General features: G+C 59.8%; 61 protein-coding genes (2 of these 61 cut by a window edge). 32 read left to right on the forward strand and 29 right to left on the reverse strand.

What is annotated here, in order from left to right:
• The 13 genes from nuoI to BOA8489_RS12215 all read left to right on the forward strand — a co-directional run.
• Positions 1-436, forward strand: partial view of an NADH-quinone oxidoreductase subunit NuoI gene (nuoI, locus tag BOA8489_RS12155; protein ID WP_093974303.1) — the 3' portion only. The gene continues 59 nt to the left of window position 1, outside the view; the window shows 436 of its 495 coding nt (coding positions 60-495); its start codon lies off the left edge, out of view; its stop codon occupies positions 434-436.
• Positions 433-837: a carboxymuconolactone decarboxylase family protein gene (locus BOA8489_RS12160; RefSeq protein ID WP_093974304.1), complete on the forward strand. Its 405-nt coding sequence runs from the start codon at positions 433-435 to the stop codon at positions 835-837. The genes nuoI and BOA8489_RS12160 overlap by 4 nt, the downstream gene beginning before the upstream one ends.
• Positions 837-1,451 (forward strand): NADH-quinone oxidoreductase subunit J, encoded by a 615-nt coding sequence (locus tag BOA8489_RS12165; protein WP_093974305.1) that lies wholly within the window; start codon positions 837-839, stop codon positions 1,449-1,451. The genes BOA8489_RS12160 and BOA8489_RS12165 overlap by 1 nt, the downstream gene beginning before the upstream one ends.
• A gap of 3 nt (positions 1,452-1,454) precedes the next feature.
• Positions 1,455-2,186 (forward strand): hypothetical protein, encoded by a 732-nt coding sequence (locus tag BOA8489_RS12170; RefSeq protein WP_093974306.1) that lies wholly within the window; start codon positions 1,455-1,457, stop codon positions 2,184-2,186.
• 17 nt (positions 2,187-2,203) lie between these two features.
• Positions 2,204-2,509 (forward strand): NADH-quinone oxidoreductase subunit NuoK, encoded by a 306-nt coding sequence (gene nuoK, locus BOA8489_RS12175; RefSeq protein ID WP_093974307.1) that lies wholly within the window; start codon positions 2,204-2,206, stop codon positions 2,507-2,509.
• Positions 2,510-2,514: 5 nt separating this feature from the next.
• Positions 2,515-4,632, forward strand: a complete 2,118-nt coding sequence (nuoL, locus tag BOA8489_RS12180; RefSeq protein ID WP_093974308.1) for an NADH-quinone oxidoreductase subunit L — start codon at positions 2,515-2,517, stop codon at positions 4,630-4,632.
• A complete protein-coding gene (locus BOA8489_RS12185; protein WP_093974309.1) occupies positions 4,632-6,191 on the forward strand; it encodes an NADH-quinone oxidoreductase subunit M in 1,560 nt (519 codons plus the stop codon). Before nuoL ends, BOA8489_RS12185 begins: the two co-directional genes overlap by 1 nt.
• Positions 6,191-7,627: an NADH-quinone oxidoreductase subunit NuoN gene (gene nuoN / locus BOA8489_RS12190; protein ID WP_093974310.1), complete on the forward strand. Its 1,437-nt coding sequence runs from the start codon at positions 6,191-6,193 to the stop codon at positions 7,625-7,627. The genes BOA8489_RS12185 and nuoN overlap by 1 nt, the downstream gene beginning before the upstream one ends.
• Positions 7,628-7,714: 87 nt before the next feature.
• Positions 7,715-8,467 carry a biotin--[acetyl-CoA-carboxylase] ligase gene (locus BOA8489_RS12195; RefSeq protein ID WP_093974311.1) on the forward strand — a complete coding sequence of 251 codons (753 nt, stop codon included), beginning with the start codon at positions 7,715-7,717 and terminating at the stop codon, positions 8,465-8,467.
• A 16-nt stretch (positions 8,468-8,483) separates the two neighbouring features.
• Positions 8,484-9,260 carry a type III pantothenate kinase gene (locus BOA8489_RS12200; RefSeq protein ID WP_093974312.1) on the forward strand — a complete coding sequence of 259 codons (777 nt, stop codon included), beginning with the start codon at positions 8,484-8,486 and terminating at the stop codon, positions 9,258-9,260.
• Positions 9,257-10,927, forward strand: coding sequence for a ribonuclease J (locus BOA8489_RS12205; protein ID WP_093974313.1), 1,671 nt, complete (start codon positions 9,257-9,259; stop codon positions 10,925-10,927). The genes BOA8489_RS12200 and BOA8489_RS12205 overlap by 4 nt, the downstream gene beginning before the upstream one ends.
• The gene (gph, locus tag BOA8489_RS12210) at positions 10,924-11,574 is read left to right on the forward strand and encodes a phosphoglycolate phosphatase (RefSeq protein WP_245813815.1); all 651 of its coding nucleotides are present in this window, start codon (positions 10,924-10,926) and stop codon (positions 11,572-11,574) included. Before BOA8489_RS12205 ends, gph begins: the two co-directional genes overlap by 4 nt.
• Positions 11,575-11,733: 159 nt before the next feature.
• Positions 11,734-11,997: a hypothetical protein gene (locus tag BOA8489_RS12215; protein ID WP_093974314.1), complete on the forward strand. Its 264-nt coding sequence runs from the start codon at positions 11,734-11,736 to the stop codon at positions 11,995-11,997.
• Positions 11,998-12,052: 55 nt separating this feature from the next.
• Here BOA8489_RS12215 and BOA8489_RS12220 read toward each other — a convergent pair whose 3' ends face one another.
• A complete protein-coding gene (locus tag BOA8489_RS12220) occupies positions 12,053-13,579 on the reverse strand; it encodes a DEAD/DEAH box helicase (RefSeq protein ID WP_093974315.1) in 1,527 nt (508 codons plus the stop codon).
• Between the two features lie 424 nt (positions 13,580-14,003).
• Entirely contained in the window at positions 14,004-15,611 is a 1,608-nt protein-coding gene (locus BOA8489_RS12225) for a peptide chain release factor 3 (RefSeq protein WP_093974448.1), read from the reverse strand.
• Between the two features lie 141 nt (positions 15,612-15,752).
• Between BOA8489_RS12225 and BOA8489_RS12230 the strand changes: the two genes are divergently transcribed.
• The 5 genes from BOA8489_RS12230 (at position 15,753) to BOA8489_RS12250 (ending at position 20,407) form a co-directional block, all read left to right on the forward strand.
• Positions 15,753-16,124: a nuclear transport factor 2 family protein gene (locus BOA8489_RS12230; RefSeq protein WP_093974316.1), complete on the forward strand. Its 372-nt coding sequence runs from the start codon at positions 15,753-15,755 to the stop codon at positions 16,122-16,124.
• Positions 16,125-16,305: 181 nt separating this feature from the next.
• Positions 16,306-16,896 carry a hypothetical protein gene (locus tag BOA8489_RS12235; RefSeq protein WP_093974317.1) on the forward strand — a complete coding sequence of 197 codons (591 nt, stop codon included), beginning with the start codon at positions 16,306-16,308 and terminating at the stop codon, positions 16,894-16,896.
• A gap of 69 nt (positions 16,897-16,965) precedes the next feature.
• Positions 16,966-17,745, forward strand: a complete 780-nt coding sequence (locus BOA8489_RS12240; RefSeq protein ID WP_093974318.1) for an SDR family oxidoreductase — start codon at positions 16,966-16,968, stop codon at positions 17,743-17,745.
• A 128-nt stretch (positions 17,746-17,873) separates the two neighbouring features.
• Entirely contained in the window at positions 17,874-19,262 is a 1,389-nt protein-coding gene (locus BOA8489_RS12245; protein ID WP_093974319.1) for an SLC5/6 family protein, read from the forward strand.
• A 68-nt stretch (positions 19,263-19,330) separates the two neighbouring features.
• The gene (locus BOA8489_RS12250; protein ID WP_093974320.1) at positions 19,331-20,407 is read left to right on the forward strand and encodes an ABC transporter ATP-binding protein; all 1,077 of its coding nucleotides are present in this window, start codon (positions 19,331-19,333) and stop codon (positions 20,405-20,407) included.
• Between the two features lie 62 nt (positions 20,408-20,469).
• Here BOA8489_RS12250 and BOA8489_RS12255 read toward each other — a convergent pair whose 3' ends face one another.
• Positions 20,470-21,150, reverse strand: coding sequence for a helix-turn-helix transcriptional regulator (locus tag BOA8489_RS12255; protein WP_093974321.1), 681 nt, complete (start codon positions 21,148-21,150; stop codon positions 20,470-20,472).
• Positions 21,151-21,342: 192 nt separating this feature from the next.
• Between BOA8489_RS12255 and BOA8489_RS12260 the strand changes: the two genes are divergently transcribed.
• The 4 genes from BOA8489_RS12260 to BOA8489_RS12275 are packed head-to-tail and all read left to right on the forward strand — an operon-like array spanning position 21,343 to position 23,828.
• The gene (locus BOA8489_RS12260) at positions 21,343-21,567 is read left to right on the forward strand and encodes a twin-arginine translocase TatA/TatE family subunit (RefSeq protein ID WP_093974449.1); all 225 of its coding nucleotides are present in this window, start codon (positions 21,343-21,345) and stop codon (positions 21,565-21,567) included.
• 19 nt (positions 21,568-21,586) lie between these two features.
• Entirely contained in the window at positions 21,587-22,060 is a 474-nt protein-coding gene (tatB, locus tag BOA8489_RS12265; protein WP_093974322.1) for a Sec-independent protein translocase protein TatB, read from the forward strand.
• On the forward strand, positions 22,057-22,995 hold the full coding sequence (tatC, locus tag BOA8489_RS12270) for a twin-arginine translocase subunit TatC (protein WP_093974323.1): 939 nt from the start codon (positions 22,057-22,059) through the stop codon (positions 22,993-22,995). Before tatB ends, tatC begins: the two co-directional genes overlap by 4 nt.
• Positions 22,992-23,828, forward strand: a complete 837-nt coding sequence (locus BOA8489_RS12275) for an ATP-binding protein (protein WP_245813818.1) — start codon at positions 22,992-22,994, stop codon at positions 23,826-23,828. Before tatC ends, BOA8489_RS12275 begins: the two co-directional genes overlap by 4 nt.
• A gap of 150 nt (positions 23,829-23,978) precedes the next feature.
• Here the strand turns inward: BOA8489_RS12275 and BOA8489_RS12280 are convergent, their stop codons facing one another.
• The 19 genes from BOA8489_RS12280 to pyrC all read right to left on the reverse strand — a co-directional run bounded on the left by BOA8489_RS12280 (position 23,979) and on the right by pyrC (position 41,734).
• Positions 23,979-25,118, reverse strand: a complete 1,140-nt coding sequence (locus tag BOA8489_RS12280; protein ID WP_093974325.1) for a peptidoglycan DD-metalloendopeptidase family protein — start codon at positions 25,116-25,118, stop codon at positions 23,979-23,981.
• A gap of 70 nt (positions 25,119-25,188) precedes the next feature.
• On the reverse strand, positions 25,189-25,833 hold the full coding sequence (locus BOA8489_RS12285; RefSeq protein ID WP_093974326.1) for a protein-L-isoaspartate(D-aspartate) O-methyltransferase: 645 nt from the start codon (positions 25,831-25,833) through the stop codon (positions 25,189-25,191).
• Positions 25,830-26,615, reverse strand: coding sequence for a 5'/3'-nucleotidase SurE (gene surE / locus BOA8489_RS12290; RefSeq protein WP_093974327.1), 786 nt, complete (start codon positions 26,613-26,615; stop codon positions 25,830-25,832). Before surE ends, BOA8489_RS12285 begins: the two co-directional genes overlap by 4 nt.
• A gap of 112 nt (positions 26,616-26,727) precedes the next feature.
• On the reverse strand, positions 26,728-27,369 hold the full coding sequence (locus tag BOA8489_RS12295; protein WP_093974450.1) for an SDR family NAD(P)-dependent oxidoreductase: 642 nt from the start codon (positions 27,367-27,369) through the stop codon (positions 26,728-26,730).
• 73 nt (positions 27,370-27,442) lie between these two features.
• Entirely contained in the window at positions 27,443-28,909 is a 1,467-nt protein-coding gene (purF, locus tag BOA8489_RS12300; RefSeq protein ID WP_093974328.1) for an amidophosphoribosyltransferase, read from the reverse strand.
• Positions 28,910-29,613: 704 nt separating this feature from the next.
• Positions 29,614-30,177, reverse strand: coding sequence for a CvpA family protein (locus BOA8489_RS12305; protein WP_093974329.1), 564 nt, complete (start codon positions 30,175-30,177; stop codon positions 29,614-29,616).
• Positions 30,178-30,207: 30 nt separating this feature from the next.
• Positions 30,208-31,572 carry a DNA repair protein RadA gene (gene radA, locus BOA8489_RS12310; protein ID WP_093974330.1) on the reverse strand — a complete coding sequence of 455 codons (1,365 nt, stop codon included), beginning with the start codon at positions 31,570-31,572 and terminating at the stop codon, positions 30,208-30,210.
• 31 nt (positions 31,573-31,603) lie between these two features.
• Positions 31,604-32,050, reverse strand: coding sequence for a paraquat-inducible protein A (locus tag BOA8489_RS12315; RefSeq protein WP_176440299.1), 447 nt, complete (start codon positions 32,048-32,050; stop codon positions 31,604-31,606).
• 48 nt (positions 32,051-32,098) lie between these two features.
• Positions 32,099-32,893, reverse strand: a complete 795-nt coding sequence (locus BOA8489_RS12320; protein WP_141138290.1) for a DNA repair protein — start codon at positions 32,891-32,893, stop codon at positions 32,099-32,101.
• A gap of 125 nt (positions 32,894-33,018) precedes the next feature.
• Positions 33,019-33,639 (reverse strand): hypothetical protein, encoded by a 621-nt coding sequence (locus BOA8489_RS12325; RefSeq protein ID WP_093974333.1) that lies wholly within the window; start codon positions 33,637-33,639, stop codon positions 33,019-33,021.
• Positions 33,640-33,762: 123 nt separating this feature from the next.
• A complete protein-coding gene (locus BOA8489_RS12330; RefSeq protein ID WP_093974334.1) occupies positions 33,763-34,455 on the reverse strand; it encodes an RraA family protein in 693 nt (230 codons plus the stop codon).
• Between the two features lie 10 nt (positions 34,456-34,465).
• The gene (locus tag BOA8489_RS12335; protein WP_093974335.1) at positions 34,466-35,227 is read right to left on the reverse strand and encodes an ABC transporter ATP-binding protein; all 762 of its coding nucleotides are present in this window, start codon (positions 35,225-35,227) and stop codon (positions 34,466-34,468) included.
• Positions 35,224-35,997, reverse strand: coding sequence for an MlaE family ABC transporter permease (locus tag BOA8489_RS12340; RefSeq protein WP_093974336.1), 774 nt, complete (start codon positions 35,995-35,997; stop codon positions 35,224-35,226). Before BOA8489_RS12340 ends, BOA8489_RS12335 begins: the two co-directional genes overlap by 4 nt.
• Positions 35,994-37,037, reverse strand: a complete 1,044-nt coding sequence (gene alr, locus BOA8489_RS12345; RefSeq protein ID WP_093974337.1) for an alanine racemase — start codon at positions 37,035-37,037, stop codon at positions 35,994-35,996. Before alr ends, BOA8489_RS12340 begins: the two co-directional genes overlap by 4 nt.
• A 210-nt stretch (positions 37,038-37,247) precedes the next feature.
• Positions 37,248-37,394 carry a hypothetical protein gene (locus tag BOA8489_RS20455; protein ID WP_176440288.1) on the reverse strand — a complete coding sequence of 49 codons (147 nt, stop codon included), beginning with the start codon at positions 37,392-37,394 and terminating at the stop codon, positions 37,248-37,250.
• A complete protein-coding gene (locus BOA8489_RS12350; protein ID WP_093974451.1) occupies positions 37,391-38,170 on the reverse strand; it encodes a DUF1194 domain-containing protein in 780 nt (259 codons plus the stop codon). The genes BOA8489_RS20455 and BOA8489_RS12350 overlap by 4 nt, the downstream gene beginning before the upstream one ends.
• 159 nt (positions 38,171-38,329) lie before the next feature.
• Positions 38,330-39,835: a replicative DNA helicase gene (locus BOA8489_RS12355; protein WP_093974338.1), complete on the reverse strand. Its 1,506-nt coding sequence runs from the start codon at positions 39,833-39,835 to the stop codon at positions 38,330-38,332.
• 166 nt (positions 39,836-40,001) lie between these two features.
• The gene (locus tag BOA8489_RS12360; RefSeq protein ID WP_093974339.1) at positions 40,002-40,682 is read right to left on the reverse strand and encodes an orotate phosphoribosyltransferase; all 681 of its coding nucleotides are present in this window, start codon (positions 40,680-40,682) and stop codon (positions 40,002-40,004) included.
• Positions 40,679-41,734, reverse strand: a complete 1,056-nt coding sequence (pyrC, locus tag BOA8489_RS12365) for a dihydroorotase (protein ID WP_093974340.1) — start codon at positions 41,732-41,734, stop codon at positions 40,679-40,681. The genes BOA8489_RS12360 and pyrC overlap by 4 nt, the downstream gene beginning before the upstream one ends.
• A 169-nt stretch (positions 41,735-41,903) precedes the next feature.
• Between pyrC and BOA8489_RS12370 the strand changes: the two genes are divergently transcribed.
• The 9 genes from BOA8489_RS12370 to ureG all read left to right on the forward strand — a co-directional run bounded on the left by BOA8489_RS12370 (position 41,904) and on the right by ureG (position 47,661).
• Positions 41,904-42,710 (forward strand): urease accessory protein UreD, encoded by an 807-nt coding sequence (locus tag BOA8489_RS12370; RefSeq protein ID WP_093974341.1) that lies wholly within the window; start codon positions 41,904-41,906, stop codon positions 42,708-42,710.
• Between the two features lie 13 nt (positions 42,711-42,723).
• Positions 42,724-43,026, forward strand: a complete 303-nt coding sequence (locus BOA8489_RS12375) for an urease subunit gamma (RefSeq protein WP_093974342.1) — start codon at positions 42,724-42,726, stop codon at positions 43,024-43,026.
• A 43-nt stretch (positions 43,027-43,069) separates the two neighbouring features.
• Positions 43,070-43,357 carry a hypothetical protein gene (locus BOA8489_RS12380; RefSeq protein ID WP_093974343.1) on the forward strand — a complete coding sequence of 96 codons (288 nt, stop codon included), beginning with the start codon at positions 43,070-43,072 and terminating at the stop codon, positions 43,355-43,357.
• A 9-nt stretch (positions 43,358-43,366) separates the two neighbouring features.
• On the forward strand, positions 43,367-43,672 hold the full coding sequence (locus tag BOA8489_RS12385) for an urease subunit beta (protein ID WP_093974344.1): 306 nt from the start codon (positions 43,367-43,369) through the stop codon (positions 43,670-43,672).
• Positions 43,673-43,757: 85 nt separating this feature from the next.
• Complete coding sequence (gene ureC, locus BOA8489_RS12390) at positions 43,758-45,467, forward strand: urease subunit alpha (protein ID WP_093974345.1); 1,710 nt, start codon at positions 43,758-43,760, stop codon at positions 45,465-45,467.
• 153 nt (positions 45,468-45,620) lie between these two features.
• Positions 45,621-45,779, forward strand: coding sequence for a hypothetical protein (locus BOA8489_RS20460; protein ID WP_176440289.1), 159 nt, complete (start codon positions 45,621-45,623; stop codon positions 45,777-45,779).
• A gap of 94 nt (positions 45,780-45,873) precedes the next feature.
• Positions 45,874-46,392, forward strand: a complete 519-nt coding sequence (locus tag BOA8489_RS12400; protein WP_093974347.1) for an urease accessory protein UreE — start codon at positions 45,874-45,876, stop codon at positions 46,390-46,392.
• Positions 46,349-47,023: an urease accessory protein UreF gene (locus BOA8489_RS12405; protein ID WP_176440290.1), complete on the forward strand. Its 675-nt coding sequence runs from the start codon at positions 46,349-46,351 to the stop codon at positions 47,021-47,023. Before BOA8489_RS12400 ends, BOA8489_RS12405 begins: the two co-directional genes overlap by 44 nt.
• Positions 47,020-47,661 carry an urease accessory protein UreG gene (gene ureG / locus BOA8489_RS12410; protein WP_093974349.1) on the forward strand — a complete coding sequence of 214 codons (642 nt, stop codon included), beginning with the start codon at positions 47,020-47,022 and terminating at the stop codon, positions 47,659-47,661. The genes BOA8489_RS12405 and ureG overlap by 4 nt, the downstream gene beginning before the upstream one ends.
• Here the strand turns inward: ureG and BOA8489_RS12415 are convergent.
• From BOA8489_RS12415 to infC, 3 genes are all read right to left on the reverse strand, one after another.
• The gene (locus BOA8489_RS12415) at positions 47,628-48,602 is read right to left on the reverse strand and encodes a phosphoadenosine phosphosulfate reductase (protein ID WP_176440291.1); all 975 of its coding nucleotides are present in this window, start codon (positions 48,600-48,602) and stop codon (positions 47,628-47,630) included. The two genes, ureG and BOA8489_RS12415, sit on opposite strands and share 34 nt — an antisense overlap.
• Positions 48,603-48,776: 174 nt before the next feature.
• Entirely contained in the window at positions 48,777-49,997 is a 1,221-nt protein-coding gene (locus BOA8489_RS12420; RefSeq protein ID WP_093974452.1) for an acyl-CoA dehydrogenase, read from the reverse strand.
• Positions 49,998-50,162: 165 nt separating this feature from the next.
• Positions 50,163-50,675, reverse strand: coding sequence for a translation initiation factor IF-3 (infC, locus tag BOA8489_RS12425; protein WP_245813819.1), 513 nt, complete (start codon positions 50,673-50,675; stop codon positions 50,163-50,165).
• A gap of 245 nt (positions 50,676-50,920) precedes the next feature.
• Between infC and BOA8489_RS12430 the strand changes: the two genes are divergently transcribed.
• On the forward strand, positions 50,921-51,604 hold the full coding sequence (locus tag BOA8489_RS12430) for a hypothetical protein (protein ID WP_093974351.1): 684 nt from the start codon (positions 50,921-50,923) through the stop codon (positions 51,602-51,604).
• Between the two features lie 59 nt (positions 51,605-51,663).
• Here the strand turns inward: BOA8489_RS12430 and BOA8489_RS12435 are convergent, their stop codons facing one another.
• The 4 genes from BOA8489_RS12435 to BOA8489_RS12450 all read right to left on the reverse strand — a co-directional run.
• Positions 51,664-52,509: a ferredoxin--NADP reductase gene (locus BOA8489_RS12435; RefSeq protein WP_093974352.1), complete on the reverse strand. Its 846-nt coding sequence runs from the start codon at positions 52,507-52,509 to the stop codon at positions 51,664-51,666.
• A 68-nt stretch (positions 52,510-52,577) separates the two neighbouring features.
• Positions 52,578-52,997: a DUF934 domain-containing protein gene (locus tag BOA8489_RS12440; protein WP_093974353.1), complete on the reverse strand. Its 420-nt coding sequence runs from the start codon at positions 52,995-52,997 to the stop codon at positions 52,578-52,580.
• On the reverse strand, positions 52,994-53,743 hold the full coding sequence (locus BOA8489_RS12445; protein ID WP_093974354.1) for a phosphoadenylyl-sulfate reductase: 750 nt from the start codon (positions 53,741-53,743) through the stop codon (positions 52,994-52,996). Before BOA8489_RS12445 ends, BOA8489_RS12440 begins: the two co-directional genes overlap by 4 nt.
• Positions 53,733-55,142 carry the 3' portion of a nitrite/sulfite reductase gene (locus BOA8489_RS12450; protein WP_093974355.1) on the reverse strand. The gene runs 261 nt beyond the window's last position, so 1,410 of the gene's 1,671 nt are visible here — the last part of the coding sequence; the start codon falls outside the window, past its right edge — the gene reads right to left on this strand; it ends in the stop codon at positions 53,733-53,735. The genes BOA8489_RS12445 and BOA8489_RS12450 overlap by 11 nt, the downstream gene beginning before the upstream one ends.

The following is a 55,142-nucleotide window of genomic DNA, read 5'->3' on the forward strand; positions in this document are numbered from 1 at the left end:
TGGCTTCAAATTGGGGTTGAAGTATTTCTTCGCGCCGAAGGCCACGATCAACTACCCGCATGAAAAGGGCTATCTGAGCCCGCGTTTTCGCGGCGAGCATGCGTTGCGTCGTTATCCGAACGGCGAGGAACGCTGCATTGCCTGCAAGCTGTGCGAAGCGGTTTGTCCCGCGCAGGCGATTACGATTGATGCCGAGCCGCGCGATGACGGGTCGCGCCGCACGACGCGCTATGACATCGACATGACCAAGTGCATCTACTGCGGTTTCTGTCAGGAAGCCTGTCCGGTGGATGCGATTGTCGAGGGGCCGAATTTCGAGTTTTCGACCGAAACGCGCGAGGAGCTTTTCTACGACAAGGCCAAGCTTCTGGACAACGGCGAACGCTGGGAAGCCGAGATTGCCCGCAACCTTGAAATAGATGCGCCATACCGATGACAGATCCAAACAACCCTTTCGAGGCCATGATGAAAATGAGCCAGGACTGGGCGAAATCGCTCAACCCGGCATTGGAATCCTTTACGCCGAAAGGTTTCGAGGCCCTCTGGCCGACGATGCCGAAGGATGTAATGGAAGGCATCATGGGTAAGACGTTCAATCCCGAGGGATTGGATTCCAAGACCAAGCTTTTGCTGACGTTGGGGGCACTGACGATTTTGGGTGCGCAGGCCGAAGCTCAGATCAGAATGACAGTGCGCCACGCGATCGAAGCAGGCGCGACCAAGCAGGAGATCGCGGAGACCATCGCATTGGTCGGTGTGTTCGGCGGCGTACCTGCAATGACCAAAGCGATGGAACTTGCCAGTTCGGTGATGGATGCCGAAGGCGGGGAGGACTGATGACCGCGACTGTTTTTGCCTTCTACCTGTTCGCTTTGTCCTGTGTGACGGGCGGGTTTTTCACGGTGATCTCGCGCAACCCGGTGCATTCGGTGTTGTGGCTGATTCTGGCGTTCCTGTCGGCGGCGGGGTTGTTCGTGCTGTTGGGTGCTGAGTTCGTGGCGATGCTGTTGATCATCGTTTACGTCGGCGCGGTGGCGGTGTTGTTCCTGTTCGTGGTGATGATGCTGGATGTCGATTTCGCGGAATTGAAGGCGGAAATGACGAAGTATCTGCCGTTGTCACTGATGATCGGTCTGGTCTTGATGATGCAGTTGGCGATTGCTTTCGGCGTCTGGAAGACGGCTGAGGGAGTCGAGATCGGAACGGTGCCGGACGCGATTGCGGGTGGCGGTGAGCATAACACTCAGGCGCTTGGTCTGGTGCTTTACGATCAGTATTTCCTGTTGTTCCAGTTGTCGGGTCTGATCCTGTTGGTGGCGATGATCGGGGCGATTGTCCTGACGCTGCGGCATCGGGTCGACGTCAAGCGGCAGGATCCGTTGCAGCAAATGTACCGCGATCCCGGAAAGGCGATGGTTATGAAGGACATCAAGCCGGGGCAGGGTCTGTAATTCATGGCGCAACGCGGCGGCATATTCACGGCATTTCGCAACATCTTCCGGTTTGCAATCTGGGCGCTGGCGGGTTTGCTGGTGGCGGCGCTATGGTTCAATTGGCAGGCGGGCGATGACGTCGTGGCGGTTGCGCCGGATGTCGTGCTGCCCGAGATCGGTGCCGATGCCGCGCCGGTGACCGAAGCTGTCGAGGAAACCGCTGAAGAGGCCGTCGAGGAAGCACCCGAGATCAGTGACCCGGTTGCGGACGTGGTGGAAGAGGCCGCTGACGCGGCTGACGCTGCGGCGGATGAGGTCGAAGAGGCTGTCGCGGATGTGGCCGAGGCTGTCGAGGCTGTCGAAGACACCGTGGCCGAGGTCGTCGAGACGGTGGAAGAAGCAACCGACGCCGTGCAAGAGGGTGTTGTGGAAGCGGTAGAAGACGCTTCAACCGACGCGACCCCGACCGACACGACCACCATTTCGATCCCCGGCACCGACACTTCATTCACATTGATAAACGCCTTTCGCCGTGACAACGGCTTGATCGAGGCGACCACCGAGCAACTGACGGGCGGCACCGGCGCAACCTTGTGGCTGATAAGCTGCGCACCCCTGGCGGTGGGCGAGATCGCCACGGGGCCAAGTGCCGGCGAATTGAGCCCGCGCGTCGACGCCCCCGAGATGACGGAAATTACCCTGAGCGATGCGCGCGCGATGATCGCCGCGACCGCCTGTGGTGTGATGAGATGAAAGACGGAAAGTAGCCTATGATCGGACTTGAACATTATCTCACGGTGGCGGCGACGCTGTTCGTCATTGGGATCTTCGGCATCTTTCTGAACAGGAAGAACGTCATCATTCTGTTGATGTCGATCGAGCTGATGCTTTTGGCGGTGAACATCAATCTGGTGGCCTTTTCGGCGTATCTGGCGGACCTCACGGGTCAGGTGTTCACGCTGTTCGTTCTGACGGTTGCTGCGGCTGAGGCCGCGATTGGTCTGGCGATCCTCGTCTGCTTCTTTAGAAACCGCGGCACGATTGACGTTGAAGACGTCAACGTGATGAAGGGGTAAGGGACATGGAAACCATCATCCTTTTCTCTCCGCTTGTCGGTGCTTTGATCTGCGGGTTTGGCTGGAAGCTTATCGGTGAGAAGGCCGCGCAGTATACGGCGACTGGCTTCTTGTTCCTTGCGTGTTTCCTGTCGTGGATCGTGTTCCTGACGTTCAACGGCGAAACGCAGCAAATTCAGATTTTGCGTTGGATCGAGTCAGGGTCTTTGTCGACGGACTGGGCCATTCGGCTGGACCGGCTGACGGCGATCATGTTGATCGTGATTACGTCCGTCTCGGCACTCGTGCACCTTTATTCCTTCGGCTACATGGCGCACGACGAGAATTTCGACGACGCAAAGGAAAGCTATCGCCCGCGCTTCTTTGCCTATCTGTCGTTCTTTACCTTCGCGATGCTGATGCTGGTGACAGCCGACAACCTTGTGCAGATGTTCTTTGGCTGGGAAGGCGTGGGCCTGGCGTCCTATTTGTTGATCGGCTTTTACTTCCGCAAGCCAAGCGCGAATGCCGCGGCGATCAAGGCGTTTGTGGTCAACCGTGTGGGTGACTTTGGCTTTGCTCTGGGCATTTTCGCGATCTTCTTCATGGTCGACTCGATCCGCTTTGACGATATTTTCGCCGCTGCTCCTGAGTTGGCCGAGGCGAAGATCAGCTTTCTTTGGACCGAGTGGAATGCGATTGAGCTGATTTGCGTGCTGCTGTTCATCGGCGCGATGGGCAAGTCTGCGCAGTTCATCCTGCACACATGGCTGCCGGACGCGATGGAAGGCCCGACGCCCGTGTCGGCTCTGATCCACGCCGCGACCATGGTGACGGCGGGTGTGTTCCTTGTCTGCCGGATGTCTCCGCTGATGGAATTCGCGCCAATGGCGACGAACTTCATCATCATCATGGGCGCGGTCACGGCGTTTTTTGCCGCGACCGTGGGTCTGGTTCAGAACGATATCAAACGCGTTATCGCCTATTCGACCTGTTCGCAGCTTGGGTACATGTTCGTGGCCGCTGGCGTCGGAGTTTATTCCGTCGCGATGTTCCACCTTCTGACGCACGCGTTCTTCAAGGCGATGTTGTTCCTTGGGGCCGGATCCGTGATCCACGGGATGCACCACGAGCAGGACATGCGAAACTATGGCGGTCTGCGCCACAAGATGCCTTACACATTCTGGGCGATGATGATCGGCACGCTGGCGATTACGGGCGTGGGTATTCCGTTGCTCTATATCGGGTTCCCGGTCGGTTTTGCCGGGTTCGTGTCCAAGGATGCGATCATCGAGAGCGCCTTTGCGGCGACCGATCCTGCGGCGCGCTTTGCGTTCTGGTCACTGGTCGTGGCGGCGCTGTTCACCAGTTTCTACAGCTGGCGCCTGATGTTCATGACGTTTTACGGCGAGCCGCGCGGCGACAAGCATACCCATGAGCACGCGCATGAAAGCCCGATGACCATGGTGGCACCCTTGGGCGTGCTGGCGATCGGGGCGATTTTTGCGGGCATGGTCTGGTACAAGCCATTCTTTGGCAGCGAGGAAGCGGTCGACAAGTTCTTTGGCGTCACGAAGTCGGAAGAGCACGCGCAGGTTCTGATGATCGGAGCGGCCTACGCTGCGACCGAGACCGCCGATGATACTCATGGCGAAGCCAAGGACGACCACGACGCTGTGGCGGCCGTTCCGGGGCAGGGCGCCTTGTATCGCGCGCCGGACAATCACGTGTTGCACGATGCGCATTACGTACCGGTTTGGGTCAAACTGAGCCCGTTCTTTGCGATGCTGATCGGTTTCCTGACGGCTTATCAATTCTATATCCGCCAGCCCGACTGGCCGGGGAAACTGGCTGAAAACCAGAAGCATCTGTATCAGTTCCTGCTGAACAAATGGTACGTGGACGAGATTTACGACTTCCTGTTCGTGAAGCCTGCGATGTGGCTGGGCCGGTTCCTGTGGAAGAAGGGCGACGGCAATGTCATCGACGGAGGCCTCAATGGGCTGGCGATGGGCGTTGTGCCGTTTTTCACGCGGCTCGCCGGACGGGCGCAGTCGGGATACATCTTCACTTACGCCTTCTGGATGGTGATCGGGATCGCGTTTCTGATCACATGGATGACGCTGTCGGGGGGAGCTGAATAATGCTTTTCGACAACCTCCTTTCGATTGTCACTTTCATTCCGCTGATCGGTGCGGCGATCATGGCGCTGTTCCTGCGTGGTGAAGATGCGGCGGCGCAGGCCAATGCCAAGTGGCTGGCTCTGGCGGCGACCACGGCGTCGTTCCTGGCGTCCTTGTTCCTGCTGACGGGCTTTGATGCGTCGAACCCGGACTTCCAGTTTGTGGAAGAGAGCGAATGGATTCTCGGTCTGACCTACAAGATGGGTGTGGACGGGATTTCGATCCTGTTCGTCATGCTGACCACTTTCCTGATGCCGCTGGTTATTCTGGCGTGCTGGGATGTGACGCACCGGGTGAAGGAATACATGATTGCCTTCCTCGTGCTGGAAACGCTGATGCTTGGCGTATTCTGCGCGCTGGATCTGGTGCTGTTCTATCTGTTCTTCGAAGGCGGTCTGATCCCGATGTTCCTGATCATCGGCATCTGGGGCGGCAAGGAGCGGGTTTACGCATCTTTCAAGTTCTTCCTTTATACCTTCTTCGGCTCGGTCCTGATGCTGGTCGCGATGATCGCGATGTATGTGGACGCGGGCACGACGGATATCGCGGCCCTGTTGCGCCACAACTTCTCGTCCAAGGTGCTGGACGTCTGGGGCTTTACGATCATCGGCGGCTTGCAGACGCTGTTGTGGCTGGCGTTCTTCGCGTCTTTCGCGGTGAAAATGCCGATGTGGCCGGTGCATACGTGGTTGCCGGACGCGCACGTGCAGGCCCCGACGGCGGGCTCGGTCGTGCTGGCTGCGATCCTGTTGAAAATGGGCGGATATGGCTTTTTGCGTTTCAGCCTGCCGATGTTCCCGATTGCGTCTGATTTGCTGGCGGACTTCGTGCTGTGGCTGTCGGCGATTGCGATTGTCTACACCTCGCTGGTGGCTCTGATGCAGGAAGATATGAAGAAGCTGATCGCTTATTCATCCGTGGCACACATGGGGTTCGTGACAGCAGGTATCTTTGCGGCGAACCAGCAGGGGCTGGACGGGGCGATCTTTCAGATGATCAGCCACGGGTTTATCTCGGGCGCGTTGTTCCTGTGTGTTGGCGTGATCTATGACCGGATGCACACGCGCGAGATCGACGCCTATGGCGGTCTGGTGAACCGGATGCCGGCCTATGCGCTGGTCTTCATGCTGTTTACGATGGCAAACGTTGGCCTGCCGGGAACGTCCGGTTTCGTAGGTGAATTCCTGACACTTGTCGGCATGTTCCAGGCGAACACATGGGTGGCCGCGGTCGCGACGACGGGTGTGATCCTGTCGGCAGGCTATGCGCTTTGGCTGTATCGTCGGGTGGTGATGGGGGATCTCATCAAGGAAAGCCTGAAGTCGATCACCGACATGACCTCGCGCGAGCGCTGGATATTCGCGCCGCTGATCGTGATGACGCTGCTTTTGGGGGTCTATCCGGCCCTTGTCATTGATATTATCAGCCCGTCCGTGGCCAACCTCCTGGGTGGCTATGAGACCGCGCTGGCTGATTACGCCGCCGAAAACATGATCGCGGCCAACGGAGGGGGCAACTGATGCAACCCGGTGATCTTTCAGTAATTCTGCCCGAGATTATCCTGTCGCTGTTTGCGATGGCCGGTCTGATGGTCGGAGCCTATGGCGGCAAAGACAAGACCGCGCCGATGCTGGTCTGGACGACAAGTGCGCTGATGGTGGCGCTGGCGGCATGGATCGGCCTGCAGGGGGCGGGTCGCGCGGTGGCATTCGGCGGCATGTTCATCGACGACGGATTTGCGCGTTTTGCCAAGGTGACGGTGCTTTTGTCGGCGGCGGCGATCCTGTTGATGAGCGAAGGCTATATGCAGCGGCGCGGATTGTTGCGGTTCGAGTATCCTTTGCTGATCGCGCTGGCGGCTGTCGGCATGATGATGATGGTCTCGGCGGGTGATCTGATCGCGCTTTACATGGGCTTGGAGCTGCAATCGCTGGCTTTGTATGTTGTCGCGTCCTTGCGTCGTGACAGCGTGAAGTCGACGGAAGCCGGTCTGAAGTATTTCGTGCTGGGCGCCTTGTCGTCGGGTCTGTTGCTTTACGGGGCATCGCTGACCTATGGCTTTGCAGGGACGACGTTGTTCAGCGGGATCATCGAGGCGGCGCAAGGCGAACTGCCTTTGGGGCTGCTGTTTGGATTGGCGTTCATCTCGGCCGGTCTGGCGTTCAAGGTCTCGGCAGCACCGTTCCACATGTGGACGCCGGATGTGTACGAAGGTGCGCCGACGCCGATCACCGCGTTCTTTGCAACCGCGCCGAAGATGGCCGCGATGGGGCTGTTTGCGCGGGTTGTGCATGACGCCTTCGGTGGGATCGTCGGGGACTGGCAGCAGATCCTGGCTTTTCTGTCTGTGGCCTCGATGTATCTGGGCGCTGTGGCGGCGATCGGACAGACCAATATCAAGCGCCTGATGGCCTATTCGTCGATTGCGCATATGGGCTTTGCCCTGATGGGTCTGGCGGCTGGCACGGCTTTTGGCGTGCAGGCGATGCTGGTCTATATGGCGATCTATATCACAATGAATATCGGGACATTCGCCTTTATCATGTCGATGGAAAAGGATGGCGCGCCCGTGGTGACGATTGCGTCCTTGTCCCAATATTCACGGCGTGATCCGTTGAAGGCACTGGCGATGCTTGTTTTGTTGTTCTCGCTGGCGGGTGTGCCGCCTTTGGTCGGGTTCTTCGGCAAGTATTACGTGCTTTTGGCGGCGGTGGACGCAGGCCTTGGCTGGCTGGCAGTGGCCGGTGTGATCGCGTCAGTGATCGGTGCGTTCTATTATCTGCGCATTGTGTATCTAATGTATTTCGGCGCGGAAGACAGCGAGCTGGATGCGGGCGCTTCGCCGATATTGTCGGGCTTTCTTGTGGCATCGGCGGCGATCATGGTTTTGGGGGTTGTGAACCTCTTTGGGGTCGAGGCGGTTGCGGAAGCTGCGGCGGCGACGCTTGTCAACTAGGGGGCGGTTTCGCGCCTTTGGCGCGATCCGCTGGGGGTTTCACCCCCAGACCCCCAGGATATTTTTGCCAAAAAGAAAGCTGTTGTCGTGACGCGGGAGCCGTTGCCCTGGCCCGAGGGGGTTGACCGCATTGTGTTGGATGAGGTCGACAGCACGATGGCCGAGGCGGCGCGGCGGGCGTCTTCCTTGGCGCGACCCACATGGATCATGGCGCGGCATCAGACGGCGGCGCGGGGGCGGCGCGGCAAGGTCTGGTCCAATCCTGCAGGAAATTTCGCCGCGACTTTCGTGATGAAGCCGGGCGGATCGCCGGCGTCCGCGGCTTTGCGGTCGTTTGCAGCCGCCAATGCCTTGTTCGAGGCTCTGGCGATGAAGGTGGACCGGGATGCTTTGTCGTTGAAGTGGCCGAATGATGTGCTTTTGAATGGTGGCAAGGTGGCCGGTATTCTGCTGGAGAGCACCGGGCGGGGCGGAGTCATCGAGTGGTTGTCGGTAGGGATCGGCGTGAACCTGATGACCGTGCCGGGGGATGTGGGGCGCACCGATTTTCCGCCTGTTTCGCTTGTGGGTGAGGGGGGCGAGGCCTGTGACGGGGATGAGTTTCTGTCATTGCTGGCGTCGAATTTCGCCACCGAGGAGCGGCTATTGCAGGAGTTCGGGTTTGCTCACATCCGGGAGAAATGGCTGAAGCATGCGGCGCGTCTTGGTGAGGTAATCACGGCGCGAACCTCGAAAGGCGAGGTGATGGGCACTTTCGAGACGGTGGACGAGGCGGGGCATCTTGTGCTTTTGACGCCCAAAGGACGGGTGACGATCCCGGCGGCAGACGTTTATTTCTAAGGAAAGGAGGGCTGGGATGCTCCTCTGTATCGATACAGGCAACACGAACACGGTGTTCTCGATCTGGGACGGTCAGGCGTTTATCGGCACGTGGCGCGCGTCGACCGAGCATCAGCGTACCGCCGACCAGTATTTCGTCTGGTTGTCGACCTTGATGGCCGCCAAGGGATTGCAGGAAGTGGTGATCGACGAAGTGGTGATTTCATCCACGGTGCCGCGGGTTGTGTTCAATCTGCGCGTGCTGTGCGATCGGTATTTCGGGTGCCGCCCGTTGGTGGTCGGCAAGCCCGAGTGTTTGTTGCCGGTGCCGTCGCGGGTAGATGAGGGCGTGCGCCCTGGACCTGATCGTCTGGCGAATGCCGCGGGTGCGTTTCGTCGCCACGGTGGCAATGCCGTGGTCGTTGATTTCGGCACAGCGACGAATTTCGATGTGGTGGCCGAGGATGGCGCTTATGTGGGGGGCGTGATAGCGCCGGGTGTGAACCTGAGCCTGGAAGCCCTGGCTGCGGGGGCTGCGGCCTTGCCGCATGTGGACATTACGCAACCCGAAAAAGTCATCGGCACCAATACGGTGGAATGCATTCAATCCGGTGTCTTTTGGGGCTATACGGGCCTGATCGAAGGGATCACCGCGCGCATCAAGGCGGAATACGGCGCGCCGATGAAGGTGATCGGCACCGGAGGTCTTGCGCCGCTCTTTGCCAAAGGTGACATGCTTTTCGACACGGTCGAAGACGATTTGACGATGTTTGGCCTGACGGTCATTCATCGCTTTAACAAGGAAAATAAATGAGTAACGAGCGGCTGATATATCTCGCCTTGGGCGGGGCCGGTGAAATTGGAATGAATGCCTATGTCTACGGATGGGGCGCGCCGGACAAGGAACGGCTGATCGTCGTGGATCTTGGGGTAACCTTTCCCGAGATGGAAGGTTCGCCCGGAGTGGACCTGATTTTTGCGGATGTGGAATGGCTGGAAGCACGGCGGGATCGGATCGAAGGCATCTTTATCACTCATGCGCATGAAGACCATGTGGGCGCGGTCGGCCACCTTTGGCATCGCTTGCGTGCGCCGATCTATGCGCGGCGTTTCACGGCGCACCATGCGGCGCGCAAACTGTCCGAGCATGGCGGCGATGAGAAGGCAATCAACGTGGTCGAGCCATGGCCCGATACGCGCAAGTACGGGCCGTTTTCGGTCGGCTTTGCGCCGATCAGCCATTCGATTCCGGAAAGCTCGTCTTTGGTGATCGACACGCCGGCGGGGCGCATCGTGCACACCGGCGACTTCAAGCTGGACAGGACGCCGTTGGTTGGCGAGCCTTGGGACCCTGATCTTTGGGCCGGGATCGCGGCAGGAGGCGTGAAGGCATTGGTTTGCGATTCGACCAATGTGTTTTCGCCTCATGCGGGGCGGTCCGAGGCGACCGTTGGTCCCGAGATCACGGAATTGGTGAGCGATGCCAAGGGGATGGTGATTGCGACGACCTTTGCGTCGAACGTCGCACGGGTGAAAACCCTGGCCGAGGCGGGTGTGGCGGCGGGCCGTTCGGTTTGCCTATTAGGGCGCGCGATGCGGCGCATGGTCGAGGCCAGTGTCGAGACGGGTGTGTTGACGGATTTCCCAACCGTGGTCAGCCCCGAAGAGGCAGGTGATATCCCGCGCGAGAACCTGATGTTGTTGGTCACGGGCTCGCAAGGCGAACGGCGAGCGGCGTCGGCGGGGCTCAGTCGGGGAAAGTATCTGGGACTTGAGGTGAAGGAAGGCGATCTTTTCCTGTTTTCCTCGAAGACCATTCCCGGCAATGAACGTGGTGTCGCGCGGATCATTAACGCGTTTTCCGAAAAGGGCGTTGACGTGGTCGATGAGAATTCCGGCGGGCATTATCACGTATCGGGCCATGCGAACCGGCCTGACCTGGACACGATGCACGCATTGGTCAAACCGCAGATGGTGATCCCGATGCACGGCGAGCACCGGCACCTGCGCGAACACGCGAAACTGGCCGAAAGCAACGGATTGCAGTCGATTGTAGCGCCGAACGGGGCGGTCGTGGATATGACCGGCAACCGTCCGAAGATCGCCGAATACATCGAGGCGGGGCGGACGTATCTGGACGGCGCGGTGCAGATCGGCGCGTTGGACGGCGTGGTGCGCGACCGTATTCGAATGGCGCTTAACGGACATGTGCTGGTGACGCTGATCCTTGAGGACAACGACGCGCTTGGCGACCCTTGGGTCGAGATTTCCGGGTTGCCGGAAACCGGGCGTTCGAAGGCGGCCTTGGTAGATGTGCTGGAAGAAGATCTGGGCCAGTTCGTTGGGCGCGCCAAGCGCAAGACTCTCTCTGATGACGAGGCTTTGGAAAAAGAGTTGCGCCAGATCGTCAGAAAGACCGCGCTTGACGAGATCGGCAAGAGGCCGGAAGTGACGGTTGTGATTTCCCGTTTGAGCGCATGATGTTACCGGTTGTCTTTGATCTTGATGGAACGCTGATTGACAGTCTGCCGGATGTCACAAAGGCGGTGAATTTGCTGTTGGCGGAAGAGGGTCAGCCGCTGTTGCCGCAGTCGGTCGTGAACACCTTTGTCGGCAGTGGCGAGAAGGTCTTGATGCAGCGCCTGATCGCGGCGACAGCGTTTACTGAGGCGGATGCGGAACGGCTGATGCCGCGCTTCATCGCGCATTACAAGACGGCCGCTTTGGACACCCGATTGTTTCCCGGCGCGCGCTCGGCTTTGGACCGTCTGCGCGCGGCGGGAGTTCCCATCGGGCTTTGCACCAACAAGCCGCGTGCGCCCCTGGTGCCGACCCTGGAGGCAGCGGGGTTGGGAGATGTGTTCGGTGTTGTGGTGGCGGGCGACGACCTGCCGCTGCGCAAGCCCGATCCCGCGCCGTTGTTTCATTGCTTTCGCGCCCTCGGAGCGGAAACCGGGATCTACGTTGGTGATAGCGAGGTGGACGCCGAGACTGCAAAACGGGCCGGTGTGCCGTTTGTGATCTATGTCCACGGCATCCGGGTCAGTCCGATTGAAGATATCCCCCACGATGTGAGTTTTGAGGATTTCGCTGCACTCGATGAGATCTTGCGCACGCTTCAGACCTGACGTGACGCGAACTGTGCCTTTCGTGTCAGGCTTGCAAGCACCTCTGGAAGCCTTTCAAACAATTCTGCAACATTCCTGCGCCAGATCCGTGGAACGTGCGCGGCTTCTCTGAGGGGTCGCCGGACATTTCCAGTTCAAAAGGTATGGGGTCAGCGCAGGATGATCGAGCTAACATACATTACCGGAAAAGTTGACTTGATCGGATATATCGCATCGTTGTTGGTTCTGCTGACCTTTACGATGCGGTCGATGATCTGGCTGCGGCTGTTCGGATTGGCAAGCAATATTGCGTTCATCACATACGCCATTCTGGCGGAACTTCCGCCGATTTTCATGCTGCATGTCGTTCTTATCGCGATCAACGCGGTGCGTTTTGCTGAATTGCGGCGGGACGATGCGAGCAGGAGGCTGGCGAAAGACTAAAAAAATGGCGCGCCAAGGCTTTGACGCGCCACGTTTTTTCAGGTCTTGACCAGTTTCAGCCGGTACGGCGTTCGTCAAAACTCATGGCGATGAAGCTGGGCATGTGGTCGCCCATGCCGACGACTTTGTTCTGCTGACCGCCATCATTGCGCCGACCACCGCGGTCGCGGTCGCGGCCGCCACGCTCGCGCTCTTTCGGAGAGTCAGTATTCGCAGGGGCCTGTGGCGAGGGTTGCGCCGGTGCTTGTGGTGGGGCGCTGGCTTCGACGGGGGCTGCGGCCTCGACCGGAGCCTCTTCGGTTTTCTTGCGGCGCGAACGGCGTGGCTTTTCAACCGGTGCTTCAGCGTCTGCTGTGACTTCGGGCGCGTCCGCTTTGCGACGGGTGCGGCGTGGCTTTTCCTGGGGCGCGGCTTCGGCAGTTGCCGCCGGCGTGCTGCCTTCAAGAACCGCACGCGGGATCGCCTTACCGATCAGCTTTTCGATCTGGTCGAGCAGCTTTTCGTCGGGCCCCGAGCAGATCATGATCGCCTTGCCATCTCGGCCCGCGCGACCGGTGCGACCGATGCGGTGCACGTAGTCTTCGGAGTGGCTTGGCACGTCAAAGTTGAAGACATGGCTGACCGCCGGAATGTCGAGGCCGCGGGCGGCCACGTCAGAGGCGACAAGAAAGCGCAAACCGCCATCGCGGAACTGGTCCAGCGTTCTGGTGCGCTGGGATTGTTCAAGGTCGCCGTGGATCGGAGCCGCATCAAACCCATGCTTTTTCAATGACTTGGCAACGATATCCACGTCGGATTTACGGTTGCAGAACACAATAGCGTTAGAGCAGGCAGCCCCTTCGCGTTCAATCAACTGGCGCAATATGTTGCGCTTTTCGGCCGCCGAACGGTCCCGGCGCGAGGCGCGGAACATGACGACTTCCTGCGCGATCGTTTCGGAGGCCGTCGCCTGACGTGCGACCTCGATCCGCACTGGGTTGGACAGGAACGTGTTCGTGATCCGCTCGATCTCGGGCGCCATGGTTGCGGAGAAGAACAGCGTCTGGCGGGTGAACGGCGTCAGCGAGAAAATGCGTTCGATATCCGGAATGAAGCCCATGTCGAGCATCCGGTCGGCTTCGTCGACAACCATGATTTCGATGCCCGTCAGCAACAGCTTGCCGCGCTCGAAATGGTCAAGAAGGCGGCCCGGCGTGGCGATCAGAACATCGACGCCGCGGTCGATAAGCTGGTCTTGTTCCTTGAAGCTTACGCCACCGATGAGCAGCGCCTTGGTCAGCTTCACGTTCTTGGAATAGGTGTCAAAGTTCTCGGCCACCTGCGCGGCCAGTTCGCGGGTCGGGCAAAGCACCAGCGAGCGCGGCATCCGTGCGCGGGCGCGGCCACGTGCCAGCATGTGGATCATTGGCAGAGTGAACCCAGCGGTCTTGCCGGTGCCCGTTTGCGCAATGCCCAACACGTCGCGCCCGTCGAGGGCGGCGGGGATGGCACCTTGTTGAATCGGGGTCGGGGTTTCGTATCCGGCCTCTTCAACGGCCTTGAGAATTTTTGGCGACAGCGCCAGATCGGAGAATTTCGTCATCTCGGTCCATATGTTACGGACCAATTCTCGGCCCGTCGTCGAAGCGGCGGGGGTCCGTATGACCCATAAGCTTATCCACAAGCTGCCGCGATTGCCGGAACACGTAGGTCAAACGCCCTTTGGGGTCAATGTATTAAGGGAAATATGCACAATAAGTTGTTTTTGGGTTAATTGTTTCGGAATCCACCGAGGGCTCTGGAAACGTTCAGTTTTCTTTGCGGAGTCGATTTCGGCCAATGAGGGAGAGTCTATGATGACGCCAGGTCATCTCATTAGTTGGGGATTCGCACGCTCAACAACTCATAAGGGTGTATTGAGGATTTCATGCAATTTAGAGTTGAAATTGATCCGAGCTGACTGAGTTTTCAGGCTGCGCGCCTTTCCGCACACAGAGTTATCCACAGTCTGCTGACCCGATTGATCGTCAGACCATCATCTCTTTCGTCGCCGAGAGCTTCAGGTCCGGGTAATCGCGCTCGATCCGGTCGATGTCCCATTGCAGGCGAGTCAGGTAGACCATGTCGCCGTCGTTGTCGGCTGCCATGTGGCCCTTGTTGGCGTTGACGAAGGCGTCGACCTTGTCTTTTGGCCCCGTTACCCAGCGGGCCGAGGTGAATTGCGAGGGCTCGAAGCGTACGGGCAAGCCGTATTCCAGTTCGATCCGGCTGGCGAGGACTTCGAATTGCAATTGCCCGACTACACCAACGATGAAGCCCGAGGCGAGCATCGGTTTGAAGACCTTGGCAGCACCTTCTTCGGCGAACTGCATTAACGCCTTTTCAAGGTGCTTTGCCTTCATCGGATCGCCCGCGCGGACGTTCTGCAAAAGCTCGGGCGCGAAGGATGGGATGCCCGTGACCTTGATCGCTTCGCCTTCGGTCAGCGTGTCGCCAATGCGCAACTGGCCGTGGTTCGGGATGCCGATGATGTCACCGGCCCAGGCCTCTTCGGCCAGTTCGCGGTCCGAGGCCAGGAACAGCACGGGGTTCGAAATGGCCATAGGTTTTTTCGAGCGCACATGCGTCAGTTTCATGCCGCGTTTAAAGTGCCCGGATGCCAGACGCACAAACGCCACGCGGTCGCGGTGCTTGGGGTCCATGTTCGCCTGCACCTTGAACACGAAGCCCGCGACGGTGGTCTCATCCGGGCTGACGTGGCGGGGCGAGGCGGATTGCGGCTGGGGTTCGGGGCCGAATTTGGCGATGCCGTCCATCAGGTCCTTGACGCCAAACGAGTTGATCGCCGAGCCGAACCAGATCGGGGTCATGGTGCCGTCAAGGAACGCCTGACGGTCGAAAGTGGGCAAAAGTTCGCGGGCCATTTCGACCTCTTCGCGCAGTTGCTCAAGAAGGTGGGCGGGGACGTGCTCGGCCAGTTTCGGATCGTCCAGACCCTTGATCTTGATGGATTCCGCGCGTTTGTTGCGGTCGCCGCGCTCCATTAGTTCAAGGCGGTCGTTCAGAATGTCGTATGAGCCGATGAAATCGCGACCCACCCCGATGGGCCAGCTTGCGGGGGTCACGTCGATCGCCAGGTTTTCCTGAATTTCGTCGATGATCTCGAAGGTTTCGCGGCTTTCACGGTCCATCTTGTTACAAAACGTCAGGATCGGCAGGTCGCGCATCCGGCAGACTTCGAACAGCTTTTGCGTCTGGCTTTCCACGCCTTTTGCGCCGTCGATCACCATGATCGCGGCGTCCACGGCCGTCAGCGTGCGATAGGTGTCTTCCGAAAAATCCGAGTGACCCGGCGTATCGACGAGATTGAATCGGTGGCCGTCGAAATCGAACGACATGGCCGAGGCCGACACCGAAATGCCCCGGTCCTTTTCCATCTGCATGAAGTCCGACCGCGTGCGCCGGGCTTCGCCTTTGGCGCGTACCTGACCGGCCATCTGGATCGCGCCACCGTACAGCAGGAACTTCTCGGTCAGCGTCGTCTTGCCCGCATCGGGATGCGAGATGATGGCGAATGTGCGCCGCCGGGCGATTTCCGGGGGCAGGGGGGATGAATTTGAAGCGCGGTCCAACATCAGCCGCATATAGCCAGCCCGCGTGGCGCGCGCAATGACCGAGAGGCGTGGATTGACGCAAGAGGGTTTGATGGGCATAGTGAGAACATAAGAAGAACAAAATTCGGCGGGTCGAGCGATGCTTTTGAAGGAGAGAAATCGATGACAACCGAAGAGATTGCCAAGAAACTTTGCGAACACTGCCGCAACCACACCGAAGCGCAGGGCCTGGAAGAGCTTTACGCCGAGACCGCCGAGTCCATTGAGGCGATGTCCCCGGAAGGGCAGTCGCCGATCAGCAAGGGGCGCGCCGCGATCCAGGCCAAGCACGACTGGTGGAGCGAAGCGATGGAGGTCCATTCCTTTGACCTTGAGGGGCCTTTCGTGCACGACAATCAGTTTGCTGTGGTTTTCGATATCGACTGCACCGACAAGGCCAGTGGTCAGCGGTGGCACGCGAAAGAAGTGGGGCTTTACGTGGTGTCTGAGGGCAAGATCGTGAAGGAGAGCTTCTTCATGGCTCCGATGGGCTAGGACGTACCTGACGTTGGGACTTGGCGAACAATGCCGCGCTGCGGGCCGGATTGTCTTGGATCGACGGGGGTTTACCGCGCGTTTCTTTGCCGTTTCCGGCGTGACGTCGCTTCCTGCTTGATCCCGGCGCAAAGGTTCTGTCCTATGGGCGCGGGTTTATTTTTTTTGGGGGAGTCAATTGATGACTATTCGTTTTGTTGTGTCCGTGGCCGCGCTTGTGGGTTTGACGGCCTGTGGTGGTGGCGGTGACGGTGGTATTGGAGGCGGTTTTGGCTCGCTCGATCAGAAATACGATACGCTCTTTAACGATTTACCGGCGAACTCTTCCGTTGGCACTAATATCGTTGATTTTTCAGGAGTGATGTTCGTGGCAACAGACCTGGATCCTAGCGGCGGCACTTCGGACAGCGGGTATCTCGGCAGCGCGGATATGTCGATGAACTTCACAAGTGGAATGTTCACGGGGTCTGCAACCGGGTTCTACCTTGTCTCCATTGACACTGTTACCGGCGAACCAAATGGGTTTCTAACCACAGTCAATCCTGATGGATCTGTTTCCTCAATCGACGTTGAATTCAACGATTCCGGGATTGCTGGTGCTGGCTTCACGCCAGCGTTCGGAGGATCAATCAATGGTGACGTTCTCGGGGGCGAAGGTGTCGGAACCTTTCGTGGCACTGCTGGCGAATTCGTATCAATCATTCAAGCGGATGGTGTTGACGGCTTCACTGTGAATGGCAATCCCGCAGACGTCACGATATTTGGTAACTAACCACCTCTTTGAAACCTTGAAGCAAAGTGCTACCTCCATCGAGACATATCTCAGGGGAGACGAATTCACATGGATTTCGGGATTTCAGGTAAAAGAGCGTTGGTCTGCGCATCGTCCAAGGGCTTGGGCCGCGGGTGCGCGGAAGCTTTGGCGGCGAACGGCGTCAATCTGGTCATGAACGCACGCGGGGTCGATGCTTTGGAAGCGACAGCCGCGGAGATCCGGGCCAAGCACGGCGTCGAAGTGACAACGGTGGCTGCAGACGTCACTACGCCCGAAGGGCAGGCGGCGGTTCTTGAGGCCGCAGGTCAGGTCGACATTCTGGTCACCAATGCGGGCGGACCGCCTCCGGGCATGTGGACCGACTGGGACCGCGACGACTTCATCGCAGCACTGGATGCCAACATGCTGACGCCGATCGCGCTGATCAAGGCGCTGGTTCCCGGCATGATGGAGCGCGGCTGGGGCCGTGTGGTCAACATCACGTCGCAATCGGTCAAGGCACCTTTGCCGATCCTTGGGCTGTCCAATTCGGCGCGCGCGGGTCTGACAGGCTATGTTGCGGGCACCTCGCGGCAGGTGGCGGAAAAGGGTGTCACGATCAACAACCTGCTGCCGGGTATCCATGATACTGACCGCGCCAAGTCGCTGGATTCAGGCGTTGTGGCCAAGACCGGCGTCACGATGGAACAGGCGCGTGCGAACCGCGAAGCCACGATCCCCGCGCGGCGCTATGGCACCAGCGAGGAATTCGGCGCGACCTGCGCGTTTCTGTGTTCGGCACACGCGGGTTTTATTGTCGGCCAGAACCTGCTGCATGACGGCGGTGGCACGAACTTCACGATCTAAATCGCGATGGCAGACACGACGCCTCACAAGCCCGTGTAAACCTTGCAGTATTCCGCCCCGGTGATTTCCGGGGCGGCAATGGTCTGTTAGCGAGGCGGGCAGTCGCACCCGCTGAATAAGGCCCTGTCATGATCGCTCTGTGGACCATCCTCGCATTTGTCGCCGTCGTTGTCCTCAGTCTTGTGGCGGCCCCAAGGCGCGCCTCGGTCGAAGGCTTTTTCTCGGGCGCAAGCGTTGAAACCGGGGCGCCGAAACTTTGGACGCTGGTGCTCAGTCAGGTCACCACGTGGATTTTCGCACGGTCCCTGATGAACGCCGCGATCCTTGGCTACTACTATGGCATCGCCGGGACGTTGGCCTATGCGGGCTATTACGCGTCGTTTCTGACCGGCGGGTTCATCGTCGCGCGGATCCGGGCATCCGGCGGGCGCAGTGTGCAGGATCATTTGTCGACTCATTTCGGACGCGCCGGCACGGGCAGCTACAACTCTGTCATCGCGCTGCGGCTTTTGTCCGAGGTGTTTTCGAACCTGCTGGTGGTCGGGTTGATTTTTTCGGCGCTTTTGCCCGAAACCGCCGGGATTGGGACCATCGCGATTCTGGCCGTGGCCGCGTTGGGACTGGCCTATTCGGCATGGGGCGGTTTGTCGGCGGCGTTGCGCACGGATGTGGTGCAGATGCTCTTGTTCCTGGTGGTGTTCGGGATTGCTGTTGTGGCGCTGTTCTTATCGCCGGAGTTTTCGTTGAAAGCTGTCCTGACTGCACCTGGCACTTCGGGGCCGACACATGGGTGGATCCTGCTGGCAGTGGCGGCGTTGCAGGTCTTTAGTTACCCGGCCCATGACCCGGTGATGATGGATCGCGGGTTCTTGGCGGATGAGGCGACGACGCGCAAGAGTTTCCTCCACGCGTTCTGGATTTCCACGTTTTCAATCATTGCGTTCGGGTTTTTCGGCATTCAGGCATCGCTTTTGGGGGCGGCTTATGAGGGCGAACTGATCGGCACATGGGCTGCTATCTTTCCGGGCTGGGTGTGGTCGGCCTTGCTGGTGAGCTTGTTGATTTCGGCGCTTTCGACACTTGATTCCGCGCTGGCTTCGGCAGCGCGACTGACGGTCGAGGAGATGGGCATCGCACCGCGCACGCTTTTGGGCGGACGCCTGACAATGGTCGGTTTCACGGGCATTGGCACGGCGCTGACGCTTTGGGGCAATGCGACGCTGTTTGATGCGGTCGCCGTCAGTGGCACGGCGTCGATGTTCCTGACACCGGTTTTGATGGCGACGCTTGTGCTGGGACGTCGGGTTGCGCTTTGGGCGTATCTTACAAGCTTTGCAGCGGCGATGGTGGGGGCCTTTGCGTATTTTGCGCGCAGCAGCGAATTTTGGGTGATGATCCTGCCGGAAGCCCATAAATACACACAGCTTTTCTGGATTTGCGTCGCGGTTCTGGTGTTGGGTTTTTCTGCGGTGTTTGCTGGTTCGCAGCGATCTGACGGGGTTGCGAGCGGCATCTGAGGTTGCTACGAGGACGTAATCCCGACAGCTTTGATCGGGATTGAGGACGAAGCTCGGGCGGACCTGACATGACTACTGGCTTGAAGGTCGAAAATCTGACCCGCCGTTTTGGCGGGCGTGATGTGGTGTCGGATGTATCGCTTGAGGTGATGCCCGGGCAGGTGATGTGCCTTTTGGGGCCTTCGGGGTGCGGGAAGTCGACGACGCTGCGCATGGTGGCCGGCGTGGACCGGCAGGATTCGGGTCGCATCAGTGTGGGGGGCGAGGTGGTATCGGACGATACCGTGCATTTGCCCGCCGAGGCCCGCCATATCGGTCTGATGTTTCAGGATTTCGCGCTGTTTCCGCATTTGTCGGTGTTCGACAATGTGGCCTTCGGGCTGAAGGGCACCAAGCGCGAGGCCATGCGGCGCGTTGGCGAGTTGCTGGAACGTGTCCATCTGGAAGGCTTTGAGACGGCCTTTCCACATGAATTGTCGGGTGGCGAGCAACAGCGGGTCGCTTTGGCGCGTGCGGTCGCGCCGCGTCCACGCATCATGCTGATGGACGAGCCGTTTTCGGGGCTTGATAACCGGCTGCGCGACGGTATCCGCGACGAGACGCTGGATATTCTGAAGGACGAGGGGACTGCGGTCTTGCTGGTCACCCACGAGCCGGACGAGGCGATGCGGATGGCGGATGAAATTGCACTGATGCGCGAGGGTCGGATTGTGCAGCGCGGTGCCCCGTATAACGTTTACAACGCGCCGGTGGATCGTTCTGCGGCCGCTTTTTTCAGTGATATCAATGTGATCCGTGGCGTTGTTAAGGGCGCTTTGACGGATACGCCTTTTGGCGGGTTTCTGGCGCCGGGCTTTCCCGATGGATCGGCGGTCGAGATTGTGATCCGTCCTCAGCACATCCGGATTGATTTCGACAGGCAGGGGCGCGGCCCGAACCCGACGCCGGAAGATGGCACGCCTGCGCGCGGCACGGTTGTGCGCAGCCGCTTCATGGGCAACGAAAGCCTGGTAGAGTTCCGCATGGATCATGATGGATCGATCCTGAAGGCGACGGTGCCGTCGGTGTTCTTGCCGAAAGAGGGCATGGCCTTGTGGCTGATGATACGGCGCGGGCGGTGCTTTGTGTTTCGCCAGAAGGATTAGGGGCTCTGCCCCGGCCGCCTTGGGGCGGACTCCGCGGGAATTTTCGGACCCAATGACCGGGCTCAGGTATCGTCTTGTCGGTCGAGGTAATCGCCCAGGCTCTTGCCGGGCTCTTCTTCGAAGGTCTCGAAGCTGACGTTGAGCGTCTGGATGCGATCGACACGGAACACACGGAAATCATTGTGTAATTCGTTCCAGGAAGTGAGCGTCCACACGCGGCCCCAGTATTCCAGTTGGAGGGGGCGCAGGGTGTGGGTGGTGTTCGGGCCGTCGGGTGTCTTGTAGGTGATGATGACTTTGCGGCGCGAGCGGATCGCGGCGCGCAAGGGTGCCATATGGACGAAACCTCGGGCGGCTTCGGCGAAAGGGTATGTCGCGACCCCCCATCCGGCGGCGGGGGCGGCGCGGTCTTCGGGCAGCACGGCATCGACTTTGGCCGAGAGACTGGCCGCGGCTTTCTGAAGCTCAGGGTCGGCCGCTTTGGAGACGACCGAAAGGCCGAGGTGGAGCGCTTCGAGTTCGCTCAGCGAGAGGTTGAGCGGTGGCAGGGTGATTGGGGCGGTCATCATGTAGCCCAGTCCGCGTTCGCCTTCGACCGGCACGCCGCTGGCGATCAGCGTATCCATGTCGCGGTAGAGCGTGCGCAGCGAGACGTCGAGGCGTTTTGCCATGTCGGTGCCACGGTGAAGCCGCCCGTCGCGCAGGATCTGGATCAGTTCGAAAAGGCGGTCGGAGCGTCGCACGCGGGGCGTTTCCTTGGGTTGATTCGGGCAGCGACGGAAAGGATGCCAACTGACATAAAACTGTCAGTAGTGCGGATGGAAGTCAATTTTCACCGCGTTTTCCGCTGTAATCGACAGGCGCGTTATTTCATCCCTTTCCACCGGCACGGGCCGCGCCTACATACAGCTTCGGATTTTGATGGAGAGAAACCCATGGGACTTGGAAACATCGGCCTTCCCGGCCTTCTTCTTATCGCGATTGTGGTTTTGGTCCTTTTCGGACGTGGCAAGATCTCGTCCCTGATGGGCGAAGTCGGCAAGGGCATCACAGCTTTCAAAAAGGGCGTGGATGACGGCAAGAAAGAGATCGAAGAAGAAGCGTCGGAAGTTGCCCGGGATGTGACCCCGGAAAAGACCGACACCAAAGACAAGGTCTGATCGCAAGGCGCTTTGAACCATGGACATCGGCTGGAGCGAACTTCTTGTCATCGGCGTCGTCGCATTGATTGTGGTCGGCCCGAAAGACCTGCCGGGCATGTTCCGCACGCTTGGTCAATTCACCGCCAAGATGCGCCGGATGGCGCGCGAGTTCAGCCGTGCCATGGAAGATGCCGCTGACGAGAGCGGGATGAAGAGCACGGCGGCCGATCTGCGCGCCATGGCCAACCCCAAGAAAATGGGGCTGGATTCACTCAAGGACGCGGCCGCCGAGTTTGATCCCACAAAGCCCAGCAAGAAGGCCAAGGATATCGGACCCGAAACGGCCAAACTTGCCGAGGACCGCGCCGAGGCTGCTCGAAAAACCCGCGATACCGCCGAGGTGAAGGCGACCAAAAGCGCAAAGCCGAAAGTCGATGCGGACGCGGGTGAAACCGAGGCGGTCGCCGCGGCGGATGCATCCGGCGAACCGAAGCCAGAGACCAGCGCATGAGCAATACCGAGCCTGATGAAATGGCCGGAAGCTCGGCGCCGCTGATCGAGCATCTGGCGGAATTGCGCACGCGGCTGATCCGCTCGGTTTTTGCGCTTTTGATCGCGATCTGCGTGTTCTTCATCCCGATTAACGGCGATTTCATTGCCGAGCATATTCTCGAGTTCATGTTGCGCCCAATTGAGGAAACCTTGCGGGCGCTTGGTGATCCGTCGCCGACGCTGCAATACACCAGCCCGCAGGAATACCTGTTCACGCTGTTCCGGATTTCGATGGTGTTCGGCTTTGCGCTGGCCTTTCCGGTGATTGGCTATCAACTCTGGCGGTTTGTGGCGCCCGGGCTGTATCGCACGGAACAGGCTGCGTTTTTGCCGTTCCTGATCGCCTCGCCGATGATGTTCCTGCTGGGCGCGTCCTTCGCGCATTTCGTCGTCACGCCCTTGGCCATGTCGTTTTTTCTGGGCTTTGCCGACGTCAGTTCGATCTTTGCCAATCTCTTGTCGGGAGGGGCGCCTGAGTTGCCGGAGGGCGCGGCGGTCGTACCCGAGACGCAGGACGGTTTGCGCATCACGTTCTTTGGCAAGGTGAACGAGTCTCTGGGGATATCGCTGACCTTCATCATGGCGTTCGGGCTGTGCTTTCAGCTTCCGGTTCTGCTGACGCTGATGGGCAAGGCTGGGCTGGTTTCGGCGCGCGGGTTGGCCGATGTGCGCAAATACGCGGTCGTGGCGATCCTTGTGCTGGCCGCGCTTGTAACGCCGCCCGATGTGGTGACCCAGGGTATTTTGTTCATCGTGGTGTACGGTCTGTACGAGGTTTCGATCCAGCTTGTGAAGCGGGTGGAAAAGAAGCGCACCCAGAAGCTGCGCGAGGAAGGCATCCTTGACGAAGACGAGGAGCTTTATGGCGACCTCGACGAGGACGACGCCAAGTGAGCGACCCGATGGAACGCATCGCGGCGGCCCTGGAACGGATGTCGCCTGCGCCGCTGAAGGCACCGGACTTTGATGGTGCGGATGCCTTCGTGTGGCATGTTTCTCCGGATCGGCTGGACCCTGTGGCCAATGTTAACCGTGTCGATCTCGAATTGCTGGTGGGCATTGATCGCTCGCGCAATACGCTTTTGGAGAACACCCGGCAGTTCGCGCGGGGGTTGCCTGCGAACAACGCACTATTGTGGGGTGCGCGGGGGATGGGCAAGTCGAGCCTTGTGAAGGCTGTTCATGCCGCGGTTCTGAGCGAAGGTCTGCCGCTAAAGATCGTCGAAGTGCAGCGCGAGGATTTGCCGTCGGTCGGTCGGTTGCTGAACCTTCTGCGCGCGTCGGATGCCCGGTTCCTGTTGTTCTGCGATGATCTGTCGTTTTCGCATGATGATCAGCACTACAAGTCGTTGAAAGCGGTGCTCGATGGCGGGATCGAAGGGCGCCCTGATAATGTGGTGTTCTATGCGACTTCGAACCGGCGTCATCTGATGCCGCGTGATATGATCGAGAACGAGCGCCAGTCTGCGATCAGCCCATCCGAGGCGGTCGAGGAGAAAGTGTCATTGTCGGATCGCTTCGGGCTGTGGCTTGGGTTTCACCCCTGCACGCAGGACGAGTATCTGGCTATGATCGACGGTTATTGCGCGGCACACGGTCTTGAGGTTGCGGCGGATACGTTGCGCGCCGAAGCGATCGAGTGGCAGGCCACGCGCGGGTCGCGATCCGGGCGTGTGGCGTGGCAGTTTTTTGTCGATCTGGCGGGTCGCAAAGGTATTTCGATCTGACTTGCGCCGTCTTGCGACGTCGCGAAGGGCGGGGGCTTTGCCCCCGCACCCCCAGGATATTTTTGGGCAAATAATGGACTTCTGGTGTTATTATTGGCCCTGAAATAGCCCGGCGCGCGCGCCAGCGCGTGGGGGCGGAGCCCCGTCTTGTCAGTTCAGGTAAGGGATCGGATCGACGCTGTCGAAACCTTCACGGACTTCGAAGTGAAGGAAGCTTGGCGAGGCGTCGCGGACTTCGGCGATCTTCTGGCCGCGCACGACGCGGTCGCCTTTTTCCACCGTGATGTTCTGTACGCCAGCATAGACCGTCAGCAAGCTGCCTTCGTGGCGCAACACGAGGATAGGTACCTGATCGGTGTCGCGTGTGATGGCGGCAACCGTTCCGTCGTCGGCTGCGGCTACGGGCGTGCCGACGGCTGCCGCGATTCCGATGCCTTCACTGACGCCTTTTTCGTAAGCGCGCACGATACGGCCCTGCACGGGCATCCGCAGGCGGGAGGTGTCGGAGGCTGCGGTTTGTTCGGATGAGAGATCCGTCGGCGCCGGTCGCGTCGAGGGCGCGGGCGTTGCGTTTTCAGTTGGAAGTGGGGCCGCTGCCGAAGGGGGTGTCGGCGTGGTTGAGCCGGTGCCGGGTGTTTCGATAGGGGCAATGGTGGCGACTTCGACGTTCGACTGAGGTGCTTTCACCGGGATCAGCAGGTATTGGCCTTCGCGCAGGGCGAGGTCGGTGCCAAGGCCGTTCCATTCGGCCAGCGAGGCAACCGGCACGTCGTAGAGACGCGCGATGGAGAACGCGGTTTCTCCTGGCGCGACCTGGTGGCGTGTGGGCTGTCCGGTTGTATTCGCGGCTGCGGCACCATCGGCGCGGTCGATGGCCGAGCCCGCGATGGTTGCCACATCGAACGTGCCGATGCCGTCCAGCGTGCCAGAGCCAGGAGCTCCAAGAGTGGCAGGCAGGGCGATGATTTCGCCTTCGCGCAGGGCGACGTTTTGAGGGATTGCGTTAAAACTGGCAAGTGCGTCGGCCGAAACACCCAAACGCGCCGCAATGGTGCCGACGGTATCGCCGCGCCGGGCAATCGCGACCTGGTAGTCGGGGTAGGTGACGACGCCGCGCGCGTCCGGTTGCGGCGCCGCGGTGACGGCATTTCGCACGGCATCGGATGTGTCGAATTGTCCCGCGCCGCCGCGGAAATCAGGGTCGAACGATCCGATGGCGTCGCAGGCGGCCAGCGCTAGCGTGGCGGCGCCCAGTCCCAGAAGTCGCGTTGAAAGGCCTGTTCTTGTCATTGCTCAATCCTCATACCTGCGCTGACCCTCTTTTTGTGCCGGGGTTGGGCGCTTTTAACTTATGGTGACGCTAATCGGCGCCCAACCCCTCGACAAGGGGCACAAACCGCACCGGGCGCAATTCGTCGTAGTCATATCCTGTCTCGGTGCGCGTCACCTTAATAAGGTGCTGCACAGCGTCCGACTGCCCGACCGGCACGATCATGATACCGCCTGTTTTCAATTGTGCCAACAACGGTCCGGGCGGGTCTTCGGCGGCGGCGGTCACGAGGATGCGGTCGAAGGGGGCCTGTTCGGGCAGGCCATGGCTGCCGTCGGCGGGAAAGGCGGTGATATTCGTCAGACCAAGCGCGTCGAAAATGACCTGTGCTTCGCGCACGAGGCGCTTGTGGCGGTCCACCGTATAGACGCGTCGCGCAAGGTGGCTGAGCACGGCAGCCTGATAACCCGAGCCCGTGCCAACCTCGAGGACCTTGTCGCGCGGTTGCACCTTGAGGGCCTGCGTCATCAACCCGACGACGGAGGGCTGGCTGATGGTCTGACCGCAAGCGATGGGCAGGGGCATGTCCTCGTAGGCGCGTTCGGCGAAGACGCCTTTCACGAAGGCACCGCGATCGACCTTTTCCATTGCATTCAGCGTTGCCTTGTCCATTACGCCGCGCTGGCGGAGTTGGAACAGGAACTGCATCTGGCGCTCTGCGCGGTCCTCAGTCATTCAAGGCGGTCCCGAAGCGTCTTAAGCGCATCATGTGCGGTAAGATCGGCCTGCAGCGGTGTCACCGAGATATAACCTTCAAGGTTCACGGCCGCGTCGGTGCCAGGCTCGGTCGGGATGTGTTGTGGCCCGCCCTTGACCCATAGAAACATGCGCCCCGAAGGCGACACATGCGGTTCGGTCGAAAACGACGTATCGCGTCGATAGCCCTGTGCGGCGACTTTCAAGCCCTTCACATCAGCCGCCGAAATCGGCGGGAAGTTCACATTATAAAACAGCCGGTAGTCGCGGTCGTCCCAGATACCATGGCGCAAAAGCCGACGTACGGTCTGGACGCCGTGCTGGCTTGCGGCCTCGAAGGGATTGTCGAGCGCGTTGTTTTCCGGGCCATAAAACTGTGAAAGCGCAATGGCGGGCAGGCCTTGCAAGGCGGCCTCCATGGCGGCACCGATGGTGCCGGAATAGAGCACGTTTTCGGCCGAGTTGTTGCCCCGGTTTACGCCGGACAGCACCAGATCGGGGGGATTGTCCTTCATCACCTCGTAGAGACCGGCTAGCACGCAATCGGCCGGAGAGCCCTCGGCGGCGAAACGCCGTTCGGCCATCTGGATCAGCATCGTCGGATGCGTGTAGCTGATGCAATGCCCGACGCCCGATTGCTCAAAGGCAGGGGCCACGGTCCAGACCTCGCCCTCCGGGCCGGCGATTTCGGTGGCAATGCTTTCCAGCACGCGCAAACCGGGTGCGTTGATGCCGTCATCGTTGGTGATCAGAATTCGCATAAGTTGCGCCCCGTTGCGCGTTTTTTAACGGTTTAGGTCACAGAGCCGGGACGGGCAAGGCGGGCCGGACGATTGGAAGGCCCCAAAACCCGATTTCGCAGCCTTGATCGTCCTAAAACTTGCCGAGGATCAACTTGGCCGCCTCATCGGGTGGGGTCAGCGCCGCGCGATCTTCGCCGGGAAAGAAGCGCGCACGCGTCGCGGTCGGCATCGGCAAAGGGGTAACGATGCTGACCTTGGGGCCGGTTTTCACGGTCTCGACCTGCCAGCTTCGCGCCAAAGCGATCTGCGCGGCCTTGCTTGCCCCGTAGGCGGCGAAGAATTTCTCGCCCGCGCGGGGGTCGTCGAAGAACACAGCTTGACCGACCTCGGCTGTGTCCAGAAGCGGCGAGATCATGGTGATCAGGTTCGCGGTGGCCGTCACGTTGACGTCGATGGATTTCTGCATGTCCTTGGCGGCGACGTGGTTGGCCGGTGCCATGGGCGCGGCGTGAATTGCGGTATGCGCCCAGACGTCGACATGCCCCCAGCGATCAAAGATCGACCGGCAAAGCTGCGCCATGGCGTCGGAATTGGTGATATCCATCGGCGCAAGCGTGGCCGAACCGCCAAGCGCCTTGATCCGGTCGTCGAGTTCTTCCAGCGCGCCAACGGTTTTGGCGACCGCGACGATGTGGTGGGTCGGGGCAAGGGCTTCGGCAAGTGCCGCCCCAAGGCCTCGGGAAGCACCGGTGATGAGAGCGAGTTTTGTCATGGAACGCGTCATGGCCTCAGCGGTCTTTGGCGTCAAGAGGACGCGCGGCCGCTCTTGAACGACAATCGCGCGGTCATTCCGCCGCCTTCAGCGCAAAGCCTTTTTCGATCTGATCGCTGGGGGCGACGGGGTATTCGCCCGAGAAACAGGCGTCGCAATAGGCAGGTGACTTGGAATCGCGGCCCTTGGCTTCGCCGACGGCGCGGTAAAGTCCGTCAAGCGAGATGAATTTCAGCGAATCAACGCCCAGATGTTCGCGCATTTCGTCTTCGCTCATCGTCGCGGCGAGGAGTTTTTCGCGCTGCGGCGTGTCGACACCGTAAAAGCAGGGCCAGGCGGTGGGCGGCGAGGCGATGCGGAAATGCACCTCGGCGGCCCCGGCATCGAGGATCATCTCCTTGATCTTCCGGCTGGTCGTGCCGCGCACGACGCTGTCGTCCACCAAAATCACACGCTTGCCGCGAATGAGCGCACGGTTCACGTTCAGCTTGAGGCGTACACCCATGTTCCGGATTTGCTCGGTCGGCTCGATGAAGGTGCGGCCCATATACTGATTGCGGATGATGCCCATCGCATAGGGAATGCCGCTTTCCTGACTATAGCCGATGGCCGCAGGCGTGCCGCTGTCGGGCACGGGACAGACCAGGTCCGCGTCCACGGGGGCTTCGCGGGCCAGCTCGACGCCGATGGCCGAACGGGTCTCATAGACCGAGCGCCCGCCAAGGGACGAATCAGGGCGCGAAAAATAGACGTGTTCGAAGATGCAAAAACGGGATTTCTTGGCCTCGAACGGGCGGTGGCTGACCACCTCGCCGTTGGCGATCACGACCATCTCGCCGGGGTCGATCTCGCGGATGAACTCGGCACCGATGATGTCCAGGGCGCAAGTTTCCGACGCCAAAGCCCAGCCGTCGCCGATTTTGCCCAGCACAAGCGGGCGCACACCGAGGGGATCGCGCACGCCGATCAGCTTGGTGCGTGTCATGGCGACAATCGAGAACGCGCCCTCGACCCGGCGCAGCGCGTCTTTCATCCGCTCGGGGATGTTGCGCTGCAACGACCGCGCCATCAGGTGAATGATGCATTCGCTGTCGGAACTGGACTGGAAGATTGAGCCGCGCTCGATCAGCTCTTTGCGCAGGGCGTCCGCGTTGGTGATATTGCCGTTGTGCGCAATCGCGGCGCCGCCCATCGCGAACTCGCCGAAGAAAGGCTGCACGTCGCGGATTTGCGTGGCCCCTTTGGAACCAGCGGTGGAATAGCGCACATGCCCGATGCCGATCTCGCCGGGCAGGGTGTTCATCACGCTTTCGCTGGTGAAGGCGTCCCGCACCAGACCAAAGCGGCGCGCCGACGCGAAGCCGGTCTCGGGGTCATGGGTGACGATCCCGCCGGCTTCCTGGCCGCGATGTTGAAGGGCATGGAGGCCAAGCGCGATGAAATTCGCAGCTGACGTCATACCGGTGACACCAAACACCCCACATTCTTCGCGGAGCTTGTCGTCATCAAAAGGGTTCGTCGAGATCGGCAGATCGGCCATGAGGGCGTGTGACGTCCGTATAGAGCAGCGTTAGGACGTTACTTAGAGCGTGGGGTCCGACTTGTCACGGCGACAATGGACCGGATGCGACAAAAATGCGAAGACCCGCACTTTTCAGTGCGGGCCTTGCAGCGGGTGGGGCTAAAACCGTGGAACACGGCGAAACTCGTTACGACTGGCGGGTACTTTTTAAGAACTGATACCGTGTACCGCCCGCTTAGGGCGGACGCCGGTCGACGACGTGCCGATCGGCGCCCTCTTACTCAAAACACTCGTTACGCGGGCCGTTGGAACATCCGCTGTCCCGCTTACAAATACAGTTATGCCCTCTGGCGTGGGCATCAGTAGGGCGCAAACCGTGATGATCAGGGCGTCTTTGTGATGAGGGGTGTCCAGACAATTGGGCAAGATTGGACACGCGAAAGACGAAAGGCTGGATTCTTGCCGCGATGTCCGGTCGAGTGTGGTCAATCCCGGTGCGATGCGAAGTACTGTCGTCATTGAGGCGACAAAGCAGGGGGGTGAGGCGCGTTAACGGATCGGGCGTATTTGCCCTATTCCGGGGTGTTTTCCGTAGGAAACAATCTGTTTCCTTTCAAAAAGTTCGAATTTCTTTGATTTGAGCAGGAAAATCAGTATTTGCGCGCGCCTTCAAAGGTGCGATTCGGTACGGATTTCGGGGCGAATTCAGCTTGCGAGGGGAATCACTCGGGCGCGATGGAACTCCGGCTCATCAGATCTTCATAACGTGCTGCGATCCAGGCGGGTGCATCCTCTGGGATTTGCTCGGCCAGAGCGTCGGACACCTGCGCGTAAATCGCGGCCGTGCGGCTTTCGTCGACGAAGGCAAACGGCTCGGATACGATGGCGCGATCATAAAGCACCATGGCGATCGCCACCAGCAAGGCTCCGCGCAGAACGCCGAACATGAAGCCCAGCCCCTGATCAATGCCGCCAATGGCGGACCGCTGCACGATTCCCGCAAAGAGCGGCGTGAAGAACGACACAAGGATCAGCGCCACGGCAAAGACCGCTGCAAAGGCGGCAATCATCGACAATTCACCCGAACTTCCCAGGAAACTGTTCAAAACCGGGACTTCACGCATCAAAGGCTCGGCCAGTGGTGCAAAGTAGTAGGCCACCACGGTCGCAATGACCCAGCCGCCGATGGCCAGAACCTCGCGCACGAAGCCGCGCGAGTACGCCAAGACCGCGGAAAGAAGGATAAGCGCGGCGACGATACCGTCCAGAACTGTGAAGTTATCCATATCTGCCTCTGTACTTTGCCCGTTCGTCTGTCAGCCAGCGCCGAATACGTCGCCGACCAGCGCCGCGAGATCCGGCATCTTTTGAGCCGTAACGCCCGCAATAGCGCCTGTCTTGCTGCGGTCGGGGATCAAAGCGCGGGAAAATCCGAGCTTTTGGGCCTCTTTCAGACGGGTTTCCGTCTGACCGACCGGTCGCAAGCCTCCTGATAGGCTGATTTCGCCGAAAACGACAGTGCCTTCGGGCAAAGCCACGTCTTCGCGCGCCGAAAGTAGCGCCGCAGCCACAGCAAGGTCAGCTGCCGGTTCGCTGATCCGAAGGCCGCCTGCGACGTTCAGATAGACGTCGAGACCCTGAAACGGGATTCCGCATCGTGACTCCAGCACGGCCAAAATCATCGCAAGACGCCCCCCATCCCAACCCACGACCGAACGGCGCGCCTGTCCGGCAGGGGCGGGCGACACCAGCGCCTGAATTTCGCACAAGACAGGTCGCGTGCCTTCAATGCCCGCGAAAACGACCGATCCGGCGGCCGGTTTTTCGCGATCCGACAGGAACAAGGCGGAAGGGTTTGCGACTTCGGCGAGGCCTGCGCCGGTCATCTCGAACACGCCGATTTCGTCGGCAGGACCAAAGCGGTTCTTCACGGCGCGCAGGATGCGGAACTGATGCCCGCGCTCGCCTTCGAAATATAGCACGGTGTCTACCATATGCTCGACAACGCGAGGGCCGGCAATCTGGCCTTCCTTGGTGACGTGTCCGACCAGAACAACGCTGATGCCGTTCCGTTTGGCGAAGGTCGTGAGCTCGTGCGCCGCCGCGCGCACCTGACTGACCGACCCCGGCGCGCTGTCCACGGTGTCCAGCCACATGGTCTGGATCGAGTCGATGATCGCCAGATCTGGCTTTTCGGCCTCCAGCGTCGTGAGAATATCGCGAAGGTTCGTCTCGGCGGCGAGTTTCACGTCCGCGTCGCCGAGGCCAAGGCGTCTGGCCCGCAATCTGACCTGCGCTGCCGCTTCCTCGCCCGAAACATAGACGACCTTCATGCCCTGGTTCGCGAACGCCGCCGCCGCCTGTAGCAGAACCGTAGATTTCCCAATGCCCGGATCACCGCCGACCAGAATGGCCGAGGCCGCGACCAAACCGCCGCCGAGGACGCGGTCCAGTTCGCCCATCTTAGACATGGTGCGAGGCGGCGGGGCCTCGGGCGTGTCCAGCGCCGTCAAGACGACCTTTCGGCCGCGCGCAACGCCAAGGCCTTTGGCCTTGGGGCCGGTGGTCAGAGGCTTGTCCTCGGAAATGGTGTTCCAAGCCCCGCAATCATCGCAGCGCCCGGACCATTTGGAATGGACCGCACCGCAGTTCGAACAGGTAAAGGAAGCTGCTTTTGCCATGTCTCACCCATGCCCGAACGCGCGGGCGGGTTCAACTGGCCTTCGCGGCCTTCCTTTGGCGTTCAAAGAGGAATGTGATGGCGATCTGGCCCAGCACCAGCGCGCTGAACAGATAAAGTCCCCAGCCGGTTTCGACCCGTCCCAGACCGACGCCTTTTACGACGACGATATAGAGCGCGATCAGGAACACGTCTGCCATCGCCAGTTTTCCCATGATGTGCAGCGCTGGCAAAAGGCGCGGGCTGGCAAGCCGGAACTGGATTAGCGCCGTGCCGACGGATTTCATCACTGGCGCGAATATCGCGAAGAAGCTGACAAGCAAGGCCAGAACGACATCGCTTTTCCACAGCGATTGCAGGCCCGAGATGATCGAGATTTCCGAAAGTCCGAACAGCGGCAACAGCCCCGCATATAGAAGCGGCGCGAACCAGGCGACCGGGAACAAGACGAGCAGGGCCAGATTGGCGATCTTCAAAATCATGTCACTTGCTACGCTGGCCGGGAGCGGCTGCCAAGCGCTTCGCGCCTACTTTGCGACGCGTGCAGTTTTGCGGTGACGCCCGGTTGCCGAAGCCAGTCGCACGACGCTGGCTTTCGCTGCGGGCGTGGTGGGGGCCAAATCGAAGTTCGGAAGCAAGGCGTCCAGTTCGGCGCGAAGCTGTTCCAGGCGCGAGGCGGCGACGCTTTCTTCCATTTCGACAACCTCGATCAGGCGGCGCAATTCGCGGGTGACATGCAGCGCGTCCTCGATGCGGGCGTCGGTCATAGCGGCCTCGTCCCGGCGCTGGGCGAGGAAACTTTTCGCCCGCGTGACCTTGGCGTCCGAATAGCGCGCGGCAAGGTCCTCGCTGATCCGGCTCATCTGCGCGGCGACGTCCAGCACATCCGGCTCCAGTTCTCCAAGTTCGGGGTGGTTGCGCAGGTAAACGATCCGCTCGCGCACAGCGTCGAATTCAGACGACATCTGAAAAAGCCCTTCGCGGTCGGCAGCATGGGCGACCATATAGGCCTGTGTCACGTCTTCCATGCGCATCCGGAACGACCGATGCGAATTTTCGAGCGCCAGCACGCGCCAGTTCGCGGGCATGAAGGACAACAGCAGCCCTGACAGCACAAATACCGCGCCAATCAGCGCCGGAGCAATGTTGACCAGACCGCCGGACTGAAGCTGAACCAGCAGGACCGGCCATTCCGCGAACCCCGAAGCAAAGAAGAAAAGCGCAATGGCTGCGACCGCGGCCATCAACGCAAAAAAGCACATTGCTGAAATCTGAAATGCTCTTGAAACGCGCCAGAATAGACGCTGAACCTCGAGGGGCATAGCCGCTCTCCAATACTCATGAACACACACTTAGTGTCATCAAACTACATCAAATTGCGCATTTCACGAAGCGGCTGGAACGAAACAACGCGTTTCGCGAAAGTCACTTTCTGTGGATAACGCGATTATCTCTGCAAGAATGGCAGGTTGGGCAGATCGCTCATGGCGTGGGGCGGTGGCAACAAAGGGCGCATCCGCCGCTTCGAGGTGTTGGGATTGCCGCGCATACTGCGAGCAACCTCAAGAACGCTTCGGTCGTCTGGCTCGGATTTTAGCCGGGCGCTGGCCAGATCGCGGGCGTTGCGCAAGGCCGAGCGGTGCGTCTTGAAGACCGGTTTCACGGCGCTTTGGGTCTGTTGTGGCTTTGGCAGGATCGGTTCTTCCAGCATCAGGGGCGCCAGTTTTTGCTTTGGCGCTTCGCGCTTTATGGCCGCAGGGACCGCGATGGCGTCGGCGTCATATCCCGACACCCGGCCCATGCCGCACAGCACGACCGTCGCCAGCCACAAGGGCGGGCAAAGGAAGGCAAAGATCAGGAAAATCCAGAAAACGGGTTGAAAGCCAAGTGCCCAAGGCACCAGTCCCGCCGCTGTGGCGGCTGCGAAAAGACCAACGCCGGCATAGATCCAAGCGTTCAGCGTCTTGGACAACATAAGCCTGCGCATGGCAAGCCATGCGACGCCTAGAGGCAATCCAAGAAAAAAGGTCTTGGCGACCAGATTGATTATCAACGCAAGAGCGTCCATGGCAGCATCTCCGATACGGCCACCCCAGCCGCACCAAAGGCCATCTTGGTTAAAAAAGCGTTTCTTGTCGCCTATTGTTTCTGAATTGGAACTGAACTGTTGCGAACTTGCAAAACGAGCGGATCAGTCGATCCATTTTACCCGATCGCTGTCGAGCAAATCCTCATAGGACTGTGGCATCACCAATCCGTCCTTCACCGCCCTTTCGCCATCGGCTTCCAGCGTCATGATATGCGCGGCGCGCCGGGCGACTGCGTCGATCTGGTCAAAAGGCACCACGACCACGCCGTCGCGGTCCGCCACGATCATGTCCCCCGTTTCCACGTGCTGCCCGCCGATGTTCACCGGCAAACCTGCCGTTCCAGGACCGTTTTCAAACGGCGTCGAAGAGATCGACCCGGTGCACCAGACCGGCATCTGAAGGGCGATCAGGCCTGTGACATCGCGCACCGGACCATCGGTGATGATCGCAGCCACGCCGGCGTTCTTCATCATCCCGCCGAGGCTGTCACCGAATGCCGCGCAGCCCTGATGCGCGTCAAACCCATGCACCAGCACGTCGCCCGGCGTCGCGATCCGCTTGACCGCATGAAGCGCCAGCAAATCCGCGGCCCCCGTCCACACCGTCAGAGCTGGTCCGCACACACTGGAGGGCAAGGCGGCATCCAGATGGCGGATATGACCCAAGAGGGCTCCGTGCCCGTCCATTGCGTCGGATACGACAGCGGTGGGCACGCCGCTGAAAGCCTTGATCTGAGCATCGCTCGGGCGGCGGTGGGTGCGCTTGATCGTCAAAAGCGGCGGGTCTTCGTACATCGGGCTCTCCTTAGCGCACAGCTTCGATCGGACCTTCCGCGCTTCCCGTGATGAATTGCGTCAGATACGGATCGCCGCTGGTGTCCATTTCCGCGACCGGTCCGGTCCAGCGGATTTTTCCGGCGTGCAGCATCGCCACCTTGTCGGCAATGGCGCGTACCGAGGTCATGTCGTGGGTGATTGTCATGGCCGTTGCCCCCATTTCGACCACGATCTCGCGGATCAGATCGTTGATGACACCGGACATGATCGGATCCAGCCCGGTGGTCGGTTCGTCGAAAAAGATGATCTCGGGTTCGGCGGCAATCGCACGGGCCAGACCGACCCGCTTTTGCATCCCCCCCGACAATTCAGCCGGGAATTGATCGGCCACATCGGGCGTCAGACCGACACGCCGCAGCTTTTCAATCGCAATCTCGCGTGCTTCCTGCTTGGGCCGCTTCAAAGATCCGCGCAACAGACGGAACGCCACGTTCTCCCAGACATGCAGACTGTCGAACAGTGCGCCGCCCTGAAACAGCATTCCGAACCGCGCCAGAAAGGCGTCACGCTCGCGCGAGCCCTGGCGAAGCCGCGTCACATCCTGTCCCTCGACGGTGATCTCGCCCTTGTCGGGTGTGACCAGTCCCAGAACGCTTTTCAGACAGACGGATTTACCCGTGCCCGAGCCGCCGATGATCACCATGCTCTCGCCCTTGGGGATCACCAGATCGACGCCCCGAAGAACCTCTTTCGACCCGAAGGCTTTATGAACACCCTTAAGCTCGATCATCCTGCGAAAAACATCTCTGTCAGTATGAAGTTGGCCGCCAGGATCAGCACGCTGGCCGCAACCACCGCACCCTTGGTCGCCGAGCCGACGCCCGCCGCCCCCCGTTCGGACCGCATCCCGAAATAGCACCCCATCAGCGCCGCGATAAAGCCGAACACCGCGCCCTTGGAAAGGGACGAGACGATGTCGATCCATTCGAGAAAGTCGATGGTGTTGGTCAGATAGGTCGAAGCATTGAAGCCAAGTCGCTGCACTCCGACCACAAAGCCGCCCATGATCCCGATGATGTCACCGACGGCCACCAGAACTGGCATGACGACCGTTGCTGCCAGAACGCGAGGCAGGGTGAGATACTTCATCGGATGGGTCGAAAGCGTCACCAGCGCGTCGATCTGCTCGGTCACTTTCATCGTGGCGATCTCGGCTGCCACCGACGAGGTGACCCGCGCGGCGATCATCAAGCCGACCAGCACTGGCCCCAGTTCGCGCACCATGCCGATGGCGACGATCTGCGGCACCACCGCTTCCGCCGAAAAGCGCGCGCCCCCGGCATAAATCTGCAAGGCCAGCGCGCCGCCGGTGAAAATCGTCGTCAACCCGACCACGGGCAGGGAATTCCAGCCGATCTGCAGGATTTGCACGCCGAATTCGCGCGGATACCATGGCGGGCGCGCCAGGTGGCTGACAGTGTCGAAAGCAAAGATCGACACACGTCCGACCGCCGCCAGAGCGCCCAGAACGAAAGCCCCTATCGCGGCCAGAAACGTCAATGCTCACCTCGGTAATGGCGTCCATAACGATGCCCGAGCGAGGTCAGGATCTCATACCCGATGGTCCCTGCCGCCTCGGCCAGATCATCGACGCCCTGATGCGGCCCCAAGATTTCCACCGCTTCGGGCAACTCGTCCAAGTGTGTCACATCGACTGTGATCAAATCCATCGATACGCGTCCCACGACCGGGCATGGCACATCGCCGGCGAAAACTTTTGCCCCTTTTCCCATCGCGCGGATCAGCCCGTCGGCATATCCGGCCGCGATCGTCGCGATCTGCCGCTCGATATCGGCTTGCCAGGCGTTTCCGTAACCGACCGTTTCGAACGGACGCACGGTGCGCGTCTGCACCACCGGAACCGACAGACGCACGACCGCAGCGGCGTCAGCAAACGGCATCCCGCCGTAAAGCCCGATGCCGGGCCGCACGAGGTCGAAATGATACGCCTCGCCCATTAATATGCCGCCGGTGGCCGCCAGCGAGCGACGCGCAACGCCGTCCGTCATGTCATGGAACGTGCGCAATTGCTGATGGTTCATCGGATGATCAGCCTCATCGGCGCAGGCCAGATGCGAGATCACCAGGCGCGGTCCCGCCGCCATCAGATCGCCGCGCAGCGCGGCCCAGTCATCGGCTTCCAGGCCCAGACGGTTCATGCCTGTGTCCAGTTGCACCCCGAACGACGCGCCGGGCGTGTCGGCAAAATGACGCGCGACCTGCTCGGGACTGCTCAGCATCGGGATCAACCCGGCAGACTGAATAACCGCGCCATCGCCCGACATATGTCCCGAAAAGACGTAGATATCGGCGTCTCCGCCCACGGCCTTGCGCACCGCCAGACCTTCATCGGCTATCGCCACGAAGAAGCTCTGCGCGCCTTCTCGCTGAAGTCGCCGCGCCACGCGCGTGACGTCCAGCCCATAACCGTTGGCCTTCACCACCGCGGCGGTCTCGACATGCCCCGAAGACATGGCGTTCAGCGCCCGCCAATTGGCGGCGACGGCATCCAGATCAATGAAAAGCTCGGCGGCACTCATGGGTAACGGTGTCCGACAAGGCGCGAGGGGCGTCAAGCCAAAAGCCCGCTCAGATCCCGGCCGCAAACTGTTCCATTAACCAGAAATGGCCGAAGGTGAACGCTCTGACGACCGCCACATGAAACGCCAGCCACCGTTTGGGCAATACCCTGAAGCGCCTTGCAAACTGGATCGAAGCAAAACGCCAGACCACCGAAAAAGCAACGAAACTCAGCGCCCAATATCCCGACCGAAACATAGTAAACGGATCATCGAGGCATCCAGAACCGTCAGCACAATGATCGCCACGACGCAATCGGGTAAACAAGCGATGTCATCAGCAAGACCGTCCGCGCCCTTCAACACGACATCCGTCACGGTATTTCCCGCGACCGCCGGATTTTTTCGCCGATCAGACAGTCATAATCCGGGTCCAGATGATATCCCGCCAAAGCGGCCTCCAACGGCCCGGCCAACTCCAACACCAGCTTTCTGCGCACCGCCATCGGAAAGTCCTCCCAGGCCAGCACCGGAATGACAAACGCACCGGGCCCGCCAATGACACAGTTCTGATAGTAGACATCCAGATCCGCGATGCCCCACAGGCTGGTCTCGTCCCAGGTCATCAAAGGCAACCCGTTTATCACCACCCCTGCATCGACGGCGGCATCCCGCGCCCGGCGCACGGGGCGCCCGTCATTGTTTGGCCCGTCGCCCGAGACATCAATGACCTGTCGTAAACCAATGAAATCGTTGGACTCCATATCTGCCGCCGCAAATCGGATCGCTCCCGAAATCGACGTCCTCTGCAAGCCGATCGGATTGCTCCAAAGCAAGGCATCCGCCACTATCTCGGCCTTGTCCAACCCATCAATCACCGTCCAGGGCACGATGACGGCATTGGTGCCATCGCCGGCCCACTCGACATAGGTGATCGCGATCTTGCCGATAAATCCGTTCCGAATTACGCCCAGAACCTCGTCCGAAACCAATGCCTCTGCATAGCCGCGACGCTGAATCTCCAACTCCGACGGCGACATCGAACGTGAGACATCCACCATCAGTGCCAACTCGACATCCACCTCGACCGGCGCGGCCAAAAGCGCAGTCGATCCCAAAACCCCGGATAGCGCGATCGCAAACAAAAATCTCATGACCCAAAGACGCCAAACACCAGGCGCAAAGTCCAATCAATTCTTCACTGACCCGAGTGCTTCACCCTTTCTTAAATACCAGATGCACCACATCGGCGGACAGCACACCTCTCATGCCTTCGCGCTCGCCTCCCCAAGGACACCCACCGAAAAATCGCGTCAGAACCCGACATCGCCCCCACCGCCGCCGCCCTGTTGCCAGGGCTTCACGAGGTTGCCAAAGCGCGTGAAACGGCCCTCGAACGACAATTCGACCGTTCCGATCGGCCCGTGACGCTGCTTGCCGATCACAACCTCGGCGCGTCCGTGCAGGCGCTCCATCTCTTCCTGCCACTTCGCCATGGCTTCAAGTTCATGATCGCCAGGCTTTTCGCGTTCCTTGTAGTATTCCTCGCGGAACACAAACATCACCACGTCCGCGTCCTGCTCGATCGATCCCGATTCGCGCAAATCCGAAAGCTGAGGCCGCTTGTCCTCGCGGTTTTCCACCTGACGCGAAAGCTGTGATAGCGCGATGACCGGAATATCCAGTTCCTTGGCGATCGCCTTCAAACCTTGCGTGATTTCAGAAACTTCGTTCACACGGCTGTCTTTGGCGGTCGCGGGCCGCACCAGTTGCAGATAATCCACGATCAGCACGTCCAGCCCGTGTTCACGCTTCAGGCGGCGCGCGCGCGCCGCCAACTGGCTGATCGGCAAGGCGGGCGTGTCGTCGATATAGAGCGGACAGGCCTCTAGGGCCTTGGCAGCTTCGACAAACCGGCGGAACTCTGCCTCGGTCATGTCGCCGCGCCGGATTTGCTCGGAGGGCACTTCCGAGGCTTCCGACAGGATGCGCGCCGCCAGTTGTTCGGCCGACATCTCAAGGGAATAGAAGCCGACAACACCGCCATCGACCGCGCCTTCGGTGCCGTCAGGCTTCATCCCGCGCTTATAGGCCTTGGCCACGTTGAACGCGATATTGGTCGCCAGCGAGGTTTTTCCCATCGACGGACGACCTGCCAAAATCAACAAGTCCGACTTGTGCAAGCCGCCCAGCTTCTTGTCCATGTCCGTCAGACCGGTCGATACTCCTGACATCCCGCCTTCGCGCTGATAAGCGGCATTCGCCATATTAACAGCGTCGGTTACTGCACTGAGAAAGCTCTGAAACCCTTGATTGACCTGTCCGGCTTCGGCCAGTTTATACAAGGCCTGTTCGGCGTCCACGATCTGCTCGCGCGGTTCAGACTGCACTTCGACGCGCGCGGCCTTCTCGGCGATGTCTCGGCCCAAATCCATCAGTTTGCGACGGATCGCGAGGTCATATATCATTTGCGCGTAGTCACGCGCGGCAAATGATGAAATCGCCGCCCCGGCAAGCCGCACCAGATAGTTCGGCCCGCCCAGTTCCTTCAGACCCGGATCGTCCTCCAGAAAGGCTTTCAGCGTTACTGGCGAGGCAAGCGCATTCTTTGCGATTCGCGCCGAGGCGATCTCATAGATTCGGGCATGAACCGGATCGTAAAAATGGGTTTCATTGATCACGCCGGCGACGCGGTCAAACACGTCGTTGTTGGTCAAGATAGCGCCCAGAAGCTGCTGTTCGGCCTCGATATTATGCGGGACGATTTCGGTCTCGCCTTTGTCCACTTCGCCTGTCCGGATCGTTGAGATCTCGTTCATCCTGCCCTCACACCAAAGGTCCCCACAACGTCCAGATGGCATACGCGCAAACGCAAGCCCGCGTCTATCTGGATATCCTGTGGACAGCCTGTGGACGCTTTCGGGGACGCTTCATATTGCGCCCCGGAAGGGCCTCACGTCAACATCGTGTGGAATTAGCGCGAAATTAATTTCCCGCGCGCGCGTCCTGCCAGCGTCGCGGAGCGCGCAGAAAAGCCTCGACTTCCGAGAGGGTTTCGTCGTCGAAAGCACCACTTTCGCGCGCCTCGGTCAGGACGTCCCACCAGGTGCAAAGGTGGTGCAGGGTAACCCCGTGATCGGCAAGTGTCTGGATCGTCTCGGGAAAAATCCCGTAATAGAAAATCACCGCTGTATGACCGCAAGTCGCGCCTGTCTCGCGGATCGCATCGACGAAGGACAGTTTCGAGCCGCCGTCCGTGGTCAAATCCTCGACCAGCAACACCCTCTCGCCTTCGGTCATTACGCCTTCGATTCGCGCGTTGCGGCCATATCCTTTGGGTTTCTTGCGCACATAGGTCATTGGCAGGGCCATGCGTTCGGCCACGAGGGCGGCAAACGGAATGCCCGCAGTTTCACCGCCCGCGATATTGTCGAACGCCTCGAATCCGGCGTTTCGCATCACGGTGACAGTCAGAAAATCCATCAGGGTCGCGCGAATGCGTGGATAGGAAATCAGCTTGCGACAATCGATATAGGTTGGTGAGGGCAGGCCCGACGCCAGCGTGAACGGCTCTTTGGCATTGAAATGCACCGCGCCAATTTCCAAAAGCATGCGCGCCGAAAGCCGGGCAATTTCGTCCTGTGTGGGATAGCTGGTCGGGATCATTCGTCTGCTCCGTTGTCGCGCACATGCCAGTGAAGCGGGCGTCCGGCGTCAAACACCGTCACCGGACCCGCGCCGGTTTCAATCTGTCTGGGCCAGTCAAGGGCCGCGCCCTTTTCCAGCGTGATCGTCTCGACGTTCACCGGCAGCCCATAAAAAAGCGGCCCGTTAACCGAGGTAAACGCCGCCAGTTTGTCCAAGGCGCCGGCCTCCTCGAAGACCTCTGCAAGACAGGACAAGGCCACAGGTGCTGTGAAACATCCCGCGCATCCACAGGCGTTTTCCTTGGTATGGGTCGCATGAGGTGCCGAGTCGGTGCCAAGGAAAAACCTTTGATCCCCGCCGGTTGCGGCTTTCACCAGGGCTTCGCGGTGACGGCGGCGCTTCAGAATCGGCAGGCAGTAGTAATGCGGCCTGATCCCGCCGACCAGCATATCGTTCCGCTCCAGCATCAGGTGTTGCACTGTGATGGTCGCACCCAGATCGTCGCCGCCTTCACTGGCATAGGCGGCAGCTTCAGCCGTGGTGATATGTTCCATCACGACGCGCAAGCCGGGCGTGGCGCGCCGGATCGGATCGAGAACTTCCTCGATAAACACCGCCTCGCGATCGAAGATGTCGATTTCTCCGCGTGTCACTTCGCCATGCACGCAAAGCGGCAGGCCGATCTCGGCCATTCGCTCCAACACGCTGCGAACATTATCGAAATTCGATACGCCGCTGGCGGAATTTGTTGTCGCGCCCGCCGGATAAAGTTTGACCGCCTTGACCAGACCGCTTGCAAAGGCATGGGCCACATCGTCAGGATCGGTCGCTTCGGTCAGGTAAAGCGTCATCAGCGGATCGAACGTGGCGCCCTCGGGCAGGGCAGCCATGATCCGGTCGCGATAGGCTGCGGCCTGCGCGCCGGTCACGACGGGCGGCACAAGGTTCGGCATCACGATGGCGCGGGCGAAATGGCGCGCGGACCAAGGAAGAACGCCTTCCATCATGGCTCCGTCGCGCAGATGGAGATGCCAATCGTCGGGGCGGGGGAGTGTCAGTGTCGAGGTCATGAATGTGGCTTAGCCGAAGCCGTTTCCAAGCGCCAGCCTCTAGCCGTGCGCCTAAATATTAAGCAGCAAGCCAGAAATCCGCGCGCTGCCGGCGAAGAATGGCCCGGATGGATTGCGACCAGGTTTCGGCGCGTTAACACTAATTTGGAAACAAGCCAAAAAAGACCCGATGCTCGACACTGTTCACCCAATTCATCAACGCAGCAGGGGCGCGGCCCGGGTCGTGCTTGGGCGCGCGGGGGCGGTGGTGGACTTGTTCCAGCAGGGCTCGGCCAAGGCCATTCTTCCACGCGTTCACACAAGCATTCCGGAGGTCGTATTCCTGAACACTTCCGGCGGTCTTACCGGCGGCGACAGGTTGTCATTCGCTCTTGAAATCGCGGCGGAAACTACCGTCATGGCCGCCACGCAGACCGCCGAGCGCGCCTATGCAAGCAGCGCCGGGACGGCGGACGTCGACGTCCAAATCCATGTCGGCGAAGACGCTTTTTGCCTCTGGATGCCGCAGGAAACCATTCTTTTCGAACATGCCTCCCTGAACCGGAAAACCACCGTCACACTGGCGAAAAGTGCCCGTTACCTCGGTGTTGAAACGCTTGTCCTTGGTCGCGCGGCGATGCAGGAGACACCGCGAAATCTGGTTTTGAATGACCTGCGCCACGTCATGGCGGGCGATGGCACGCCCCTTCACGCCGAACAGATCGCGTTGACGCCGCAGACGCTTTTGCAGCGCGAAAACAGGGCTGGATTGGCTGGGCATTCGGTCTTTGCAAGTTTGGTCTACATCGCGCCCGATGCCTCGGATCGACTGATCCAGGTGCGTCGGATCATCGGCAACAAAGGCGCCGCAAGTGCTTGGGGCAACCGCCTGATTGTCCGCGTCGAGGGCGATGATAGCTGGAACGTCCGGTGCATTTTAATACCTGTTATCAAGGCGTTGGGCATATGTGACGTGCCGCGCGTCTGGCAAACCTGAACGGAAAGAAAACATGAATTTGACCCCCCGTGAAAAGGATAAGCTTTTGATCTCGCTGGCGGCGATGGTTGCGCGCGGCCGGCTGTCGCGCGGGGTGAAACTGAACCACCCCGAAGCGATCGCGCTGATTACGGATTTTGTCGTGGAGGGCGCGCGCGATGGGCGCTCGGTGGCCGATTTGATGCAGGCGGGCGCCCATGTGATCACCAAGGAGCAATGCATGGAAGGCATCCCCGAGATGATCCACGATGTGCAGGTCGAGGCGACATTTCCCGACGGCACAAAACTTGTCACCGTGCATCACCCGATCCGATGAAACCTGCTAGACTGTCGCAACACATGTTTGAGGAGGAAACACCATGTTTGGGACTTTGATCCTGGGTATCGCGGCTGGCGCACTGGCGCCCTACGCGGAGCCGAAAGTGAAATCCGCGCTTGAAAACATTTTGCTTGATGACGTGCCGGCGAGCCCGATCGAGATGCGGCTTTTTGCCTTTGCTGTCTGCCTCGTCGCCGCCGCCATTTTGTCGATGATTTTCTCCGAACCGCACGCGGCACCTCTCGCAATCGGCGCGGCCATAGGCATCTTTGGCCCGCGAATAGTGGACAAATGGAACGCTTCGAAAAACCCTGATTATGATAGTTAAGGAAGATGAATGATTCCCGGTGAATTTTTCCCCGCTGACGCTGAAATCACCCTCAATGAGGGGGCTGAAAGCCTTCGATTGATGGTCGCCAATACCGGTGATCGCCCTGTGCAGGTCGGCAGTCACTATCACTTTGCCGAAACCAACGCCGGGCTTGAATTCGACCGAGATGCTGCGCGCGGCATGAGGCTTGATATTGCCGCAGGCACGGCAGTCCGCTTCGAGCCGGGCCAACGGCGCGAGGTGCAGCTTGTGCGCTTTGGTGGCGCGCGAAAGGTCTTCGGGTTCAATCAAAAGGTCATGGGAGAACTGTGATGAAATCCTGCCCGCCATCGCGGCCATTAACCTTCATTAATGGGTCCGATCAAATCCTGTCCCGACGCGAAGGATACATCTGAAAATGCCCGTTCAAATCTCGCGCGCCGCCTATGGCGACATGTATGGCCCGACCACCGGCGATCGTCTGCGTCTTGCCGATACCGATCTCATCATCGAGGTTGAGCGTGACCTCACGACCTATGGCGAAGAGGTCAAATTCGGCGGCGGCAAGGTGATCCGTGACGGTATGGGGCAGGCGCAAACCACGCGCGCCGAAGGGGCCGTCGATACCGTGATCACCAACGCGCTGATCGTCGACCATACCGGCATCTACAAAGCCGACGTCGGACTGCGTGACGGCAGAATCCACAAGATAGGCAAGGCCGGAAACCCCGACACTCAAAACGGCGTCAACATCATCATTGGACCCGGAACCGAAGCCATCGCTGGCGAGGGGCGCATTCTGACCGCAGGCGGATTCGACGCGCATATCCATTGGATTTGTCCGCAACAAATCGAAGATGCGCTGCACTCGGGGATGACAACGATGCTGGGCGGCGGCACGGGCCCGGCGCATGGAACGCTTGCCACCACCTGCACACCGGGGCCGTGGCATATCGGTCGGATGCTACAGGCGATGGACGATGTGCCGATGAATATAGCGCTGTCCGGCAAGGGCAACGCATCCTTGCCGGCGGCCCTTCATGAAATGGTTAACGCAGGCGCTGCTGCTCTTAAACTCCATGAAGATTGGGGCACGACGCCCGGTGCAATCGACTGCTGTCTGAACGTCGCGGATCAGATGGACGTCCAGGTCATGATCCACACCGATACCCTGAACGAAAGCGGTTTTGTCGAGAACACGATTGCCGCAATCGACGGTCGGGCGATCCACGCATTTCACACCGAGGGCGCTGGCGGAGGACATGCGCCGGACATCATCAAAGTCTGTGGATTGCCAAATGTCATCCCCAGTTCCACCAACCCGACGCGCCCCTACACGGTGAACACGCTTGAAGAGCACCTCGACATGCTTATGGTGTGTCACCACCTCGACAAGGCCATCCCCGAGGACGTCGCCTTTGCCGAAAGCCGCATCCGTCGCGAGACAATTGCTGCGGAAGATATCCTACACGACATGGGCGCATTTTCGATCATTGCGTCCGACAGTCAGGCTATGGGCCGCGTCGGCGAAGTTGCGATCCGTACCTGGCAAACCGCTGATAAGATGAAGAAACAACGCGGACGTCTGGCCGAGGAAACCGGAGAAAACGATAACCTTCGGGTCCGTCGCTACATCGCGAAATATACGATCAACCCGGCAATTGCGCACGGAATTGGCGCACATATCGGGTCTGTCGAGGAAGGCAAACGTGCCGATCTGGTGCTGTGGGATCCAGCGTTTTTTGGCGTGAAACCCGAGATGGTTCTGCTTGGCGGTTCAATCGTCGTCGCGCAAATGGGCGATCCGAATGCCTCGATCCCGACGCCGCAGCCAGTCTATTCGCGCCCAATGTTCGCCAGCATGGGACGCGCGGTGCAACGCAGCGCCGTGGCGTTCCTCAGCAAGGCCGCGACCGACGCCGGAGTGGCCGAAAGCCTTGGTATGTTCCGCGATACGCTGGCGGTCCAAAACTGCCGCAACATCGGCAAAAAGGACATGGTTCTGAACGATACCATGCCGTTCATAGAGGTTAACCCCGAAACCTATGAAGTGCGCGCCGACGGTCAGCTTTTGGTCTGCGAACCGGCCGAAGTCTTGCCGATGGCCCAGCGATATTTCATGTTCTGATGCCAGCGCTCTCTCAGACGTCACCTCGGATCTCGGCCAGCCGTGCAGGAAACGCATGGCGGGGTTGTGATCTTGGCAGTTGTTCCGCGATCAGATCGCTACCACATAGCCGGGATCAATATGATCAAAACTCAAACCCCCCAGAGGTGTCCAATGGTATCCCGTGCTTTTTTCGTAAGCGTCATGTCCGCTCTCGCGCCGACCAGCCGTTTCAAAGATCTGTTCGCCATGAGCGACAATCAACTGGCCGCGCGTGGCTACGACCGCAATGGTCTTGCCCGCAGCCACATCACCGGCATCGCCGGCTTCTGAATCTCTGCGACGCCCGGCGCGTCGCTCTGTCGTATATCGGCCCGTTCGGAGACCCTCCGACACGGGCCTTTTGCGTTTTTGAAAGGTGTTCTGCATGACGTCGCTGCCGCTTTGCCAATCCATCCGACCCGGCGCCGGTTCCGGCGCAACAGATCGCTGTCATCTAACCTATGAAGACCGTTTCCTGCGGCGCAAGGTGCTTACCAGCGACAGCGGAATGCAGTTTCTCGTCGATCTGGAAGGGGCTACGCATCTGAACGATCAGGACGCCTTCGTTCTGGAAGATGACCGCCTGATTGCAATCACAGCTGCGCCCGAAGACCTGGTTCAGGTCACCGGCCACGATCTTTTGCGCTTTGCCTGGCATATCGGAAACCGACACACGCCATGCCAGGTCGAGACCGCGCGTCTGCTCATTTCGCGCGACCACGTGATTGAAGCCATGCTAAGGCAGTTGGGCGCTGAGTTAACTTTGGTTAACGAACCTTTCCTGCCCGAAGGCGGTGCATACGGGCATGGCCGCACCTTCGGGCATGATCATGGGCCCGCTCACGGCCATGCAAAGTCCCATGGCCACGATCACCATCACGGCCATGCTCATAGCCATGAGTGATGCCGATCTGTTAACCTTGACGCATTGGCTGTCTCCGGTTTTTCCGGTGGGCGGATACGCCTATAGTCAAGCACTTGAGACCGCGATTGCCGACGGTGACGTGAAGGACAGTGCCAGCCTTGCGGATTGGCTGCGGTTTACCCTGACGGATGGAAGCGGGCAGGCGGATGCGATCTTGCTGACGTCTGCGATGGCACCGGACGCCGACCTTGCGGGCTTGAATTTCTGGGCTGCCGCGCTGGCCCCAAGCGCCGAACGCTGGCAGGAAACTTCGGAGCAGGGGGCTGCCTTCACCCGCGCCGTTAACGATCTCCGCGGCGAAAGCGCAACCGCTGCCGCGCTGCCTATCGCGGTCGGTCGGGCGGCGCGCGGTCTCGACCTTGCGACCCACCGAGTGGCCGCGCTTTACCTTCAGTCGATGATTGCGACGCTGGTCACCGGAGCCGTGCGTCACATTCCGCTGGGGCAGGCGGCTGGGCAAAAGATAATTGCCGCGCTGCAACCGACGATCCTTGCCGTGGCCGAAGATGCGCCGGGAAAATCCCCCATCGACATCCGCAGCGCCACCTTCGGCGCGGACCGCGCGTCGATGATCCACGAAACGCAGGAAACACGGATATTTCGCACATGAGCCACCTTCACGGACCCCTCCGCATCGGCATCGGAGGCCCCGTCGGGGCCGGAAAAACTTCGCTGACCGAGGCGCTTTGCCGCCACATGGCGGGGCGATATTCGATGGCGGTGATCACCAACGATATCTACACGCGCGAAGACGCCGAAGCTCTGACGCGCGCGCAGGTCTTGCCGGCCGAGCGCATTCGCGGCGTCGAAACCGGGGGCTGTCCACATACGGCGATTCGCGAAGATGCCTCGATCAATCTGGCTGCCGTGGCGGATTTGCGGGCGTGTTTTCCGGACCTCGACATGATCCTGATCGAAAGCGGTGGCGACAATCTCGCGGCGACCTTTTCACCCGAACTGGCGGATTTGACGATCTACGTGATCGACACGGCGGCGGGTCAGGACATTCCACGCAAGAAGGGGCCGGGTCTGACGCGTTCGGATCTTCTGGTGGTAAACAAACTGGATCTGGCACCCTACGTTGGCGTCGACCCCGAGCTCTTGGCCTCGGATGCCGCGGCGGCACGGGCTGGGCGACCGCATGTGATGGCTGCGATCCGCGAGGGCAAGGGTGTGGCTGACATCGTCGCGTTTCTGGAAAAAGCGGGTGGCTTTCAACCGACGTTGGAACCTGCCTCGGCGGATTGACCGGGCAGCGCGCGGCCCTGTTCCTTCAGTCGGGCTTCGGCAGCTTCAAGGTGATGGCGAAAACGCGGAATAGGGCGATCCGCCAATACCGCGCGGCACAAAAGCGCCGTCAGAAAGGGACGGTCCTCGGCGATCACGCGTGCAAGCAAGGCGCGCAGATATGGCATATGACGCCGCCGCGCGCGCATATTTCGCGCCACCTGGACTGGAGAAAGATAGCCGTTGACGGCTACTTCGCAGAGCCGGGAAATCAGCCCCATCGTGCGCAGATCACTGTCGATCGCGCCCGAGCGACCTCGACGGTAGCGGTGTTTGAAGATGTTCGGGCCGCGAAAAAGCGCGGCATGCATGGCGTCTTCAACCTCGTCGGGATCATAGATGATATAGGCGGCCTCGGCGGCTTCAAGCATGTCGGGCGCAAAGCCGTAGCGCGATGTGAAATCCATCCGGCGGGTGCCTTCAAAGCGCGAGTCCCATTCGGTCAGTTCGCGCGCCAGAGTGGCTTGCGGAGAGACCGCTATCACTGTCGCCCCCGGTGCGACGACCGAGAATGCCGCAGCCGCATAGCCACACATTCCTGCCCCGTAGAAGATGACCTTGTCGAAATCCTCGAAGAAGCCTTCGTCGACCAGTCGGTCGAAATAGCCGTACACAAAGGGACTGCGATACCAGGTTTCTTTCATCGCCAGCAGCGTCAGATGCGACCAGCCGCGGCTTTCGCAGACGTCAAAGCCAAGCGGCAGGCCGGTTTCACTGACCGAGCGCGCTCCTGCAAGTGTTTCAAAAGAAACGAAAAGAACCTCTTGCGACCGGTCAACAAAGACCGCCGCATGGTGATCACCCAATGGTGAGAAATATCCTTCTTCCTCGCCAATATCCTCAAGCTGAACAAGCCATTGGGTATCGGTGAGATCGTCGGATAAAGCAGCCCCCGCTACCATATCACACGCCCCCGAACACACTACGCCTTGACGTTATCGGAGGTCGGGGGGCCGTGGCAAGGCGTGGCTTGGGGACAAAGGCGTGCGATTGTTTCGCTTTTGAAGACGCGGTGAAGGGGATTCCGCCCCCCCCCGCTTTCGCTTTCCCCCGAGATTTTTCGGACCCAAAGAGGGTTAAAAGAAAGCTTGCAGATTGGTTTGCGCGCGACCGAGGATCAGGGCGTGAATGTCGTGGGTGCCTTCGTAGGTGTTCACGGTTTCAAGGTTCATCATGTGGCGAATGACTTGAAACTCCTCGCTAATCCCGTTGCCGCCGTGCATATCGCGGGCCATGCGCGCGATATCGAGCGCCTTGCCGCAGTTGTTGCGTTTGATCAGGCTGATCATTTCGGGGGCGGCGTTTGCGGCGTCCATCAGGCGACCGACCTGCAAGGCGGCCTGAAGGCCCAGCGTGATTTCGGTCTGCATGTCGGCCAGCTTTTTTTGAAACAATTGCGTCTGCGCGAGGGGCTTGCCGAATTGCTTGCGATCCAGCCCGTATAGACGCGCGGCGTGCCAGCAGGCTTCGGCGGCACCCATCACACCCCAGGCGATACCATAGCGGGCGCGATTCAGGCAGCCAAAGGGGCCTTTCAGACCCGCGACGCCAGGAAGCAGGGCGTCCTCGCCGACTTCGACGTTTTCCATCACGATCTCGCCGGTGACTGATGCGCGTAGAGATTGTTTTCCCGATATTTTCGGAGCGGAGAGGCCTTTCATGCCTTTTTCGAGAACGAAGCCCTTGATCTTGCCGTCATGGGCGTCGGACTTGGCCCAGACCACGAAGACGTCGGCGATCGGGCTGTTCGAGATCCACATTTTGGCGCCGTTCAGAAGGTAACCGCCGTCCGTCTTGCGCGCGGTCGTCGTCATGCCCGCCGGGTCAGAACCGGCGTCCGGTTCGGTCAGGCCGAAACATCCGATGAGCGTGCCTGCGGCCAGTCCCGGCAGGTATTTCTGCCGCTGTTCTTCGGTGCCGTAGGCATAGATCGGATACATCACCAGCGAGGACTGCACCGACATCATCGAGCGATAACCGGAATCCACACGTTCAATCTCGCGCGCGACAAGCCCGTAGGCGACATAGCCGGCACCCAACCCGCCATAGCCTTCGGGGATCGTGACGCCGAGCAGGCCCGCAGTTCCCATTTCGGCGAAAATGCCGGGATCGACGGTCTCGTTTGCGTAGGCAGCGCGCACTTTCGGGGCCAGAACATCACCTGCAAAATCGCGTGCGCCCTGTGCCAGCATGCGTTCTTCTTCACTCAACTGGTCCGACAGGCGCAACGCGTCTTCCCAGTCGAAACGACCAAGATCGGGAGCGTCTTTGGATGTCGGCGTCGCTTGCAGGTTCATCGGGGGCCTCTGTGTCGAAGGGTGAAGAATCGGTGCAAGTGTCGCGCAATCACCAGCGAAACGAAAGGGCGCGCCTGCACCAACAGGGCGCAAGCCGGCGTAGCCCCAAACATGAAAAAACCCGACCAAAGTGGCCGGGTTTTGAAAAAAATTGAGATCGGGCGCTTACTTCGCAGGGCCGATCATCATGACCATCTGGCGGCCTTCCATCTTGGGCATGTTCTCGACCTTGCCGACACCTTCGACATCGTCGGCCACACGCTCCAGCAACTCACGTCCAAGGTTCTGGTGCGCCATTTCGCGCCCGCGGAACCGCAACGTTATTTTGACCTTGTCCCCGGCTTCGAGGAACCGCATCACGTTGCGCATCTTGACGTCATAGTCGTTGGTGTCCGTATTGGGGCGGAACTTGATCTCTTTGACTTCGATGATCTTCTGTTTCTTGCGGGCCTCGCTCTCGCGCTTTTGCTGCTCGTACTTGAACTTGCCGAAGTCCATGATCTTGCAGACGGGAGGGGTCGCATTCGGAGAAATTTCAACCAGATCGAGCCCGGCATCAATCGCCATTTCCACGGCGCGTTCCGGCGTCACCACGCCGACGTTTTCTCCTTCGGCGCCGATAAGGCGAATTTCGGGCGCTCGGATATGTTCATTGATCCGGGGGCCTGTGTTACGCACCGGGGGTGCGTTGTGTGGTCTGCGAGCGATGGTGAGCGTCCTTTCCGTAATGACTGTTCTGGTCGCGTAAATTAAGGGCAGTTCGCGCTGCTTACAACCATGAAAGCGCGACCTTGGGCAATGGAGACCACTTCTGTTGCATTGGCTGTGTTTTGCCGGTTTTGCGGCAGTGCAGCATTGGGGCTGGACAATGGAGGCCGCGGGTCTCATGAGGCGCCTAGTTTGGTTACCAGGAGACCTGAGTTATGAGAAATATCGTTATTGCAGTCATCGTCCTCGCCGTTGCCGCGGCAGGTTGGTTTTTCCTGCAAAATCAAGGAAATGAACCGGCTGTGGTCGAGGCACCCGCACCCGTGGAAACCCCGGCTGCCGTAGAAGAGGTCGTCGAGGAAACAACCGAGGCCGCCGAAGCTGTCGGCGATGCTGTCGAGACCGCTGTTGAAGGTGCGTTGGATGCTGCCAACAGCGCAATCGACCAGGCTGCCACGGCCGCATCCGACGCTGTCAACGAAGCCCTTGGCGAAGGTTCGGCTGCGGCGGATGCCGTGGGTGATGTGGTTAACAATCTGACGGAACAGGCGCAGGATGCTGTGCAGGGCTTGGCCGACGAGGCAACCGGCGCCGCAACAACGGATGCCACTGAAACCGGGACCGAGGCGGCAGCCGATGCGACCGAGGCCGCGTCTGATGCAACCGAAGCGGCCGCAGATGCCGCGACAGAAACGGCGACCGATACCGCAGACGCGGTTGCGGATGCGGCACCCGAAGCGCCCGCGTTTGATGCGGATGAGTTGCGTGCGCGGGTCGCCGCCAGTGAACTCGGCGCCTTGGCGAAGGCGACGCTGAACGCGGCGATCAATGCTGCCGAAGGTAACCCCGAGATGATTCAGGACGTGATCGATCAGGTCTCGGAAGCACTCGGAAACTAAGACAAAAGGCCGCGCAGGACGGGTTCCGGCGCGGCCTTTTCAAGTGTCAAAACGATAGTTCAGTCGAGAAACGCTTTTTCAACGACATAGTGCTGTGGCCGCGAATTCGCGCCCTCGACCAGACCATAGCCTTCCAGCATGTCCTTTATTTCCAGATTGAACGCCAGATTTCCGCACACCATCGCACGGTCGGTTTCCGGCGTCAGTTCCGGCACATTCAGGTCGGCAAACACTTCGCCCGAGCGCATCAGATCGGTGATCCGGCCCATCTTCGGGCTCTCTTCGCGCGTGGTCGTGGGATAATACCTCAACTTGTCGGCAAATCCTTCACCTATAAGTTCCGCCAGCATCTCGTCTTCGCGGATCGACTGGATCAGATCCCGGCCATAGGTCAGCTCTCCCACCTCGCGGCAGGTGTGCGTGATGATGACTTCGTCATAGTCCTCATAGGTCTGCGGGTCGCGTAAAAGCGACGCAAAAGGTGCAAAGCCCGTGCCGGTTGCGAACAGCCAGAGACGTTTGCCCGGTAGCAGCGCGTCATGCACCAAGGTGCCGACAGGTTTCGGGCGCAGGATAATTTCGTCTCCTGGCTTAATGTGCTGTAATCGCGAGGTTAATGGCCCATCCTGCACCTTGATCGAATAGAACTCTAATTCGTCATCCCAGGATGGCGATGCGATGGAATAGGCGCGCAGCAGCGGTTTCTGCTTGCCTGTTTTCGGGTCCGGGTCGCCCATCAGGCCGATCATCACGAACTCGCCCGAACGAAATCTCAGCGACGCAGGCCGCGTGCAGCGGAAGGAAAACAATCGGTCGGTATAGTGCTTAACTTCCGTGACGCGCTGTGCATCGGGAAGGGTCACGGGTCTGGCTGTGGCTTGGTTCACGTGTTTCTGCTCGGTCATAAATGTTAACGACCCTTCTAGGGTCGCCCCTCGTCCTAAACGTTGATGTCAGTCAAATAAAGCGTCGTTCAACCGCGCAGCCGCGATTGATAGTCATGCGCGCGCCAATCGGCACGGGCCAACCACTGATCTTCGGGCTGGCGCTCCGCCAGTTCGGCGTCGATCTCAACCTCGTTAAACCCTGAGCGACGCGCCATCGCATATTGGTCGGCGATGACGTGACCTTTGGCGCGAAGACGCCCTTGAAAGCCCATCAGACGCAGGCGGCGCGCAATGGTAAAGCCGCGTCCATCGGCAAAGCTGGGGAAATCCACCCGGATCAGATCGATCCCCGGAAGGCGGTCCTGCAAGATTTCGGGATCGGCATCGCTTGCCAGATCCACGGCGACAGCAGGGGCGGAATCGTTGGCTGCAAGCTGCTGCGGCAGCTTGAACCCTTGCGCCCAATCATCGCTTTCAAAGCCTGTATCGGTGACGATGACGGTCATGTCCGCGCCTCCGAAAACCGTCGAACGGTTTGGCCGTTAACCAAGTGTATCCCGCATTCCGACTTGTCCAGCCCGCGCCAGCGACCCGCACGCGCATCTTCGCCGGGCGCCACTTTCGTCGTGCAGGGCGCACAACCGATCGAGGCATAGCCCTTCGAGACAAGAGGATGGCGCGGCAAGCGGTTGTTTTGAAGATAGTCCTCGATATCCGCGTGCGAGAAATGCGCAAGAGGATTGATTTTCATTCTGTTTTCGCCGTCAGCCTCGAAGAAGCGAAGCGCGGTGCGCTTGCCGCCCTGAACGCGTTTGCGCCCCGTGACCCACGCCTCAAAAGGGGCGAGAGCGCGTTTCAGCGGCTCGGACTTGCGCATCGCACAGCAGGCGTCCGGGTTGGTCACATGCAACCTGCTATTGGGGTCGTTCACAAAGGTTAAGTCCCGGTCGGGGCCAAAGACCCGCACATCGGTCAACCGTAATGCCGTCGCAACATCGCGTTGGTACTCCAGCGTTTCAGGAAAGAGCATTTCGGTGTCCAGAAACAAGACCGGCGTGGTCCTGTCGATCACCGAAACCATGTGCAAAAGCACGACGGACTCGGCGCCGAACGATGACAAGAGCGCAGTGCGACCGACCAGAGGGTCACGTAACGCGTGTTCCAGAACAGATGCCGCCGAGTGGTGGGCATAGATCCGGTTCAGTTCGTCAACGCGTTCGCTGACCGGGGAAACTGCGGCTTCAAGCGGCATTTTGTGCCTCCTTTTCGGGATAAAGAGCTGCCTTGAACGGGGTCAGTCCGACCCGGCGATAAGTCATGAGAAACGTCTCATCCGCATCATTTCGGATGTGCAAATAGGCCCCAATCAGCCGCTCGATCGCAGGTACGATGTCCTCGGCGGAAAAGCCGGGACCCGCGCGTTCTCCAACTGTGGCTGTTTCGGTTCCGTTGCCGCCAAGCGTAATCTGGTAATTCTCGACACCGGCGCGATCCAGCCCCAAAATTCCGATGTGACCCACGTGGTGGTGGCCACAGGCGTTGATGCAGCCCGAAATCTTGATCTTCAGCGCCCCGATCTCGTGCTCCAGTTTCAAAGCGTCGAACCGCTCTGCGATCTCCTGCGCGATCGGGATCGACCTTGCCGTCGCCAGCGCGCAATAATCCATGCCGGGGCAGGCGATGATGTCGCTCACCAGACCGATATTCGCGGTTGCGAGGTCTGCAGCGCGTAAACCTTCGTAAACAGCCGGAAGATCGGATTTATGCACATGTGGCAGGATCACGTTCTGCTCGTGGCTGATGCGCAGTTCGTCATGTCCATAACGTTCGGCAAGCTCGGCCAGTGCGCGCATCTGGTCCGCGCTGGCATCCCCAGGCGTTGCGCCGTGTTTCTTGATCGAAACCGAGACAATCGCATAGCCCGGCGCGCGGTGGTCATCCAGATTTGTGTCCGTCCAGGATCGAAACGCTGGGTTGGCCGCACGATACGCCTCATATCCTTCAAGTTGGGCATCGCGGAACGTCGGGGGGGTGAACTCAGCTTCGATTTTCTTCAACAGATCCTGATCGAAGCCACTGAATTCACGTCGTAATTCGTCAAAGCGTGCTTCCACGAGATCGCGGATCTTATCCAGCCCGTTCTCTGCAACCGTAATCTTGATGCGCGCTTTATACTTGTTGTCGCGGCGTCCAAGCAGGTTGTAAACGCTGACAATCGCTTCGCAATAGGGCAGCAAGTGCGCCTTAGGCAGAAAGTCCCGGATCACTTTTCCGATCATCGGCGTGCGACCCAAGCCACCGCCAACAATCACCTCGAAGCCGGGTTCACCCGCGTCATTCCGGACCATCCGAAGCCCGATATCATGTGCCTTGGTGACGGCGCGATCCTTTGGCGAACCCGTCACCGCAATCTTGAATTTCCGCGGCAAGAACTGGAATTCGGGGTGGTCAGTCGACCATTGCCGCAAAAGCTCCGCAATGGGACGCGGGTCTTCGATTTCGTCCGCTGCAGCGCCCGCAAAATGATCTGCGGTCACATTGCGGATCGTGTTGCCCGAGGTTTGAATGGCATGCATCCCGACGTCCGCAAGGGCGTCCAGCATGTCTGGAATATCTTTTAGTTTCGGCCAGTTATACTGAATATTCTGGCG

It is taken from the genome of Boseongicola aestuarii, from assembly GCF_900184815.1.
GTDB lineage: Bacteria > Pseudomonadota > Alphaproteobacteria > Rhodobacterales > Rhodobacteraceae > Boseongicola > Boseongicola aestuarii.

What these genes read in the sequence shown, in the direction of transcription:
- BOA8489_RS12160 (WP_093974304.1), top strand. Translation starts at nt 433, where the DNA reads ATGACAGATCCAAACAACCCTTTCGAGGCCATGATGAAAATGAGCCAG.
- BOA8489_RS12165 (WP_093974305.1), top strand. Translation starts at nt 837, where the DNA reads ATGACCGCGACTGTTTTTGCCTTCTACCTGTTCGCTTTGTCCTGTGTG.
- BOA8489_RS12170 (WP_093974306.1), top strand. Translation starts at nt 1,455, where the DNA reads ATGGCGCAACGCGGCGGCATATTCACGGCATTTCGCAACATCTTCCGG.
- nuoK (WP_093974307.1), top strand. Translation starts at nt 2,204, where the DNA reads ATGATCGGACTTGAACATTATCTCACGGTGGCGGCGACGCTGTTCGTC.
- nuoL (WP_093974308.1), top strand. Translation starts at nt 2,515, where the DNA reads ATGGAAACCATCATCCTTTTCTCTCCGCTTGTCGGTGCTTTGATCTGC.
- BOA8489_RS12185 (WP_093974309.1), top strand. Translation starts at nt 4,632, where the DNA reads ATGCTTTTCGACAACCTCCTTTCGATTGTCACTTTCATTCCGCTGATC.
- nuoN (WP_093974310.1), top strand. Translation starts at nt 6,191, where the DNA reads ATGCAACCCGGTGATCTTTCAGTAATTCTGCCCGAGATTATCCTGTCG.
- BOA8489_RS12200 (WP_093974312.1), top strand. Translation starts at nt 8,484, where the DNA reads ATGCTCCTCTGTATCGATACAGGCAACACGAACACGGTGTTCTCGATC.
- BOA8489_RS12205 (WP_093974313.1), top strand. Translation starts at nt 9,257, where the DNA reads ATGAGTAACGAGCGGCTGATATATCTCGCCTTGGGCGGGGCCGGTGAA.
- gph (WP_245813815.1), top strand. Translation starts at nt 10,924, where the DNA reads ATGATGTTACCGGTTGTCTTTGATCTTGATGGAACGCTGATTGACAGT.
- BOA8489_RS12215 (WP_093974314.1), top strand. Translation starts at nt 11,734, where the DNA reads ATGATCGAGCTAACATACATTACCGGAAAAGTTGACTTGATCGGATAT.
- BOA8489_RS12220 (WP_093974315.1), bottom strand. Translation starts at nt 13,579, where the DNA reads ATGACGAAATTCTCCGATCTGGCGCTGTCGCCAAAAATTCTCAAGGCC.
- BOA8489_RS12225 (WP_093974448.1), bottom strand. Translation starts at nt 15,611, where the DNA reads ATGTTGGACCGCGCTTCAAATTCATCCCCCCTGCCCCCGGAAATCGCC.
- BOA8489_RS12230 (WP_093974316.1), top strand. Translation starts at nt 15,753, where the DNA reads ATGACAACCGAAGAGATTGCCAAGAAACTTTGCGAACACTGCCGCAAC.
- BOA8489_RS12235 (WP_093974317.1), top strand. Translation starts at nt 16,306, where the DNA reads ATGACTATTCGTTTTGTTGTGTCCGTGGCCGCGCTTGTGGGTTTGACG.
- BOA8489_RS12240 (WP_093974318.1), top strand. Translation starts at nt 16,966, where the DNA reads ATGGATTTCGGGATTTCAGGTAAAAGAGCGTTGGTCTGCGCATCGTCC.
- BOA8489_RS12245 (WP_093974319.1), top strand. Translation starts at nt 17,874, where the DNA reads ATGATCGCTCTGTGGACCATCCTCGCATTTGTCGCCGTCGTTGTCCTC.
- BOA8489_RS12250 (WP_093974320.1), top strand. Translation starts at nt 19,331, where the DNA reads ATGACTACTGGCTTGAAGGTCGAAAATCTGACCCGCCGTTTTGGCGGG.
- BOA8489_RS12260 (WP_093974449.1), top strand. Translation starts at nt 21,343, where the DNA reads ATGGGACTTGGAAACATCGGCCTTCCCGGCCTTCTTCTTATCGCGATT.
- tatB (WP_093974322.1), top strand. Translation starts at nt 21,587, where the DNA reads ATGGACATCGGCTGGAGCGAACTTCTTGTCATCGGCGTCGTCGCATTG.
- tatC (WP_093974323.1), top strand. Translation starts at nt 22,057, where the DNA reads ATGAGCAATACCGAGCCTGATGAAATGGCCGGAAGCTCGGCGCCGCTG.
- BOA8489_RS12280 (WP_093974325.1), bottom strand. Translation starts at nt 25,118, where the DNA reads ATGACAAGAACAGGCCTTTCAACGCGACTTCTGGGACTGGGCGCCGCC.
- BOA8489_RS12285 (WP_093974326.1), bottom strand. Translation starts at nt 25,833, where the DNA reads ATGACTGAGGACCGCGCAGAGCGCCAGATGCAGTTCCTGTTCCAACTC.
- surE (WP_093974327.1), bottom strand. Translation starts at nt 26,615, where the DNA reads ATGCGAATTCTGATCACCAACGATGACGGCATCAACGCACCCGGTTTG.
- BOA8489_RS12295 (WP_093974450.1), bottom strand. Translation starts at nt 27,369, where the DNA reads ATGACAAAACTCGCTCTCATCACCGGTGCTTCCCGAGGCCTTGGGGCG.
- purF (WP_093974328.1), bottom strand. Translation starts at nt 28,909, where the DNA reads ATGGCCGATCTGCCGATCTCGACGAACCCTTTTGATGACGACAAGCTC.
- BOA8489_RS12305 (WP_093974329.1), bottom strand. Translation starts at nt 30,177, where the DNA reads ATGGATAACTTCACAGTTCTGGACGGTATCGTCGCCGCGCTTATCCTT.
- radA (WP_093974330.1), bottom strand. Translation starts at nt 31,572, where the DNA reads ATGGCAAAAGCAGCTTCCTTTACCTGTTCGAACTGCGGTGCGGTCCAT.
- BOA8489_RS12320 (WP_141138290.1), bottom strand. Translation starts at nt 32,893, where the DNA reads ATGCCCCTCGAGGTTCAGCGTCTATTCTGGCGCGTTTCAAGAGCATTT.
- BOA8489_RS12325 (WP_093974333.1), bottom strand. Translation starts at nt 33,639, where the DNA reads ATGGACGCTCTTGCGTTGATAATCAATCTGGTCGCCAAGACCTTTTTT.
- BOA8489_RS12330 (WP_093974334.1), bottom strand. Translation starts at nt 34,455, where the DNA reads ATGTACGAAGACCCGCCGCTTTTGACGATCAAGCGCACCCACCGCCGC.
- BOA8489_RS12335 (WP_093974335.1), bottom strand. Translation starts at nt 35,227, where the DNA reads ATGATCGAGCTTAAGGGTGTTCATAAAGCCTTCGGGTCGAAAGAGGTT.
- alr (WP_093974337.1), bottom strand. Translation starts at nt 37,037, where the DNA reads ATGAGTGCCGCCGAGCTTTTCATTGATCTGGATGCCGTCGCCGCCAAT.
- BOA8489_RS12350 (WP_093974451.1), bottom strand. Translation starts at nt 38,170, where the DNA reads ATGAGATTTTTGTTTGCGATCGCGCTATCCGGGGTTTTGGGATCGACT.
- BOA8489_RS12355 (WP_093974338.1), bottom strand. Translation starts at nt 39,835, where the DNA reads ATGAACGAGATCTCAACGATCCGGACAGGCGAAGTGGACAAAGGCGAG.
- BOA8489_RS12360 (WP_093974339.1), bottom strand. Translation starts at nt 40,682, where the DNA reads ATGATCCCGACCAGCTATCCCACACAGGACGAAATTGCCCGGCTTTCG.
- pyrC (WP_093974340.1), bottom strand. Translation starts at nt 41,734, where the DNA reads ATGACCTCGACACTGACACTCCCCCGCCCCGACGATTGGCATCTCCAT.
- BOA8489_RS12370 (WP_093974341.1), top strand. Translation starts at nt 41,904, where the DNA reads ATGCTCGACACTGTTCACCCAATTCATCAACGCAGCAGGGGCGCGGCC.
- BOA8489_RS12375 (WP_093974342.1), top strand. Translation starts at nt 42,724, where the DNA reads ATGAATTTGACCCCCCGTGAAAAGGATAAGCTTTTGATCTCGCTGGCG.
- BOA8489_RS12380 (WP_093974343.1), top strand. Translation starts at nt 43,070, where the DNA reads ATGTTTGGGACTTTGATCCTGGGTATCGCGGCTGGCGCACTGGCGCCC.
- BOA8489_RS12385 (WP_093974344.1), top strand. Translation starts at nt 43,367, where the DNA reads ATGATTCCCGGTGAATTTTTCCCCGCTGACGCTGAAATCACCCTCAAT.
- ureC (WP_093974345.1), top strand. Translation starts at nt 43,758, where the DNA reads ATGCCCGTTCAAATCTCGCGCGCCGCCTATGGCGACATGTATGGCCCG.
- BOA8489_RS20460 (WP_176440289.1), top strand. Translation starts at nt 45,621, where the DNA reads ATGGTATCCCGTGCTTTTTTCGTAAGCGTCATGTCCGCTCTCGCGCCG.
- BOA8489_RS12400 (WP_093974347.1), top strand. Translation starts at nt 45,874, where the DNA reads ATGACGTCGCTGCCGCTTTGCCAATCCATCCGACCCGGCGCCGGTTCC.
- BOA8489_RS12405 (WP_176440290.1), top strand. Translation starts at nt 46,349, where the DNA reads ATGGCCACGATCACCATCACGGCCATGCTCATAGCCATGAGTGATGCC.
- ureG (WP_093974349.1), top strand. Translation starts at nt 47,020, where the DNA reads ATGAGCCACCTTCACGGACCCCTCCGCATCGGCATCGGAGGCCCCGTC.
- BOA8489_RS12415 (WP_176440291.1), bottom strand. Translation starts at nt 48,602, where the DNA reads ATGGTAGCGGGGGCTGCTTTATCCGACGATCTCACCGATACCCAATGG.
- BOA8489_RS12420 (WP_093974452.1), bottom strand. Translation starts at nt 49,997, where the DNA reads ATGAACCTGCAAGCGACGCCGACATCCAAAGACGCTCCCGATCTTGGT.
- BOA8489_RS12430 (WP_093974351.1), top strand. Translation starts at nt 50,921, where the DNA reads ATGAGAAATATCGTTATTGCAGTCATCGTCCTCGCCGTTGCCGCGGCA.
- BOA8489_RS12435 (WP_093974352.1), bottom strand. Translation starts at nt 52,509, where the DNA reads ATGACCGAGCAGAAACACGTGAACCAAGCCACAGCCAGACCCGTGACC.
- BOA8489_RS12440 (WP_093974353.1), bottom strand. Translation starts at nt 52,997, where the DNA reads ATGACCGTCATCGTCACCGATACAGGCTTTGAAAGCGATGATTGGGCG.
- BOA8489_RS12445 (WP_093974354.1), bottom strand. Translation starts at nt 53,743, where the DNA reads ATGCCGCTTGAAGCCGCAGTTTCCCCGGTCAGCGAACGCGTTGACGAA.